46 protein-coding genes and 1 tRNA gene (1 of these 47 cut by a window edge) are annotated in these 57,671 nt (G+C 63.1%); 17 read left to right on the top strand and 30 right to left on the bottom strand.

The window, feature by feature from the left end:
* Nucleotides 1-89: 89 nt before the first annotated feature.
* Nucleotides 90-176: transfer RNA gene (locus PPN31114_RS00775), tRNA-Leu, on the bottom strand.
* A gap of 235 nt (nt 177-411) precedes the next feature.
* On the opposite strand from PPN31114_RS00775, the gene PPN31114_RS00770 reads away from it, so the two are divergent.
* Together PPN31114_RS00770 and hpnD are read left to right on the top strand one after the other, a co-directional pair.
* Nucleotides 412-822 carry a DUF427 domain-containing protein gene (locus PPN31114_RS00770; protein WP_150677624.1) on the top strand — a complete coding sequence of 137 codons (411 nt, stop codon included), beginning with the start codon at nt 412-414 and terminating at the stop codon, nt 820-822.
* A 52-nt stretch (nt 823-874) separates the two neighbouring features.
* Nucleotides 875-1,843, top strand: coding sequence for a presqualene diphosphate synthase HpnD (hpnD, locus tag PPN31114_RS00765; RefSeq protein ID WP_246182352.1), 969 nt, complete (start codon nt 875-877; stop codon nt 1,841-1,843).
* Between the two features lie 103 nt (nt 1,844-1,946).
* Here hpnD and PPN31114_RS00760 read toward each other — a convergent pair whose 3' ends face one another.
* The 3 genes from PPN31114_RS00760 to PPN31114_RS00750 all read right to left on the bottom strand — a co-directional run bounded on the left by PPN31114_RS00760 (nt 1,947) and on the right by PPN31114_RS00750 (nt 5,217).
* Nucleotides 1,947-3,182 carry a DUF1501 domain-containing protein gene (locus PPN31114_RS00760; RefSeq protein WP_150677623.1) on the bottom strand — a complete coding sequence of 412 codons (1,236 nt, stop codon included), beginning with the start codon at nt 3,180-3,182 and terminating at the stop codon, nt 1,947-1,949.
* Nucleotides 3,183-3,205: 23 nt separating this feature from the next.
* A complete protein-coding gene (locus PPN31114_RS00755) occupies nt 3,206-4,777 on the bottom strand; it encodes a DUF1800 domain-containing protein (protein ID WP_370865849.1) in 1,572 nt (523 codons plus the stop codon).
* 125 nt (nt 4,778-4,902) lie between these two features.
* Nucleotides 4,903-5,217, bottom strand: a complete 315-nt coding sequence (locus PPN31114_RS00750; protein ID WP_150677621.1) for a hypothetical protein — start codon at nt 5,215-5,217, stop codon at nt 4,903-4,905.
* A 169-nt stretch (nt 5,218-5,386) separates the two neighbouring features.
* On the opposite strand from PPN31114_RS00750, the gene ompR reads away from it, so the two are divergent.
* The 4 genes from ompR (at nt 5,387) to PPN31114_RS00730 (ending at nt 8,993) form a co-directional block, all read left to right on the top strand.
* A complete protein-coding gene (gene ompR / locus PPN31114_RS00745; protein WP_058378278.1) occupies nt 5,387-6,112 on the top strand; it encodes an osmolarity response regulator transcription factor OmpR in 726 nt (241 codons plus the stop codon).
* Between the two features lie 168 nt (nt 6,113-6,280).
* A complete protein-coding gene (locus PPN31114_RS00740) occupies nt 6,281-7,624 on the top strand; it encodes an ATP-binding protein (protein WP_150677620.1) in 1,344 nt (447 codons plus the stop codon).
* Nucleotides 7,625-7,857: 233 nt separating this feature from the next.
* Nucleotides 7,858-8,406 (top strand): peroxiredoxin, encoded by a 549-nt coding sequence (locus PPN31114_RS00735; protein WP_150677619.1) that lies wholly within the window; start codon nt 7,858-7,860, stop codon nt 8,404-8,406.
* 59 nt (nt 8,407-8,465) lie between these two features.
* The gene (locus PPN31114_RS00730) at nt 8,466-8,993 is read left to right on the top strand and encodes a carboxymuconolactone decarboxylase family protein (RefSeq protein ID WP_150677618.1); all 528 of its coding nucleotides are present in this window, start codon (nt 8,466-8,468) and stop codon (nt 8,991-8,993) included.
* A 157-nt stretch (nt 8,994-9,150) separates the two neighbouring features.
* Here the strand turns inward: PPN31114_RS00730 and ispF are convergent, their stop codons facing one another.
* Both ispF and ispD read right to left on the bottom strand, forming a co-directional pair.
* The gene (gene ispF, locus PPN31114_RS00725; protein WP_150677617.1) at nt 9,151-9,672 is read right to left on the bottom strand and encodes a 2-C-methyl-D-erythritol 2,4-cyclodiphosphate synthase; all 522 of its coding nucleotides are present in this window, start codon (nt 9,670-9,672) and stop codon (nt 9,151-9,153) included.
* Between the two features lie 30 nt (nt 9,673-9,702).
* Nucleotides 9,703-10,425, bottom strand: a complete 723-nt coding sequence (gene ispD / locus PPN31114_RS00720) for a 2-C-methyl-D-erythritol 4-phosphate cytidylyltransferase (RefSeq protein WP_150677616.1) — start codon at nt 10,423-10,425, stop codon at nt 9,703-9,705.
* 108 nt (nt 10,426-10,533) lie between these two features.
* Here ispD and mfd point away from each other — a divergent pair, with 108 nt between their 5' ends.
* The 8 genes from mfd (at nt 10,534) to serB (ending at nt 21,895) form a co-directional block, all read left to right on the top strand.
* Nucleotides 10,534-13,998: a transcription-repair coupling factor gene (mfd, locus tag PPN31114_RS00715; protein ID WP_150677615.1), complete on the top strand. Its 3,465-nt coding sequence runs from the start codon at nt 10,534-10,536 to the stop codon at nt 13,996-13,998.
* A 179-nt stretch (nt 13,999-14,177) separates the two neighbouring features.
* Nucleotides 14,178-15,395, top strand: a complete 1,218-nt coding sequence (gene argE / locus PPN31114_RS00710) for an acetylornithine deacetylase (RefSeq protein WP_150677614.1) — start codon at nt 14,178-14,180, stop codon at nt 15,393-15,395.
* A gap of 228 nt (nt 15,396-15,623) precedes the next feature.
* Complete coding sequence (locus PPN31114_RS00705) at nt 15,624-16,907, top strand: MFS transporter (protein ID WP_150677613.1); 1,284 nt, start codon at nt 15,624-15,626, stop codon at nt 16,905-16,907.
* 44 nt (nt 16,908-16,951) lie between these two features.
* On the top strand, nt 16,952-17,980 hold the full coding sequence (locus PPN31114_RS00700; protein WP_150677612.1) for a threonine/serine dehydratase family protein: 1,029 nt from the start codon (nt 16,952-16,954) through the stop codon (nt 17,978-17,980).
* Between the two features lie 6 nt (nt 17,981-17,986).
* On the top strand, nt 17,987-19,003 hold the full coding sequence (locus PPN31114_RS00695; protein WP_150677611.1) for an ornithine cyclodeaminase family protein: 1,017 nt from the start codon (nt 17,987-17,989) through the stop codon (nt 19,001-19,003).
* A 185-nt stretch (nt 19,004-19,188) separates the two neighbouring features.
* Nucleotides 19,189-19,755, top strand: a complete 567-nt coding sequence (locus PPN31114_RS00690) for a cysteine hydrolase family protein (protein WP_150677610.1) — start codon at nt 19,189-19,191, stop codon at nt 19,753-19,755.
* A 76-nt stretch (nt 19,756-19,831) separates the two neighbouring features.
* Nucleotides 19,832-20,917, top strand: a complete 1,086-nt coding sequence (locus PPN31114_RS00685; RefSeq protein WP_150677609.1) for a GlxA family transcriptional regulator — start codon at nt 19,832-19,834, stop codon at nt 20,915-20,917.
* Nucleotides 20,918-21,037: 120 nt separating this feature from the next.
* A complete protein-coding gene (gene serB / locus PPN31114_RS00680; RefSeq protein WP_150677608.1) occupies nt 21,038-21,895 on the top strand; it encodes a phosphoserine phosphatase SerB in 858 nt (285 codons plus the stop codon).
* Between the two features lie 139 nt (nt 21,896-22,034).
* Here serB and PPN31114_RS00675 read toward each other — a convergent pair whose 3' ends face one another.
* The 10 genes from PPN31114_RS00675 to PPN31114_RS00630 all read right to left on the bottom strand — a co-directional run bounded on the left by PPN31114_RS00675 (nt 22,035) and on the right by PPN31114_RS00630 (nt 34,668).
* Entirely contained in the window at nt 22,035-23,261 is a 1,227-nt protein-coding gene (locus PPN31114_RS00675; RefSeq protein WP_246182351.1) for a cystathionine beta-lyase, read from the bottom strand.
* Between the two features lie 52 nt (nt 23,262-23,313).
* Entirely contained in the window at nt 23,314-24,495 is a 1,182-nt protein-coding gene (gene bktB, locus PPN31114_RS00670) for a beta-ketothiolase BktB (RefSeq protein WP_150677607.1), read from the bottom strand.
* Between the two features lie 148 nt (nt 24,496-24,643).
* Nucleotides 24,644-25,579 carry a sugar kinase gene (locus PPN31114_RS00665; RefSeq protein ID WP_150677606.1) on the bottom strand — a complete coding sequence of 312 codons (936 nt, stop codon included), beginning with the start codon at nt 25,577-25,579 and terminating at the stop codon, nt 24,644-24,646.
* A gap of 100 nt (nt 25,580-25,679) precedes the next feature.
* On the bottom strand, nt 25,680-27,047 hold the full coding sequence (gene rimO, locus PPN31114_RS00660) for a 30S ribosomal protein S12 methylthiotransferase RimO (protein ID WP_150677605.1): 1,368 nt from the start codon (nt 27,045-27,047) through the stop codon (nt 25,680-25,682).
* A gap of 296 nt (nt 27,048-27,343) precedes the next feature.
* Nucleotides 27,344-27,958, bottom strand: a complete 615-nt coding sequence (gene phaR, locus PPN31114_RS00655; RefSeq protein WP_150677604.1) for a polyhydroxyalkanoate synthesis repressor PhaR — start codon at nt 27,956-27,958, stop codon at nt 27,344-27,346.
* Nucleotides 27,959-28,129: 171 nt separating this feature from the next.
* On the bottom strand, nt 28,130-28,870 hold the full coding sequence (locus PPN31114_RS00650; RefSeq protein ID WP_150677603.1) for a 3-ketoacyl-ACP reductase: 741 nt from the start codon (nt 28,868-28,870) through the stop codon (nt 28,130-28,132).
* 222 nt (nt 28,871-29,092) lie between these two features.
* Nucleotides 29,093-30,274 (bottom strand): acetyl-CoA C-acetyltransferase, encoded by a 1,182-nt coding sequence (locus tag PPN31114_RS00645; protein WP_150677602.1) that lies wholly within the window; start codon nt 30,272-30,274, stop codon nt 29,093-29,095.
* Nucleotides 30,275-30,336: 62 nt separating this feature from the next.
* A complete protein-coding gene (gene phaC / locus PPN31114_RS00640) occupies nt 30,337-32,082 on the bottom strand; it encodes a class I poly(R)-hydroxyalkanoic acid synthase (protein ID WP_150679078.1) in 1,746 nt (581 codons plus the stop codon).
* 605 nt (nt 32,083-32,687) lie between these two features.
* Nucleotides 32,688-33,527, bottom strand: a complete 840-nt coding sequence (pgeF, locus tag PPN31114_RS00635; protein ID WP_150677601.1) for a peptidoglycan editing factor PgeF — start codon at nt 33,525-33,527, stop codon at nt 32,688-32,690.
* Nucleotides 33,508-34,668: an RluA family pseudouridine synthase gene (locus PPN31114_RS00630; protein WP_174987511.1), complete on the bottom strand. Its 1,161-nt coding sequence runs from the start codon at nt 34,666-34,668 to the stop codon at nt 33,508-33,510. Before PPN31114_RS00630 ends, pgeF begins: the two co-directional genes overlap by 20 nt.
* A gap of 21 nt (nt 34,669-34,689) precedes the next feature.
* On the opposite strand from PPN31114_RS00630, the gene PPN31114_RS00625 reads away from it, so the two are divergent.
* Complete coding sequence (locus PPN31114_RS00625) at nt 34,690-35,514, top strand: outer membrane protein assembly factor BamD (protein WP_150677599.1); 825 nt, start codon at nt 34,690-34,692, stop codon at nt 35,512-35,514.
* Between the two features lie 127 nt (nt 35,515-35,641).
* Entirely contained in the window at nt 35,642-36,379 is a 738-nt protein-coding gene (locus PPN31114_RS00620) for a glutamine amidotransferase (protein ID WP_150677598.1), read from the top strand.
* A gap of 105 nt (nt 36,380-36,484) precedes the next feature.
* Here PPN31114_RS00620 and PPN31114_RS00615 read toward each other — a convergent pair whose 3' ends face one another.
* The 3 genes from PPN31114_RS00615 to PPN31114_RS00605 all read right to left on the bottom strand — a co-directional run bounded on the left by PPN31114_RS00615 (nt 36,485) and on the right by PPN31114_RS00605 (nt 39,991).
* Nucleotides 36,485-38,719 carry an ATP-dependent DNA helicase gene (locus PPN31114_RS00615; protein ID WP_370865821.1) on the bottom strand — a complete coding sequence of 745 codons (2,235 nt, stop codon included), beginning with the start codon at nt 38,717-38,719 and terminating at the stop codon, nt 36,485-36,487.
* 113 nt (nt 38,720-38,832) lie between these two features.
* Nucleotides 38,833-39,036 carry a YdcH family protein gene (locus PPN31114_RS00610; RefSeq protein WP_039374035.1) on the bottom strand — a complete coding sequence of 68 codons (204 nt, stop codon included), beginning with the start codon at nt 39,034-39,036 and terminating at the stop codon, nt 38,833-38,835.
* A 64-nt stretch (nt 39,037-39,100) separates the two neighbouring features.
* Complete coding sequence (locus PPN31114_RS00605) at nt 39,101-39,991, bottom strand: hypothetical protein (protein ID WP_150677597.1); 891 nt, start codon at nt 39,989-39,991, stop codon at nt 39,101-39,103.
* 105 nt (nt 39,992-40,096) lie between these two features.
* On the opposite strand from PPN31114_RS00605, the gene PPN31114_RS00600 reads away from it, so the two are divergent.
* Complete coding sequence (locus tag PPN31114_RS00600; RefSeq protein ID WP_150677596.1) at nt 40,097-42,448, top strand: Tex family protein; 2,352 nt, start codon at nt 40,097-40,099, stop codon at nt 42,446-42,448.
* Between the two features lie 145 nt (nt 42,449-42,593).
* Here PPN31114_RS00600 and PPN31114_RS00595 read toward each other — a convergent pair whose 3' ends face one another.
* The 11 genes from PPN31114_RS00595 to PPN31114_RS00545 all read right to left on the bottom strand — a co-directional run.
* Complete coding sequence (locus PPN31114_RS00595; RefSeq protein WP_174987508.1) at nt 42,594-44,486, bottom strand: potassium transporter Kup; 1,893 nt, start codon at nt 44,484-44,486, stop codon at nt 42,594-42,596.
* A 435-nt stretch (nt 44,487-44,921) separates the two neighbouring features.
* Nucleotides 44,922-45,647, bottom strand: coding sequence for a DUF2968 domain-containing protein (locus tag PPN31114_RS00590; protein ID WP_150677594.1), 726 nt, complete (start codon nt 45,645-45,647; stop codon nt 44,922-44,924).
* 443 nt (nt 45,648-46,090) lie between these two features.
* Nucleotides 46,091-47,488 carry a sigma 54-interacting transcriptional regulator gene (locus PPN31114_RS00585; protein ID WP_150677593.1) on the bottom strand — a complete coding sequence of 466 codons (1,398 nt, stop codon included), beginning with the start codon at nt 47,486-47,488 and terminating at the stop codon, nt 46,091-46,093.
* A gap of 87 nt (nt 47,489-47,575) precedes the next feature.
* Nucleotides 47,576-49,753 (bottom strand): pilus assembly protein TadG-related protein, encoded by a 2,178-nt coding sequence (locus PPN31114_RS00580; protein WP_150677592.1) that lies wholly within the window; start codon nt 49,751-49,753, stop codon nt 47,576-47,578.
* Between the two features lie 6 nt (nt 49,754-49,759).
* Nucleotides 49,760-50,383: a DUF3613 domain-containing protein gene (locus tag PPN31114_RS00575; RefSeq protein WP_150677591.1), complete on the bottom strand. Its 624-nt coding sequence runs from the start codon at nt 50,381-50,383 to the stop codon at nt 49,760-49,762.
* A 62-nt stretch (nt 50,384-50,445) separates the two neighbouring features.
* The gene (locus tag PPN31114_RS00570) at nt 50,446-51,630 is read right to left on the bottom strand and encodes a tetratricopeptide repeat protein (protein ID WP_246182350.1); all 1,185 of its coding nucleotides are present in this window, start codon (nt 51,628-51,630) and stop codon (nt 50,446-50,448) included.
* The gene (locus PPN31114_RS00565; protein WP_150677590.1) at nt 51,627-52,667 is read right to left on the bottom strand and encodes a type II secretion system F family protein; all 1,041 of its coding nucleotides are present in this window, start codon (nt 52,665-52,667) and stop codon (nt 51,627-51,629) included. The genes PPN31114_RS00570 and PPN31114_RS00565 overlap by 4 nt, the downstream gene beginning before the upstream one ends.
* Nucleotides 52,668-52,685: 18 nt before the next feature.
* The gene (locus PPN31114_RS00560) at nt 52,686-53,609 is read right to left on the bottom strand and encodes a type II secretion system F family protein (protein ID WP_150677589.1); all 924 of its coding nucleotides are present in this window, start codon (nt 53,607-53,609) and stop codon (nt 52,686-52,688) included.
* A complete protein-coding gene (locus PPN31114_RS00555) occupies nt 53,606-54,967 on the bottom strand; it encodes a TadA family conjugal transfer-associated ATPase (RefSeq protein ID WP_150677588.1) in 1,362 nt (453 codons plus the stop codon). The genes PPN31114_RS00560 and PPN31114_RS00555 overlap by 4 nt, the downstream gene beginning before the upstream one ends.
* A 1-nt stretch (nt 54,968) precedes the next feature.
* Nucleotides 54,969-56,300: a hypothetical protein gene (locus PPN31114_RS00550; RefSeq protein WP_150677587.1), complete on the bottom strand. Its 1,332-nt coding sequence runs from the start codon at nt 56,298-56,300 to the stop codon at nt 54,969-54,971.
* Between the two features lie 28 nt (nt 56,301-56,328).
* Nucleotides 56,329-57,671: the 3' portion of a type II and III secretion system protein family protein gene (locus PPN31114_RS00545; protein WP_150677586.1), read on the bottom strand. 49 nt of this gene lie beyond the right edge of the window; 1,343 of the gene's 1,392 nt are visible here — the last part of the coding sequence; its start codon lies off the right edge, out of view; it ends in the stop codon at nt 56,329-56,331.

The following is a 57,671-nucleotide window of genomic DNA, read 5'->3' as shown; positions in this document are numbered from 1 at the left end:
CAAGGGGAATTTTAGGAACCATAAGTTGTCGTTTACCGCCAACTTATGGGTAACTCGACAACGTAACCCGTTGATTTTAAAAAGAGTCGTGGTGCGAGGAAGGGGACTCGAACCCCTACACCCTTTCGGGCGTCAGGACCTAAACCTGGTGCGTCTACCAATTTCGCCATCCTCGCAGCCCGTGGGTGTCGGGCACCTGGGTAAGGTGTCGACATCCCGGCATCGGGTCGACGGCATGCGTCCTGTCGGACATGAAAAGGGGCGACTGGCGCCGCCCCTGCTGCATGCGTCAAAGCAGGCGAGCATTCTACACGAAGTGAAAATCGGCGGCAATTGTCTTCCCACGTGTCGATTGATGCGCGAGAAAACGATGGCGATACTGGCTCAACCGTACGTCATCAGGAGCCTCGAATGGCCTCGCCCTCAAACGCATCTCCCGCCGCGCGCAAGCAACTCACCCCCTCCGCCGATCACCCGATCACCGTTACCCCTTCGACCACACGCGTCGTCGTTCGCGCCAACGGACACGTCATTGCCGACACCCGCAATGCCCTCACACTGCGCGAAGCGTCGTATCCACCCGTGCAATACATCCCACGCGAAGACGTCGAGATGTCGCGCCTGGTCCGCACCGAGCATCAGACTTACTGCCCCTACAAAGGCGACGCCTCGTACTACTCGATCGCCGATTTGGGTGAGGCTGGAGAAAACGCAATCTGGACTTACGAGACGCCCTTCGATGCCGTCAAAAGCATCGCTAACTACGTCGCGTTCTACCCCAATCGCGTCGACATCGACGCGAGCGAGCCGCTCGGCAATTGAAGCGCCACCGCATTAGGAAAGTGCGACGTGATGCCATGCCTCACGCGGTGCAATGCTAGAATTCGCCCCAATTCATGGCATTGCCCCGGCTGCGCGAGCGCGCGCCGACGTTCGGGCCAATGACCCGACCGATACCCCGAAGCACATGCAACCCCACGAGACCGCCGACGACAACGTCGGCACCCCCGCCGGCCCCGCACAGGCCAACGAGTATTGCCGCCAGAAAGCGGGTCCGCCGGGATCGGCGCTCTACTACGCCCTGCTGCAACTGCCGCCGTCCAAGCGCGATGCCGCCTACGCCGTGCACGCGTTCAGTCAGGAAATCGCCGATATTCACAGCGCCGTGCACGATCCGGGCGTCGCGCATGTGAAGCTCGACTGGTGGCGTCAGGAAATTACGAATCTCTTTGCGGGCAAGCCGGTGCACCCAATCACTCGTGCGCTCGCGCCGGTGGTCAAAGACACCGGGCTGTCGCGCACCGCGTTTGACGCTGTGTTGCACGGCGCGGAGATGGATCTATCGCAGATGCGGTATCTGGATTTCGCAGGGCTCGATCATTACTGCGATGCCGCCGGTGGCGCGCCTGCGGAACTCGCTGCGCATGTGTACGGATTTGAAGATGCGCAAACACCCACACGTGCACGCGCGCTTGGGCACGCGATCACCCTCGCACGGCGCGTGACCGACGCAGGCGTCGATGCGCGCGCAGGCTACGTCTACTTCCCTATCGATGAATTGCAGCGCTTCGGCGTGACGGCTTCGGATATTCAGAATGGCCGCTATTCGCCCGAATTCGTCGCGCTGATGAAGTTTCAGGATGAGCGGGCGCGCAAGGCCATCCGCGAAGCGATGGCGGCGATTCCCAAGAAAGACCGCCGCAAACAAAAGCCGTTGCTCGCCCTCGCCGCGCTGCAACTCGCGCTACTCGATGAGGTAGCCACGAGCGATTATCAGGTGCTGCACCAGCGCATCGATCTCACGCCGCTGCGCAAATTCTGGCGCGCTTGGCGGGCTCGATAAGACGCGACGCCCGCACATCAGCCCCAAGAAACGAATGCCGCTAAGACAGCGGCATTCGAACTTACCTTCCGGGCATCACGCCCACGGGATCACGCCCACGGAATCACGCCCGCAGAATATCCAACGGCCGGAATGGACCGCCCAGCACCGACTGCGGATTCATCCCCCACCAGCGCTGCAAGACCGTCGCATAGACATCGCGGAAGTCGACGGCGAATGGCAGATTGCCGTTCCCGTCCAGTCGGTCCAGACGCGGCACGTCGCCATACATCCCGCCCTTCACCCGGCCGCCCGCCACGAAGTGCGGCGCCACCGTGCCGTGGTCAGTGCCGCTGCTCTGGTTCTCGCGCGGACGCCGTCCAAATTCCGCATACGTCACGATCATCGTCGACTGCCAACGATTCAGTTCGGTCAGCCCCGCGCGCAGCGCCATCATCCCGTCCGCCAACTGACGCAACAGGTTTGCCTGCTGCCCCGGCTGATTTTGGTGCGTGTCAAAACCATTGAGCGTCAGGCGAAGCACCGCCACGCCGCGCCCCGGCTGAGGCACGCCCGTCGGCGAATCGGCCGCCGCGACCACCTGCAACGCCGTCTTCACCACGTTGCCGAACGCGCCCTGCGGCATCGGTGTCTTGAGCACGTATTGCCCCTGACGCGGTCGCAAACCGTCGGCGGCCTTCACGATATCGTTCTCGACACGCAGTACATGCGCCAACGCCGGGTTGCTCACCTGCGCCGCATTGGCAGACGCGAGGCTCGCATCGCGCAGGAATTGCGCCGGATTGGTCAACGTGACCGCCCGTGCTCCTCCGGCCAGCGGCCCAAGTTCTGCGCTGCCGACGATCACGCCGTCAGCGTCGAAGCCCGTCGGCACAGCGTGTTCAGCAAATGCGCGCGACAGCCAACCATCCCGCAGGTATTCATCGGAGCGCGATGCGGTGTTCCAAATCTCGATAGACCGGAAGTGCGACAGATTCGGCTGCGGATACCCCACGCCCTGCACGATCGCCAACTCCTTGGCCTGCCACATCGGCATGAGCGCACGCAGCGACGGATGCAAACCACTGCGCTCGTCGAGTTGAACCACCTGCTCGCGCTTGATACCGATGGTCGGACGCAGACTCGCATACATCGGGTCGGCATACGGGATCACAGTATTCAACCCGTCGTTGCCGCCTTTTAGCTCGATCAGAATCAGCAAATTGCCGTAGTTGCTTGCGCTGGCGAGTCCTCCCGGCAGCGTGCCAGCAAGGGATTGCGTTGCCGCCAGCAACGGCGCCGGGGTCAGCCAGGCAGCCCCAAGACCGCCAGCGAAGGTCAGAAAATCGCGTCGATGCATGTCACACCTCACTTCACTGCAAGTCACTTCAATTGATAGGCTGGGTCCATCAACAACGCCTGCAAATACGCGGCACTGTTATCGCTCGCCGTCTGCGGTGCGGCCGGGGCGAACGGCAGCACGGCACTCTGCAACGCGTCTCGCGCGCCGGTGTCGGGGACGTCGACCGGACCCAACGAATACGGCTGCAACCATCGCGCCAAATCGAAACGCACCCCTGCCACCGTACGCGGCATCGCTTGCGCAGGCCGCAACGCAGCGAGCTTCACCCCGGGACGCGCCGACAACATCTGCGGCGCCATCGCCGGGCCACCCGCGTTGGCGTTTTCCGTCGCGCGGAACATGCGCTCGACGAACTGCTTACGCGCAAGCAGCGTCGTGCTGTCGATCCACGCATCGCCGCCGGGCCAGCCCTTCACGTTCGGCGGACGAAACAGGTCTTGCCCAAGCACGCGCATTTGCTGCGCCAGCATCACCGGATCGTCATAGCCAATGTCGAACGCGCGCACGGTGTCGGTCACGAACTCCGATGGCGATTTGACCAGCGTGCCGCGCGTTCGTGCGTCCCAGAAGGCGGGCGTCAACAGCAACGCTTTGAGCGCAACACGGATGTCGTATCCGCTCGACCGGAAGGCATCGGCTACGCGGGCAACTTGTGCGGCATCAGGCGTGGGCGAGACGAACTCGCGCCAAAGCTTCGTCGTGACGAACGTGGCCGTCTCTGGACGCGCCAACAGCACGTCGAGCATCTGATCACCGTCGAAATTGCCGGTCTGGCCGAGGACGGTCTTGCTGTCGGTATCGTGGAAGTTCGGCCGCCAGAGGTAGGTCATCGTCGGACGGTCGATGCTCCAGCCGGTGTAGGCACGCGCGGCTTCACGCACGTCCTGTTCGCTGTAATGCCCTTCGCCCAGCGTGAACAACTCCATCACTTCGCGCGCGAAATTCTCGTTCGGATGGCCCTTGCGACTGCCCGCCCCATCGAGATAGATCAGCATCGCCGGGTCTTTCGATACCGCGTGCAACAGCGTGCCGAAGTTGCCGAGGGCATTCGCTCGCAGCAGCACGTTCTGGCGATAGAGCACCCCGGGCTCGCGCACCTTGTCGTCGCTCGAGACAAAGTGGTTATGCCAGAACATCGTCATGCGCTCGGTCAGCGGCGACGGCGTCGTCGCCATCTCCTGTGCCCACCAGCCAGCGAGTTGATTCGCCATTTGGTTGCGACGCTGATTAAGTTCGCGACGCTGATCGTCGGTCATGTTCTTGACCGGTGCACCGTAGAGCGGCGCGTCGTTGACCCACGGCAGGGGCGGCGTCACGGCGGTGCGGCGCGTCTCGGCAAGCAGCCGGTCGACCGCCTCGGCACGCGTCAGGCCGACGAAGGGCGCAAGCTCCCGGGCGTCGGGGGCGTAACCGGTGCGGGTGAGGAGATAGCGCGCATCGCTTTCGCTGAGCGTGCGCTGGGACTGATCGGCTGTCGTCGGCGTGCGCGCCGTGCGGTGCGCGCTACCGGAAGCCGTCGCGGCATGTTTGCCGCTCGCCGCCTGCGCGGGTACGGTGACCAAAGCCAGCGCCGCCATCATCGCGGCTGTCATGACCGAGGAACGGCGGGCGCAAAAAAAGCCAGCGTCGATCGAGGCTGGCTGGATTCGGTTCGGCTTCATGAGACGCTCGCATCACAGGGGGCAACGTTGGCGAACGGAGCTGGGTTTCGCGTCGGTCAGTGGCTATACAACTCGCGCACTGCATCCTTAATATGCTCGCGAAGCAAGCGCCGATCTTCCGGGGTCATATGGCCGTTGGGACGGCGGCCCGCAGGCGGACTCGGCAGATCGTCGGCACGACGCTCGGCATTCGGATCGTTCGCGGGTGAATTCTTTGGCGCGTTGCGTGGCGGCGTGGTAGCACGCTCGACCTTCGGTGCTGCATGGGTTTGCGCACTGAAATGCGGCACGGGACGGGCGTACGTCACGCTCAGGTGTCCCCAGAGCATGATCCCCCCGAACAGTAGCGTCAACTCAGCAGCCCATCTCATCTTTTGCGTATGTCCTTCATGCCACGCGGCAGGTTTTCGCCCTGGCAGGGGTGCAAGTGTACCCACTGCCTATGGTCATTGCACAAGCCGTAGGGTAAATTGTGTAACCCTTTGTAACCCGCTTTGGCGGCCTCCTCAGTTCGCGGCATTTCGAGCTAAGATACGTGGCATGGAAAATAAAAACGCTTCCAAAATTCTGGTTGTCGACGACGATCCGCGCTTGCGCGACCTGCTCCGTCGTTACCTCGGGGAACAGGGTTTCAATGTCTTCGTTGCGGAAAATGCGACGGCCATGAACAAGCTTTGGGTGCGCGAGCGCTTCGATCTGCTCGTGCTGGACCTGATGCTCCCCGGTGAAGACGGTCTGTCGATTTGCCGCCGTTTGCGTGGCGCCAATGACCGCACGCCGATCATCATGTTAACGGCCAAGGGCGAGGATGTCGACCGAATCGTCGGCCTCGAAATGGGTGCGGACGATTATTTGCCCAAACCCTTCAACCCGCGCGAGCTCGTCGCCCGTATTCACGCTGTGCTGCGCCGTCAGGCTCCGCCCGAACTTCCGGGTGCGCCTAGCGAAACAATGGAGACGTTCGAGTTCGGCGACTTCGCCCTGAACCTCGCCACGCGCACGCTCACCAAGAATGGTCAAGAAATCGCACTGACCACCGGCGAGTTCTCCGTGCTCAAGGTTTTCGCCCGCCATCCGCGCCAACCGCTCTCGCGTGAAAAGCTGATGGAATTGGCACGCGGCCGCGAATACGAAGTGTTCGATCGCAGCCTCGACGTGCAGATCTCGCGTCTGCGCAAACTGATCGAACCGGACCCGGGCAGCCCACGTTTTATTCAGACGGTCTGGGGCTTGGGTTACGTCTTCATCCCGGACGGCGGCGCGTGATACCTCGGCTTCACGTCTCACGCATCAAAACGACGCCGGTCGCGACCTCTTCGCGCACCGGCGTCGTGTCTTATCCGGCAGCGCCTCTGACGAGGCGCAGTGTGACGCACACGCTGGCCCGCCGGACGACGTCGCACTCACGCATTACGCTTTAGACGGAGCAACCCCATGCATCCGATTCGGATGGTACGCGGGCTGTTCGGCGGTCTGTTCTGGCGTACCTTCTTCCTGATTGCCCTGCTGATCGGCGTGAGTCTGGCCGCTTGGTATCAGAGCTTTCGCGTGATCGAGCGCGAGCCGCGCGCCCAACGCGTGGCGCAGCAACTCGTCTCGATCGTCAAACTCACGCGCACCGCCCTGCTCTATTCCGAACCCGACTTGCGTCGCGCGCTGTTGCAAGACTTGGAGAGCAACGAAGGCATTCGCGTGTACCCGCGCGAACCCGTCGACAAGATCGAGAAGCAGACAGGCGGCGTCGTCACCGACCTCATCACGCGCGACGTTCAGCGCCGTCTCGGCACCGATACGGTGATCGCCTCCTCGGTCAATGAAATTCCTGCGATGTGGATCAGCTTCAAGATCGATGAAGACGACTATTGGGTCGCCATCGAACAAGACCGCATCGACACCGCGACCGGCTTGCAGCTATTTAGCTGGGGGACGTTCGCGTTGGCGCTGTCGCTGATCGGCGCGGCCTTCATCACGGCGCTGGTGAACCGCCCGTTCGCCCGGCTGGCGCATGCCGCGCGTGCCATCGGCGGCGGCCACCGGCCCGACCCCTTGCCGGAGCGCGGCATGGGCGAAGCGGCCGAAGCCAACCGAAGTTTCAATCAGATGGTGCAAGAGTTGGAGCGGCTGGAAGCCGACCGCGCGCTAATGCTCGCGGGCATCTCGCACGACCTGCGCACGCCACTCGCCCGTCTGCGCTTAGAGACGGAAATGAGCCCGTCGGAAGAATCGGTCAAGCGCGACATGATCAGCGACATCGAGCAGATGGACGAGATCATCGGCCGCTTCCTCGATTACGCTCGCCCGGCGTCACGCACGGTATTGCAAACCATCGACCTCTCGGAGACAGTGCGCGAGACCGTGCATGCCTTCGAAGGCCGCGAGGATCTGAACATCAGCGTCGAATTGTCCGATGAGACCTTCGTGCTCGCCGAGCGCACTGATCTGAAGCGCCTGCTCAACAACCTAATCGAGAATGCCCGCAAGTACGGCCGCGACGCCGAGACCGATATCGCCAACGTGCACATCGCGACACGCGTGCTTGGCGAACGTGTCGAACTGCGCGTGCGCGATACCGGCCCGGGCATTCCCGAAGAGCAACTCGCGCTGGTCTTCCGTCCGTTCTATCGTGTGGACACCGCCCGCACCAAGGCCGACGGCACGGGGCTTGGCATGGCGATCGTGCAGCGCATTGCCTCGCGCTACAAGGGACAGGCATCGCTGCGCAACGTGCGCCCCGGCTCCGGGCTTGAAATCATCGTGTCATTTCCGCTTGCTAAATAAGGCGTATCGTGCGGAAATTGGCCTCTTCACTCGCCCCGCTGCCGGGCAACTCACAAAATCCTATCGACGGGATTTGATTTAACTATCCCCCGCATAAATATTAACTATTGCCGTCGATTATTCGATAGCGTATAATCCGTTAGTTGCCCGGGATCGCGTGAACCCGGGTAGTTGCAGGTTGCGATGTATTCGAAGACATCCAACGTTAACCGCATCAATTAAGGAGTAAATCGATGAAAACTGTCGGCGACAAACTCGAAGCGTTCTCGGTAGAAGCGGCCAAGCCTGGTTTCAACAACCATGAAGAAAACGGCGTGTCGGCTTTCGAAACCATCACCGAAGCCTCGTTCCCGGGCAAGTGGAAGATCATTTACTTCTACCCGAAGGATTTCACCTTCGTGTGCCCGACCGAAATCGTCGAATTCGGCAAGCTGGCGAACGACTTCGCCGATCGCGACGCTGTTCTGCTCGGCGGTTCGGGCGACAACGAATTCGTGAAGCTGGCATGGCGCCGTGAGCACAAGGATCTGAACAAGCTGAACCACTACTCGTTCGGCGACACGACCGGTGCTCTGATCGACCAACTCGGCGTGCGTGACAAGGAAGCTGGCGTGGCCCTGCGTGCAACGTTCATCGTTGACCCGCACAACGTCATCCAACACGTTTCGGTGAACAACCTGAACGTCGGCCGTAACCCGGAAGAAGTGCTGCGTATTCTGGACGGTCTGCAAACGGACGAACTCTGCCCGTGCAACCGCGCCGTCGGCGGTGCAACGCTGTAAGCATCGTCTCGAAGCCCGCGCAAGCGGGCTTTTTCAGCCCAACGCAATAGGAGAAATTTATGGAATTCCTGAACGCGATTAAGGCGAAGATCCCCGACTACGCCAAGGACATCCGCCTGAACCTCGACGGCACGATCGCTCGTTCCTCGCTGGAAGGCACCGACGCCGTGGGCGTCGCGCTGGCTGCTGCGTTTGCCGCGAAGAGCCAGCCGCTAATCAAGGCTATCCGCGAATCGGGCGTGCTGCCCCCGGAAGAGCTGGAAGGCGCGTTGACCGCTGCCGCGCTCATGGGCATGAACAACACCTGGTATCCGTATCTTGAGATGGCCGACAACGCCGACCTCAAGAACGAGAAGGCCCAACTGCGCATGAACGCCTACGCCACCCGTGGCGGCGTGGATCAGCGTCGCTTCGAGATGTACGCGCTCGCCGCGTCGATCGTCGGCAAGTGCCACTTCTGCGTGAAGTCGCACTACCATCTGCTCGCCAGCGAACAAGGCATGAGCACGGCGCAACTGCGTGACGTCGGCCGTATCGCCGCCGTCATCAACGCGGCCGCGCAAGTCATTGCGGCCGAAACGGCCTAAGTGGCTGATGCAGTTGAGGCGGTAAAGCAGTAATGCGACTTTAGGCAAACTAAGTCGCATGTAAGCAAAACGGCGCTGCCGGGATCATCCCCGCAGCGCCGTTTCTATTAGCGGCATCGACATCGGGACGACATCCGCCGCCCGAGTCCCACTAACCTCACACGCCGACGAGCAACGCCGCCGCCTGTGCCTCGATGCCTTCCTGACGGCCGAGATAACCGAGCTTCTCGTTGGTCTTCGCCTTCACGTTGACCTGACCGGCCGTGATGCCAAGCGCATCGGCAATCGACTGCGTCATCGCCGCAATGTGCGGCGCGAGCTTCGGTGCTTGCGCGATCACCGTGCAATCGATGTTCACGATCTCGTAACCCTGCGCGCGCACGCGACGCATCGCCTCTTGCAACAGCACGACGCTGTTCGCACCCTTGAACGTCGGATCGGTGTCAGGAAAATGACGGCCGATATCGCCGAGCGCCGCCGCGCCGAGCACGGCATCGGTAATCGCGTGCAGCAGCACGTCGGCATCCGAATGGCCAAGCAGGCCGCGATCGAACGGAATGGTCACACCGCCCATGACCAGCGGACGACCGGGAACGAGCGCATGCACGTCGTAGCCCTGACCGATGCGGATCTTGGGCAGTGCAGCGAGCGAGGAAGAGGAAACAGCTTGTTCAGTCATGAAGGAATCGTCAAATGCAGAGAATCCGGCTCACGCCGGGCGGGCTGTGCCGAGAAAGGCCTCGGCCAGCGCGAAATCTTCGGGATACGTGACCTTGAAGTTGCGCAGACTGCCGCGCACGAGCTTCGGGGCGTGGCCCATACGCTCGATGGCGCTGGCCTCGTCGGTCACTTCGGCACCGGCCGCGAGCGCATCTTCGAGCGCCTGACGCAGCATGCCCAGACGGAACATCTGCGGCGTTTGCGCCTGCCACAGACCGTCGCGCGATTCGGTCGACCCCACGCTCGACAACGTACCGGCACTGGCCGGCGCCGCTTCCCGCTTGAGCGTATCGGCCACCGGCAGCGCCAGAATGCCGCCTACCGGGTCGTTACGCAGGGCTTCAACGAGCGTGCGAATCAAGGCCGGGGTGATGCCAGGACGCGCGGCGTCATGCACCAGCACCCAGTCGCTGTCCTGCGCGCCGAATTCGGTCAGCGCCTGAAGGCCACCCAACACCGACGCGTGGCGCGACGCCCCGCCGCAGCGGCGCACGGCAAAACGCAGGGGGCCAAAACGGCGGCCATCGAAGTGATTGTCGTCCGGCGCCAGTACCAGCACGGTCTGAGCGAACTCGGAACAGGCGTCGAACGCGGCGAGCGCATAGTGAAGCATGGCGCGTCCGCCCACGCTCCGGTACTGCTTGGGCACGTCGGCCCCGGCGCGCACACCCGCTCCGGCGCAGGGGATGACAGCAAAAAGTCGGTCGCTCACGATAAAACGCAGGTAAGGGTAAAGCGGGGATTTTATAATAGACGCTGATTGTCACGGGGCCCCATCTTCATGGAGCCCCGTGCTTTGCCATTTCTGCAACGCTTTTCTATGTCATCCGCTAACGCCATATCCCGTAATACCGTGCCTGTGCCGCTCGTGAAAGCGGGACAGCGTTACGCCTTCGCCGGTGCCCACGCGTCGTCCGACGCGCTGCTCATCGCCCGTTACTTCGAAGAGAACAAAGGCCGTCTGCCGCTGCTCGCCGTCGTTTGCGCGCAAGCCACCGACGCGCTGCGGCTCCAGCAGGAACTCAAGTGGTACGCGCCCGAAGCGCGCGTGCGCCTGCTGCCCGACTGGGAAACGCTGCCGTACGACACGTTCTCGCCGCACCAGGACTTGATCTCGGAGCGTCTGGCCACGTTGCACGATCTCGGCGAGAACCGCTGCGACATCGTGCTCGTGCCCGCCACCACGGCGCTCTACCGCATGGCCCCGGCCAGCTTCATGGCGGCCTACACGTTCTACTTCCGGCAAGGCGAACGGTTGGACGAAGCGCGGCTCAAGTCGCAGTTCACGCTCGCCGGTTACGAGCATGTGTCGCAGGTGATGCGCCCCGGCGAATACTGCGTGCGCGGCGGCCTGATCGACTTGTACCCGATGGGCTCACCGCTGCCCTATCGTCTCGATCTGTTCGACGATACGGTCGACAGCATTCGCGCGTTCGATCCCGACACGCAGCGCAGCTTGTATCCGGTCAAGGAAGTGCGCCTATTGCCGGGCCGCGAGTTTCCGTTCGATGAACCCTCGCGCACCGCATTTCGCGGGCGTTGGCGCGAAGTGTTCGAAGGCGACCCGAGCCGCAGCACGATCTACAAGGACATGGGCAGTGGCGTGCCGTCGGCAGGCATCGAATACTATCTGCCGCTGTTCTTCGAAGAGACGGCCACGCTCTTCCACTATTTGCCGTCCGACGCGCAACTCGTGTTCGTCGGCGATTTGGAAGGCGCGATTCAGCGCTTCTGGAACGACACCCGCCAGCGCTACAACTTCCTCTCGCACGATCGTGAACGCCCGGTGCTGCCGCCCGAGCAACTGTTTCTGCTCGATCAGGACTTCTTCACGCTCGCCAAGCCGTTTGCCCGCCTGACGCTCGCCAAGCCCGGCGACAGCAGTTGGGCCACGTCGTTGCCGCCGCTTGCGATCAATCGCCGCGCCGACGACCCGCTGGCGGCCCTGCGCGCCTACCTCGCGCGCACCCCGGCGCGAGCGCTGTTGCTCGCCGACTCCGCGGGCCGCCGCGAGACGTTGCTGCAACTGCTGCACGACAACGATCTGCGTCCGGTCTCGGTTGAATCGCTCGAAGACTTCCTGACGTCCGACGTGCGCTTCGCCATTGGCGTGGCCCCGCTCGCTGCGGGCTTCCTGCTGCCGACGGAAGACCTCGCATTCATCACCGAAAACGAACTGTACGAAGGGCTGGCGCGCCGCGCAGGCAAGCGCCGTCAGGAACAGGCGACCTCCGTCGATTCGATGGTGCGCGATCTGGCCGAGCTCAAGGTCGGCGACCCGGTGGTGCACAGCCAGCACGGCATTGGCCGCTATCAGGGGCTGGTCAGCATGGACCTCGGCGAAGGCGAAACCGAGTTCCTGCATCTCGATTATTCGGGCGAGAGCAAGTTGTACGTGCCGGTGTCGCAACTGCATCTGATTTCGCGCTACAGCGGCGCCGACCCGGACACCGCGCCGTTGCACTCGCTCGGCTCGGGTCAGTGGGAAAAGGCCAAACGCAAGGCCGCGCAGCAGATTCGCGACACCGCCGCCGAATTGCTAAACCTCTACGCGCGCCGCGCCGCACGTTCGGGTTACGCGTTCGAACTCTCGCCAAAAGACTACGAAAAGTTTGCCGACAGCTTCGGCTTCGAAGAAACGCCCGATCAGGCCGCCGCCATCACCGCCGTGATGGGCGACATGACGAGCGGCCGTCCGATGGACCGGCTGGTGTGTGGCGACGTGGGCTTCGGCAAGACGGAAGTCGCCCTGCGCGCCGCGTTCATCGCGGTGCTCGACGGCAAGCAGGTCGCCCTGCTCGCCCCCACGACGCTGCTCGCCGAACAGCATGCGCAAACCTTCTCCGATCGTTTCGCCGATTGGCCGGTGCGCATTGCCGAACTCTCGCGCTTCAAGACCACGAAGGAAGTGAACGCGAGCGTGAAAGCGATCAACGAGGGGCAAGTCGATATCGTGATCGGCACGCACAAGCTGCTCTCGAACGATATTCAATTCCAGCGTCTGGGCCTCGTCATCATCGACGAGGAGCACCGCTTCGGTGTGCGCCAGAAGGAAGCCCTGAAGGCGTTGCGCGCCGAAGTCGATGTGCTCACGCTCACCGCCACGCCGATTCCGCGCACGTTGGGCATGGCACTCGAAGGCCTGCGCGACTTCTCGGTCATCGCCACCGCCCCGCAGAAGCGTCTTGCGATCAAGACCTTCGTGCGGCGCGAAGAAGACGGCGTGATTCGCGAAGCCATGCTGCGCGAACTCAAGCGCGGCGGGCAGGTGTACTTCCTGCATAACGAAGTCGAGACCATCGAGAACCGCAAGGCGGAGCTTGAAGCGCTCGTCCCCGAAGCGCGCATCGTCGTCGCCCACGGGCAGATGCACGAGCGCGATCTCGAGCGCGTGATGCGCGACTTCGTGACCCAGCGCGCCAACGTGCTGCTGTGCACGACGATTATCGAAACCGGTATCGACGTGCCAACCGCCAACACGATCCTGATGCATCGCGCCGACAAGTTCGGCCTCGCGCAGTTGCACCAACTGCGTGGCCGCGTCGGCCGCTCGCACCATCAGGCGTACGCTTACCTGCTCGTGCACGATCCGAAGTCGCTTACCAAGCAAGCGCAGCGCCGCCTCGAAGCGATTCAGCAGATGGAAGAACTGGGCGCTGGCTTCTATCTGGCGATGCACGATCTGGAAATTCGCGGTGCGGGCGAAGTGCTCGGCGACAAGCAATCGGGCGAAATTCACGAGATCGGCTTCCAGCTTTACACCGACATGCTCGCGGATGCAGTGAGTGCACTCAAAGCGGGTCGCGAGCCGGATCTGAACGCACCGCTGGCCGTCACCACCGAAATCAACTTCCACGTCCCCGCGATCTTGCCGAGCGACTATTGCGGCGACGTGCAGGAGCGTCTGTCGCTGTATAAGCGGCTCGCGAACGGCACGAACGCCGACGCCATCGACACGATTCAGGAAGAACTGGTCGACCGCTTCGGCAAGCTGCCGCAGCAGGCGCAGGCGCTCATCGAGACGCACCGCATGCGCTTGCTCGCCAAGCCGCTGGGCATCACCAAGATCGATGCCAGCGAGGAAGCCATCGCCCTGCAATTCGAGCCGACGCCTGCCGTCGACCCGATGCGCATCATCGAACTGGTGCAAAAGCATCGCCACATCAAGCTGGCCGGGCAGGACAAGTTGCGCATCGAGGCAAAACACCCGCAACTGACCGACCGCGTGCGCGCGATCAAGGAAACGTTGCGTGCCATCGGCGCACCGGGGGCTCGTGCGGCCTGACGCGCGCTTATCTCATGAGAAAACCAAGGGCAAACCCGCATGCGCATGCCCCTCGGCGCGCGCATGCTGTGGTGAATTCCCGCGTAGCAAGAATGGTTGTGTAAGCAATCTTTTACCTCTAAATTATTTTTGGGTACCATTTCCCGGTACGTATCACTGAAAGATTCACGGAGATTCGAATGACAAGCGCTTCCCCCCTGACCGCAGCGACGCAAGCCACGAACGACGCCCAGCCCGCATCGCTCGACTGGATCAAGAAGCTGGTCAGCATCGACACGACGAGCCGCGAATCGAACCTCGGCCTGATCGAGACGGTGCGCGACAGCCTGAAGGACGCCGGTGTCGAACCGTGGCTGTCGTATGACGCCACGAAACGCAAAGCCAATCTGTTCGTGACGCTGCCCGCTGCCGACGGCAATACGCAAGGCGGTATCGTCCTGTCGGGCCACACCGACGTGGTGCCGGTCGACGGCCAGCCGTGGGACACCGACCCGTTCAAGCCGGAAGTTCGCGACGGCAACCTGTATGGCCGTGGCACCTGCGACATGAAGGGCTTCATCGGCTCGGTCATGACGATGCTGCCGCAAATGCGCGACGCCAAGCTCAAGACGCCGTTCCACTTTGCGTTCTCGTACGACGAAGAAATCGGCTGCGTCGGCGCGCCGGTGATGCTCGCCGAACTGCGCGAGCGCGGCATCCGTCCGGATGGCTGCATCGTCGGCGAGCCGACCAGCATGCGTGTGATCGTGGCGCACAAGGGCATCAACGCCTATCAGTGCTGCGTGCGTGGCCATGCCGCGCACTCGTCGCTCACGCCGAAGGGCTCGAACGCCATTGAATACGCGGCACGTCTGATTTGCTACATCCGCGATCTGGCCGACCACTTCAAGCAAAACGGTCCGTTCGACGAGCTGTTCGACGTGCCGTTCACCACGGCGCAAACGGGCACGATCTCGGGCGGTATCGCGCTGAACACGATTCCGGCACTGTGCGAATTCGTTTTCGAATATCGCAACCTGCCGGGCGTCGACGCCGAAGGCATCTTCGCGCGCATTCAGCAGTACGCCATCGAAGAGCTGGTGCCGAAGATGCAGAAGGAACACCCGAACGCTGGCATCGAGTTCAAGAAGATTGCCGCTGCCCCGGCGCTCGACGCTTCGGAACAAGACGCCATCACGCAACTCGTGCGCGCACTCACCAAAGACACCGACAAGCGCAAGGTCGCCTATGGCACCGAAGCCGGTCAGTTCCAATTGGCAGGCGTGCCGTCGATCGTGTGCGGCCCGGGCAATATCGAACAGGCCCACAAGCCGAACGAATTCGTTTCGCTCGAACAGATCGCCCAGTGCGAATCGTTCCTGCAAAAGCTGATTCGCAGCAACACCGTCGGCGCATAAGCCCCTTTCGGCTGACGCATCGACTGACGTAACTCCGGGCCGCATTCCGCGTTGGAATGCGGCCCGTTGCCATGGCGCTTCCGCTCAGGCACGCCACGCAGTACCAGACGCCTCTCGTAGCCAACTACGGCAAGGGCGCAGGACAGTCATCAAGCACGATAACAAGCACTTAGGGTCTCGTCGCCCTAACGCATACATACCGCACGACAGGATCTGGAGATCTCGCACATGAGCGCAGCAGCCCCCGACGCGACGGCCCCGGCCGCCCGGACTTCCCCGCACGCCTGGCGTGTGATCGTATCGGCCTCGATCGGCAACGCCCTCGAATGGTTCGACCTTGTGGTGTACGGCTTCTTCGCCGTGACCATCGCCAAACTGTTCTTCCCGACCGGCAACGACACGGTGTCGCTGCTGATCGCGTTGGGCACGTTCGGTGTGTCGTTCTTCATGCGCCCGCTCGGTGCCATCGTGATCGGCGTGTATGCCGACCGCGCCGGCCGTAAGGCAGCGCTCACGCTCTCGATTCTGCTGATGATGGTGGGCACGCTGCTCATCGCCATCATGCCGACGTATTCGTCGATCGGTATTCTGGCGCCTATCGGCATCGTGCTCGCCCGCATGATTCAAGGCTTCTCCGCCGGTGGCGAATTCGGCAGCGCAACGGCGTTTCTCGCCGAACACGCCCCGAAGCGCCGCGGCTTCTTCTCGAGCTGGCAAGTCGCCAGCCAGGGCCTCACCACGCTGCTTGCCGCCGGTTTCGGCGCACTGCTCACGGGCAACCTGTCGGCTGAAGCCATGGCCTCGTGGGGCTGGCGCGTGCCGTTCTTCTTCGGTCTGTTGATCGGCCCGGTCGCGTATTACATTCGCCGCCGCCTCGACGAAACGCCCGAGTTCCTCGACGTCGAACCCACGCAAAGCCCGCTGCGCGACACGTTTGCCAGCCAGAAAGAACGCTTGCTGCTGGCCATCGGTGTCGTGGTCATGGCCACTGTCGCCACGTATCTCGTGCTCTACATGCCGACGTATGCCGTCAAGCAACTGGGCATTCCGTCGTCGGCCGCCTTCTCGGCAGTGCTGCTCACGGGCGTGGTGCAGTTGATCGTCGCGCCGATCGTCGGCCACTGGTCGGATACGCATGGCCGCACCAAGCCGATGCTCGCCGCCGCCGTCGCGCTGCTGGTGCTCGTCTACCCGATGTTCCGCTTCCTGGATGCGAACCCGACGTTCACCTCGCTGATGGTGTTCCAGATCGTGCTGGGCTTGCTGATGACGACGTACTTCGGCGCGCTGCCCGCCTTGCTCACCGAACTGTTCCCGGTGCAGGTGCGCACGACCGGCCTCTCGCTGGGCTATAACATTGCGGCGACCGTGTTCGGCGGCTTCGCACCGTTTATCATCACGTGGCTCATCGGCGCGACCGGCAACAAGCTTGCGCCGAGCTTTTATCTGATTTTTGCGGCCCTCATCAGCATTACCGCCTTGCTGCGCGTGCGCAGCATCGGTCTGCGCTAAGCCAGCGAAGGCAACCTGCCGCCCCCTCAGGAGACAACGTCCAAGTGACTCAAACCAACACCGCCCTGCACGCTGACACCATCGACGGTCAGCCCGCCCCGACCAAGGACGCGATTGCCGCGTTGCACGAGCAACTCAAGCCGTATGTGCGCACGACGCCTGTCTTCACGCGCAGCGACTTCCCCACGCTTGGCGACACGCAAGTGACCTTCAAGTACGAGCTGCTGCAAGCGTCGGGCACGTTCAAGGCGCGCGGCGCGTTCTCGAACCTGCTCGCGCTGAGCGATGCGCAGCGTCAGGCCGGTGTGACGTGTGTTTCTGCGGGCAATCATGCCGTGGCCGTCGCCTACGCGGCGCAGGCCATGGGCGTGAGCGCCAAGACGGTGATGCTCAAGACGGCAAGTCCGGCGCGTTCGTCGCTGTGCCGCGAGTACGGCGCAGATCTCGTGCTGGCCGAGAACGTGCACGAAGCGTTCGACGTGGTGAAGCGCGTGGAGCAGGAAGAAGGCCGCTTCTTCGTGCATCCGTTCAACGGCTATCGCACGGTGCTGGGCGCGGCGACGCTCGGGTATGAATGGGCGCAGCAAGCGCCCGATCTCGACGCCGTGATCGTGCCGATTGGCGGCGGTGGACTGATCGCTGGCGTGGCAACGGCATTTAAGCTGTTTGCGCCGCACGTGAAGGTCTACGGCGTGGAACCGGCGGGTGCCGATGCCATGGCACAGAGCTTTGCCGCCAACGGCCCGGTCAAGATGGGCCCGATGACGGGCATCGCCGACAGCCTGATGGCCCCGCACACCGAGCTGTACAGCTACACGCTGTGCCGCCGCAATATCGACGAACTGGTGACGGTCACCGACGACGAGATGCGCGCTGGCATGCTCACGCTGTTCCGACAATTGAAGCTGGCCGTGGAACCTGCATGCGCTGCCGCGACGGCTGCCCTGATGGGGCCGTTGCGCGAGAAGCTTGCAGGCAAGCGCGTGGGCGTGCTGTTGTGCGGCACGAACACCGATCCGGCTACGTTCCAGCGTCACATCGACGCGGCGCTCGCAGCCGAAGCCAACGGCTGATCGCCCATGACTGCCACCTCGCCCGCCGTTCTGTTGCTCGACGCTGCGCAAGTCGCAGCGTTGATGCCCGTTGCCGACGCCATTCCCGTGATGTCGGATATGTTTGCCGCGCTCGCGCGCGAGCAGATTCACCTGCCCCTGCGCCAGATCGTCAGGCCGCCCGAAGCGCTGGGCGCCAAGGGGTTGCTGGGCATGATGCCTGCATTCATCGCAGGCGACGGCAGCCTACCGGTCTATGGGGCGAAGGTCGGCACGTTCTTCCCCGGCAACAGCACCTTGGGCAAAGATCCGCATCAAGGCTGCGTCGTGTTGATGAGCGGCGAGACGGGCGAATTGCTGGCCATCATGAATGCCGCTGAGATCACGGGGATTCGCACGGCCGCCGTCACCGGCCTCGCCACGCGCTTGCTCGCCCGTCACGACGCCACGCGGCTTGCGCTGATCGGTGCGGGGCATCAGGCGCATTGGCATCTTGCGGCGCTAGCGGCAGCGCGTGGGCTGACGCACGTTCGCGTGGCAAGCCGTTCGCGGGCTAGCGCGCAAGCGTTCGTCGATGCCGAACAGCCGAACTACAGATTCACGCTGGAGGCTGCCGACAGCGTCGAAGCCGCAGTGCGCGATGCCGATATCGTCGTCACGGTCACCAACGCCAGCGAGCCGGTGCTGCACTCGGGCTGGCTGGCGCCGGGCACGCACGTCAATCTGGTCGGCAGCAGCACGCCGCGCCAGCGCGAAGCCGATACCGAACTGATGGCACGCGCCCAGTTGTTCGTGGATCGCCGCGAGTCGACCATCAACGAATCGGGCGACTATCTGGCTGCGGCCGCCGAGGGCCGTATCGGTCCGGAGGATCTGCTGGCCGAACTGGGTGAATTGGTCATCGGACGCCACCCCGGCCGAGGTAACGCCGAGGCTGTCACGCTGTTCAAATCGCTGGGCATGGGCGCGCAAGATGTGGCGCTCGCCGCCGCGCTTTATCAGCGGGCGCAAGGCTCGGCCATCGGCGTACGGGCGGCGATCTAACGTTTTGGCCCCGGAGCGGTAGACGTTCTGGGGTGTCTTCACTCGGGGCGGCAGCGGCATCGCCCCCGCCCCAGCGACGGATATCTTGTCCGAATCCGTCCGCTTCCCGTCCGCACCGGGTCTATTGCCTGCGTGCGAAGCTCCGTAAGATGACTCCATCGTCACCCGACCCTACGGAGTCAGTCATGTCGCAAAACCAAACGTCCCAAGCCTCCCGCACCGCCCTGATCGTCATCGACGCCCAGGAATCGTTCCGTCGGCGCCCGTATTGGCGCGAGGACGATCTGGCGACGTACTTCTCGCGCCAGCAAGCGCTGGTGGATGGTGCCGTGGCGCGCGGCGTGCCCGTCGTGCAAGTCTTCCATATCGACTCGGGCGACTTCTCGCGTGCCTCGGGCTATGTCCGCACGCTCGAAGAGCTGCGTATCGAGCCGGTGTTCACGGTCGATAAGGTCAAGCACAGCGCACTGGCGGGCTCCACGCTCGGCGCATGGCTGGTGGAGCATGGCATCACGCGTCTGATCGTCTCGGGCATTCGCACCGAGCAGTGCTGCGAGACGACCACCCGCGCGGCCTCGGACGCCGGTTACGAAGTCGATTTCGTCACCGAAGCCACGCTCACGTTCCCGATGAAGCATCCGCGCACGGGCCGCGAATTGTCGGTTGCCGATCTCAAGGAACGGACCGAAACCGTGCTGGTCGATCGCTTCGCACGCATCGTGACGGTTGAGGAAGCGCTCGCGGCGGTGTAACGTCGAGGCTCATTCGAAATTGTCCGAATTTGTCCGCTGATTTGTTCGCCCCGGCCATTGCCGGGGCGCTTACGTGATGCCGCGAATCCAACCCGTCTACTTGCTGGTCATGCCCGACGCGCTGCTGCTCGACGTTGCCGCGCCTGCGGAAGCGCTGCGCATGGCCAATTTGCAGCAGGACGCCGTGCAGTTCACGTTGCATTACGTGGGCACGCAGCCGTCGGTGGCCACATCGATTGGCTTGCAACTCTCGCCGTTGACGGTGTTGCCCGATGCAGTCCCCGACGATGCATGGCTGGTGGTGACCGGTACGGTGGAAAAACCGCTGCCGCTCGCGATCGTGCCTGGGAACGTCACAACTGCGGTACAGGCGGCACAGTCGGCCCAGGTGGCGCAGGTGGCGCGAGAGGCGCAACAACGTGCGCCGAGTCGGGCGTCGGGGGATGATCCCGAAACCCTTGCCGTGGCGTGGCTGCGGCGTGTCGTTCGGCCGACGCACCGGCTGGTGTGCATCTGTACCGGGGCGCTGCTCGCTGCCCGTGCCGGTTTGCTCGACGGGCGAGTCTGCACCACGCACCACGGCAGTTGCGACGAACTGCGCTCGCTCGCCCCGGGGGCGCGCGTGGCCGACAACCGTCTCTACGTCCAAGACGGCAATGTATGGACCAGCGCTGGCGTGACCACCGGTCTCGACCTGATGCTCACGCTGATTGCCGAAGTCACCAGCCCGCTCTGCGCGGCGGCCGTCGCCCGGCTGATGGTGGTTTATTCGCGCCGTGCGGGCGCCGACCCGCAGCTCTCGCCGTGGCTCGAGGGCCGCAATCATTTACACCCGGCATTACACCGCGTACAAGACGCCATCGCCGCCGACCCCGCGCGCGATTGGACGCTCGCCGCCATGGCCGACATCGCGAGCACGAGCGAACGCCAGATTACGCGGCTCTTTCGTGAGCATTCCGGCATCGCCCCGATCGACTATCTGCACCGTTTGCGCATCGCGCTCGTGCGGGAAATGCTGGGCAACAGCCAGCTTGATCTCGAACGAATCGCAGAGCGCGCGGGCTTCGGCTCGGCGCGTCATATGCGCCGGGTGTGGCACAAGTTCGATGCCGTGCCGCCCAGCCAAGCGCGGCGGCCATCGCGCGCTGCCGCCCTCAGTTAGCCAGTTCGTCGCGTCGGGGGGCATCACCCGGTAGAATGTCGGTCGCGCCCGAGGTAAGCGCCGCAAAACGCGGGGCAACTGGCGCGCTCGCCGTACCTTTGCCGGACTCTCCCTTTCAAGATGGCCAACGATCTCGTCATTCTGGGTGCCACCCAGCTCCCGTCCACCACCGCCGACGCCATTCGTGCGCTGGTGCCCAGCGCCACCGTGACTTTCGCCCCGGGCGTGGCACGCATCGCCGATGTCACCGACACTCCGGCACTTCGCACTGCCATGGCGGCGTTCGCACAAGCGCATGGCGTCGATGCCGTGCTGGTCGACAGTGCCCGCCGCCTCGCAGACTTCAAGCTCGTGGCCATGGACATGGACTCGACGCTCATCACCATCGAGTGCATCGACGAGATCGCCGACTACTGCGGCCTGAAGGCGGAAGTCTCGGCCATTACCGAAGCCGCCATGCGCGGTGAGATCAAAGATTTCAACGAAAGCCTGACCCGCCGTGTCGCCCTGCTCAAGGGGCTCGACGCGAGCGCGCTCGAAAAGGTCTACGAGGAACGCCTGCAACTGTCGCCGGGCGCGGAAGACATGTTGCGCGGCGTGCAAGCGTTGGGCATCAAGACGCTGCTGGTCTCGGGCGGCTTCACTTTCTTCACCGATCGTCTGAAAGCACGGCTGAATCTGGACGTGACGCGCGCCAATACGCTCGAAATCGTCGACGGCAAGCTGACTGGCCGAGTCATCGGCGAGATCGTCAACGCGGAAGTGAAAGCCCGCACCGTGGCCGAAGTCGCTACGCAATTCGGTGCCACGCCGTCGCAAGCTATTGTCATGGGCGACGGTTCGAACGATTTGCAGATGATGGCCATTGCCGGATTGTCGGTCGCGTTCCGCGCGAAGCCCGTGGTGCGCGAGCGCGCTTCGGTCGCGTTCAATCATGTGGGACTGGACGGGCTGCTGTCGCTGTTTCGCGCGGACTAATTCGCAGCCAATCGACACGGCGCAGTTTGAAAACACGACGACGCGCCGACGATTAGCGTCCCCCCTGTAAAAAAACACCCCAACCGCTGGATAGTCATCCAATCGGTTGGGGTGTTTTTTATTTCAGCCGACGATCCGCTTATGCGGTCAAGTGCCCGCTCAAGCTCATCTCGATATCGGCTTGCAGATCGCGCACGTCTTCCAGCCCCACGTAGAAGCGCACGAGTGCGCCCTTGTGCGGCCACGGCATCGCCGTGCGCATGGACGGCACGCGGTACGGCACCACCAGACTGTGCGCCCCGCCCCAGCTGAATCCGATCTTGAACAAGCGCAGCGCCTCGATGAAGGCATCGATCTGCGCTTGCGAATAACGCTCGTCGAACACCACCGAGAACAAGCCGCCCGCGCCAGTAAAGTCGCGGCGGAAGTTCTGATATCCGGGGCAGTCTTCGAACGCCGGATGCAGCACGGCAGCAATTTCCGGACGCGTCTTGAGCCACGTTGCCAGCGTCATCGCCGCGCGATCATGCGCTTCGAAGCGAAGTTGCATATTGGGCAGACTGCGCAACAAAAGACTGCAATCGTCCACCGATACGCCGACGCCCATGCGCATGCGGGCTTGCTTCAAGCGATGGTGCACGTCGTCGTCGACCGTCACGACCGAGCCCATCAGCACGTCGCTGCCGCCCGATTGATATTTGGTAAGCGCCTGCACAGAGATGTCCACGCCGTGATCGAACGGGCGGAACGCGATGCCGGCGGAATACGTGTTGTCGATGGCGGTGAGCACGCCGCGTTCGCGCGCTACTCGGGCGATCGCGGGGATATCGGGCACTTCCATCGTGACCGAACCCGGGGCTTCCAACCAAATCAGTTTGGTGTTCGATTGAATCAGCTCGCCAATGCCCTCGCCGATCAGCGGATCGTAATAGCGCACGGTGATGCCGAACGAGGCTTGCAGCCAGTCGCCGTGTTCGCGGTTCGGGCTGTAGGCGTTGTCGGGAATCAGGACGTCGTCGCCCGTCTGAATCAGACCGAAATAAACGTTGGAGATCGCGCCAAGTCCCGACGGAAACAGCAAGCAATGCTTGCCGCCTTCGAGCGCTGCAAGGCGGCGCATCAGTTCCATCGAGGTGGGAGTCGCGTGCAGGCCGTAGCGCCACTGGCTGTCGTTCTTCCAGTCGAGCGAGCGCATAGCGGCAAGGTCGGGGAAGATGACTGTCGACGCACGGGCGACGGGCACGGGCATCGCGGCGAAACCGGCCGGCAACTGGGTGTCGGCGTGGAGAATGTTGGTTTGCCAGTGCCAGCCGTTGGCGTCAGGCTTATCGAGCGCCCCAGCGGGCTTGCGGTTGTCTTGCGTCATCACAGCTCCGGATCTCACGGGCCGACAACACCGCCGGCCCCCGGGGTGTAACTTACACGCGCTCGAACACGGCGGCAATGCCCTGACCGCCGCCAATACACATCGTCACCAGCGCATAACGGCCGCCGACGCGCTGCAATTCATGCAAAGCCTTCACGGTAATCAGCGCACCCGTCGCACCGATCGGGTGGCCCAGCGAGATGCCCGAGCCGTTCGGATTGACCTTGGCCGGATCGAAACCCAGATCGCGCGTGACAGCACAAGCCTGTGCCGCAAACGCTTCGTTGGCTTCCACGACGTCGATGTCGCTCACCTTCAGCCCCGCACGCTCCAGCGCCTTACGCGACGCCGGCACCGGGCCAATGCCCATGTAATTCGGGTCGACACCGGCGTGCGCGTAGCTCACCAGACGCGCCAGCGGCTTGGCACCGCGACGCTCTGCCTCGGCACGCTCCATGAGGATGAGCGCAGCGGCGGCATCGTTCAGACCCGAAGCATTGCCAGCGGTGACGGTGCCGTCTTTCTGGAACACCGGGCGCAGCTTCGCCATGTCTTCCATGGTGACTTCGGCACGCACGTGCTCATCGGTCGTGAACGCGATATCGCCCTTCTTCGACTTGATCGTGATCGGCACGATCTGATCGTTGAAGTAACCCGCGGCCATCGCACGCGCGGCGCGTTGATGCGATTCCACGGCCAGACGGTCTTGATCTTCGCGCGTGATGTCCCACTTCTTCGCGATGTTCTCGGCCGTCACGCCCATATGGATGTTGGCAAACGGATCGTGCAACGCACCGAGCATCATGTCGACCAGACGCGATTCGCCCATGCGCGTGCCCCAGCGAGCACCCGGCATCACGTACGGGGCGCGGCTCATGCTCTCGGCACCACCGGCCATGGCGACATCGGTATCGCCCAGCAGAATCGACTGCGCGGCGGAGATCACAGCCTGCAAGCCAGAGCCGCACAGGCGGTTCACGGTCATGGCCGGGGCGTGCTGGCTCACGCCGGCCTCGATAGAGGCCACGCGCGCCAGATACATATCTTTGGGTTCGGTATGGATGACGTTGCCGAAAACGACGTGACCGACGTCTTCGCCGTTCACGCTCGCGCGCGCCATGGCTTCGCGGGCAACGATAGCGCCGAGCTGCGTCGGCGCGAAATCCTTCAGACTGCCACCGAAATCACCGATGGCCGTACGCACACCACTGACAATCACCACTTCTCGTTGCATGTCTCTTCTCCGGGTGGATATAGGTTTGACGTTTGCGAACGAGTATACAGCGGGCAGGCGTTACCGCGATGGCAGGCGCATTGGAGGGAAACGTCAGTTGGCTGACGCTTGTCCCTCAGTTGCGCCTCAATTGCCCCTCGGTGGGGCCTCAGCTACCCATTAGGGCCAGCACCTGCTCGGCACGCGGCACCGGGGCCACGGCACCGTAGCCGGTGGTCGAGAGCGCCGCGCAAATGTTGGCGTAGCGCGCAGCCATGAACGGATCGTCTCCCAGCGCCAGACGCGCGACGAAAGCGCCGCCGAAACAATCACCTGCGCCGGTCGCGTCGAGCGCTTGCACCGGATACGGCGCGACGATGCGGCGCTCCGTCGGCGTCGCGACGTAGCAACCCTCGCGGCCCAACTTGAGCGCCACGACCTTCACACCGTGGGAGAGAAGTTCGTCGAGAATGGCGTCGCGATCTTCCAGACCGGTCACAGCCGTCACGTCGTCCCAGCTCGGCAGGCAAACATCGGTGAGGCTGAACGCTTCACGCATGGTCGCGCGAGCGCGGGCAAGCGGCCACAGTTTGAGACGCAGATTGGTGTCGAACGACACTTGACCACCTGCGGCGCGAATCTTCGACATGGCGTCGAAAGCCGCGTCGCAAGCGTTCACGCTGATCGCCAGACTAATGCCCGACAGATGCAGGAACTTGGCACCCGCCAAGGCGTCACGCGGCAGGTCTTGCGCGTGGTAACGGCTAGCGGCCGACCCGGCGCGCAGGTAATCGAAGTGATGCCCGTTCTCGTCGTGGGACACGAAGTACACGCCGGTAGGTGCCTGCGTGTCGACGCGTACGGTCGAGGTATCGACGTCTTCGTCGCGCCACAGGTCCAGCAACATGCGGCCGAACAGATCGTCACCGACCGCGCTCACAAAGCCCGTGCGCACGCCCTGACGGCGCGCTGCGATGGCGAAGTTGGATGTGTCGCCGCCGAAGCCTTGAAGATACTGACGCGCGTCGTCGGGCGATTGGTTGAACTCGACCATGGCTTCGCCCATGGCCAGCACTTGCGGCGTTTGCGATTGTGCTTGTGTCATCGATTCGATCGTCGGGGGAAGAGTCGAAAGGGAAAGGCAGCGTAGGCGGGAGGCGGTGCGGTCAATGCGCGTGTTGGGGCCCGGCATCGGGCCCCATGCGTTAGACCACTTCACCCCACAGGTCATGACCATCGGCGCCCGTGACCGTCACGTTCACGAACTCGCCCACTTTCAGGCGTTTTGCGGCCTTCGGGGTCGGCTCGATGTACACGAGACCGTCGATTTCCGGGGCATCGGCAGCCGAGCGGGCGACGCCGCCGTCTTGATTGATTTCGTCGACGATCACTTGAATCGTCTTGCCGATCTTGCGCATCTGACGCTCAGCCGAAATTTCTTCGGCCACTTCCATGAAGCGAGCACGGCGCTCTTCACGCACTTCGTCAGGCAGCGCGCCCGGCAGTTCGTTGGCCTTCGCACCTTCGACCGGCGAATAGGCAAAGCAGCCCACGCGGTCGAGTTCGGCTTCTTTCAGGAAGTCCAGCAGGTATTCGAATTCGGCTTCGGTCTCGCCCGGGAAACCGGCGATGAACGTGCTGCGAATCGTCAGATCCGGGCACGCTTTACGCCACGCCTGAATGCGCTCGAGGTTCTTTTCACCCGAGGCCGGGCGCTTCATGCGCTTGAGCACGTCGGGGTGGGCGTGCTGCAACGGCACGTCGAGATACGGCAGGATATGACCTTCGGCCATCAGCGGAATGATCTCGTCGACGTGCGGGTACGGATACACGTAATGCAGACGCACCCACGCGCCGTACTGCTTGGCCAATTCGCCCAGCGCCGTGACCAGTTCGGTCATGCGGGTCTTGAGCGGACGGCCAGCCCAGAAGCCCGTGCGATATTTGACGTCGACACCGTACGCGCTCGTGTCCTGCGAAATCACCAGCAGTTCTTTGACGCCGGCCTTGAACAGGTTTTCGGCTTCGAGCATGACTTCGGCCACCGGGCGCGAGTCGAGATCGCCGCGCATCGACGGAATAATGCAGAACGTGCAGCGGTGGTTGCAGCCTTCGGAAATCTTCAGATAGGCGTAGTGACGCGGCGTGAGCTTGATGCCGGCCGCCGGCACGAGATCGCTGAACGGATCGTGCGGCTTGGGCAAGTGCGTGTGCACGGCGCTCATGACTTCACCCAGTGCATGCGGGCCAGTCACGGCGAGCACCTTCGGGTGAACAGCGGTCACGATGTCTTGCCCGGAGGCGTCTTTCTTTGCGCCCAGGCAGCCGGTGACGATCACCTTGCCGTTTTCGGCGAGCGCTTCGCCAATGGCGTCCAGACTTTCCTGCACGGCATCGTCGATGAAGCCGCAGGTGTTGACCACCACGAGATCGGCACCGTCGTAGGTGCCCGAAATCGCATAACCTTCAGCGCGCAATTGGGTCAGGATTTGCTCGGAGTCGACCAAAGCCTTGGGACAGCCGAGCGAAACGAAGCCGACTTTAGGGGTGCCGGCGGGCGATGGGCGGGACATGGGGCGAAATCCTGATCTAGTGAATACGGTGTAACGATCGGACAGCGAGTGCGGTGGCACCAACGAGGCGATTTCGCCGTCGTGGGAGCCCTGCCCGCCTGCCGATACTCGCGCCACGGACAAACCCGCAGCGAAGAACCGCGCATTTTACCTTGTTCGCCCGTTGTGCGTTCCAACTATCGTTGCGGTGTGCGCCCCGTGCCACACCGCAACGTCATACCTGTGCGCATCGTTCGCGCACCAACCACACGTACTAACCACTCACCAACGACGCGTAAAACGCGCGCCAAGCCACGTCAGGGCTTCTTGTTGGGATCTTTGCTCGGCGTTCCAGGCATACCCGGCATCCCTGGCATGCCCGGTGCTCCAGGCGCCCCCGGGAACGGGAACGTGCTGAACATGTTCTTGGCCTGGCTCTGCATTTGCTCCTGCATCTGCACAAACAGGTTCTTCGACTGCTCGATGTAGTTGGTCATCATGCCCTGCATCATCGGCGCCTGCATGTTCATGAATTGCGCCCAGACGTCCGGATTGAAGGCTGCGCCTTCGTAGATGCCCTTCGACTGATCGGCCAGCTTGTTCTGAATCTCGATGAACGTCTGGATATTCTTCTCGAGGTAGGTGCCCATCATCCCTTGCAGCGCGTGGCCGTAAAAGCGGATGATCTGGGACAGCATGGCGCTCGAGAACATCGGCACACCGCCGGTCTCTTCTTCCAGAATGATTTGCAGCAGAATGCTGCGGGTCAGGTCCTCGCCCGTCTTGGCGTCGACGACCTTGAACTCCTCGGTCTCGAGCACCAACTGCTTCACATCGGCAAGGGTGATGTACGTACTGGTCTGGGTATCGTACAAACGCCGATTCGGATACTTTTTGATCAGGCGCTCGTCAGTCTTCTTGCTCGCGGTCATGCGGTGGGTTTCCTGCTTTTATGAAGGACTTCCCCGACCGACGGTCGGGGTTAGTCACATATTATCGATTTTAGGGCGTTTGCTGCTATGCGGCAAAGCCCTAACCCGCGGCGGAATGGTGGCGACCCGTGGTTCGCCCCCTGCGCTTGTGCGCCTCCGCCCTGCCACCGCTTAGCCCATGTGCAGGCCGCCGTTGAGCGAGAAGTCCGCTCCCGTGGAAAACCCCGACTCTTCCGAGGCGAGCCAGGCAACGATCGAGCCGATTTCGCTCGGCTCGCCAAGACGCTTGACCGGAATGGTCGCCACGATCTTGTCGAGCACGTCCTGACGGATCGAGCGCACCATGTCCGTCCCGATATAGCCCGGCGATACCGTGTTCACGGTCACGCCCTTGGTCGCCACTTCTTGCGCCAGCGCCATCGTGAAGCCGTGAATCCCGGCCTTCGCCGTCGAGTAGTTCGTCTGACCGAACTGCCCCTTCTGACCGTTCACCGACGAGATGTTGATGATGCGGCCCCAGCCACGCTCGCACATGCCCTCGATCACCTGCTTGGTGACGTTGAACAAGCTCGTGAGGTTGGTCGCGATCACGGCGTCCCAGTCCTCGTGCGTCATCTTGCGGAACACGACGTCGCGCGTGATACCGGCGTTGTTCACCAGCACCTCGATCTCGCCCACTTCTGCCTTCACCTTGTCGAATGCAGCCTTGGTCGAATCCCAATCACCGACGTTACCTTCGGAAGCGACGAAATCGAAACCCAGCGCCTTTTGATCTTCCAGCCACTTCACGCGGCGCGGCGAATTCGGACCACAGCCCGCCACGACCTTGAAGCCGTCTTTGTACAGCCGCTGGCAAATGGACGTACCGATACCGCCCATCCCGCCCGTCACGTATGCAATGCGTTGAGTCATGGAACGCTTCCCCCTAAATAACGGCAAATCTGCCGCCTGTTGCGACTGCCAATTGACCGACGCGCAGGCCGCGCGTTCCCACGCGAACCTTCCGTCTCCTGACTGCCTCCGGTAACAAGCCCACGCGCGTTGCACGCACGGGCGTCGCCGGTTTGATTCGTTGTGGGTTACCGCTCTACTACAGCAAGCAGCGAGTGCGTTGCCACACTCGCTGCAAGACCATTACACGCGCTCGAGCGCCAGCGCCACGCCCATGCCGCCGCCGATACACAGCGAGGCCAGACCGCGACGCGCGTCACGACGCGCCATTTCGTGCAACAGCGTGACCAGAATACGGCAGCCCGATGCGCCGATCGGGTGGCCGATGGCAATGGCGCCACCGTTCACGTTGATCTTCGAGGTGTCCCAGCCCATCTGCTTGTTCACTGCCAGTGCCTGCGCAGCGAACGCCTCGTTGATTTCCATCAGATCAAGGTCCTTCACGTCCCAGCCCGCGCGTGCGAGGCAACGCTGCGACGCCGGCACCGGACCGATACCCATCACCGACGGGTCGACGCCTGCATTCGCATAGGCCTTGATGCGCGCGAGCGGCTGGAGGCCCAGTTGCTCGGCGCGCTTGGCCGACATCACCACCACCGCTGCGGCGCCGTCGTTCAGACCCGAGGCGTTGGCCGCGGTCACCGTGCCGTCTTTCGCAAACGCGGGCTTGAGGCCTGCGAGCGATTCGGCGGTCACGCCATGACGCACGAATTCGTCGGTGTTGAACAGCAGCGGATCACCCTTGCGCTGGGGAATGGAGACCGGCACGATTTCCGCATCGAAGCGACCGGCCTTTTGTGCGGCCTCAGCCTTGTTTTGCGAAGCCGCTGCGAACGCATCCTGCATTTCGCGCGTAATGCCGTACTCTTTCGCGACGTTCTCGGCGGTGATACCCATGTGGTACTGGTTGTACACATCCCACAGACCGTCGACGATCATGGTGTCGATGAGCTTCGCATCGCCCATGCGGAAACCATCACGCGAGCCCGGCAGCACGTGCGGTGCGGCGCTCATGTTCTCCTGACCGCCAGCGACCACGATGTCGGCATCGCCCGCAGCAATCGCGTTGGCCGCCAGCATCACAGCCTTCAGGCCCGAGCCGCACACCTTGTTGATCGTCATCGCCGGCACCATCGTCGGCAGACCCGCCTTGATCGCAGCCTGACGTGCAACGTTCTGCCCCGAACCGGCCGTCAGCACCTGACCCATGATCACTTCGCTGACATCGTCGCCCTTGAGTTTGGCGCGCTTGAGGACCTCGTCGATCACGATCGCGCCCAGATCCGGCGCAGCTACCTTGGCGAGCGAACCACCAAATTTACCGACTGCGGTACGCGCAGCCGACACAATCACGATATCCGTCATGTCTCTTTCCTCGTTTTCAAAATAAGTCGAACCAAAGGGCTGCCCTGCTACGCCGCTTCTGCTCAGGCTTTCGCCTTTACGTAGCGGCCGGGCGCCGGTTCGATGGGGGCATAAGCAACATTACCATACGCCTTTGGCGCTTTGACGCGTTTTCCGGCGTAGCCGGCAAGCCAATCGCTCCAGTCCGTCCACCAGCTCCCCGGATGCTCCGTGGCACCCGCGAGCCAGTCTTCCGACGCGACGCCCACGTCGTCATTACGCCAATAACTACGCTTCTTTTTCACGGGCGGGTTGACCACGCCAGCGATGTGACCCGACGCGCCCAGCACGAAGCGGCGCTCGCCACCCAGCAACGGCAGCGAACGGAACGCCGACGTCCACGGCACGATGTGATCTTCTCGAGATCCGAACACATAGGCCGGGGCATCGATCGTTCCCAGATCGACTGGCACGCCACAGGTCTGCACCACGCCGGGCTGCTTCAATTCGTTCTGCAAATAAAGATGACGCAGGTACCAGCAGAACATCGGGCCTGGCAGGTTGGTGCCGTCGCCGTTCCAGTACAGCAGGTCGAACGGCTGCGGTGCGTTGCCCTTCAAATAGCTGTCGACCACGTAATTCCAGACCAAATCGTTCGGACGCAAGAACGAGAACGTGTTGGCCAGCTCGACACCGCGCATCAACCCCGGTGGCTGTCCAAGCGCACCGCCGATCGTTTGCTCGCGGAACTGCACATGCGGCTCGTCGACGAACACGTCGAGCACGCCAGTATCGGAAAAATCCAAGAGCGTTGTCAGCAACGTCACACTCGCCACCGGTGACTTGCGGCCGTTTTGGCCCTTCGCCGCGTACACCGCGAGCGCCGCAGCGAGCAACGTGCCGCCGACGCAAAAACCGAGCGCATTGATCTGCGGTTGGCCCGAGATTTCACGCACGACATCGATCGCTGCAATCGGCCCTTCGCCCACGTAGTCGTCCCACGTCTTGTGTGCAAGCGACGCATCGGGGTTTCGCCACGACACCACAAACACCGTGTGCCCTTGCTCCACGGCATAGCGTACGAGCGAGTTCTCGGGTTGTAGATCGAGGATGTAGTACTTGTTGATACAAGGCGGCACCACCAGCAACGGGCGCTGATGCACCGTCGGGGTGAGCGGCTTGTACTGAATGAGCTGAATGAGGTCGTTCTCGAAAACGACTGCCCCTTCCGTCGTGGCAACGTTGCGGCCCACTTCGAAGGCGGCCTCATCCGTCTGCGACACTTTGCCCTTACCCATATCGACGAGCAGGTGCTGCATGCCAGCGAGCAGGCTGTCGCCGTGCGTCTGCACCAGACGTTGCTGTGCGTCCGGGTTGGTCGCAATGAAGTTCGCGGGCGAGCTCGCGGCCACCCACTGTTCGACGGCGAAGCGAATGCGCTCGCGCGTCTTCACGTCGGCGTCAACCAACTCGGCCATGCGCATCAGAAACCGGCCGTTGAGCAGATAGAGCGCAGCGGGCAGCGCGTAGAACGGATTTCGCCAGCCGTCGCCCGCAAAACGCCGGTCACCCAGCGGCGGCGCGTTATCGAGCCCGGGTTGGTTAAAACTCGCGACAAGCTCGGCGAATTCGCGCGCGTACTCCGTCTGAAGGGCATTCAGACGCGCAGGATCGACATGCAACGGCGTCGGCTGCGGCAAATTGCCCGACTTGCCGAACAGTTCGAAGAGATGTGAGAAAGGATTGGCGGGATTCGCTGCGCCGTTGGCGCCCGCAGCGCCTGGCAGTGCGCCGAACAGTTGTTGGGCGGCACTGAACCACTGCGACATGTCCTGAGCGGAGAGCGAAGCGGAGGGAAACTGCTGAGCAAACGAGGCGGCAAACGAAGCCGGATCGAAGTTGGCACTGGCGCGATTCATGATAGCCTGAGTGTCACGTCCGTTGCGTCCACGGGCCAGTGCCCGAAACGCGGCGGCGTGCTACGCCTCGCGAGCGTTGCGCCCCGCCTGTAAAGCATTCTTGCGTGCGAGCGCAGGCGTGTCAATGTTTGCGGTGTACGTCCTACGGAATTCTCCCGTCGCCCCGACCATTTTTAAATGCGCGTTTGTCCCGATGCTGATCATCGTTCTCGGCTGGCTCTATGTTCTCGCGATGGTCGCGATCACGGCCCCTTCGGTCTGGCTCGGCCTGTTCATCTTTCTCGGCGGCGGTGTCGCGCCTGCCCTGCTTTGGCTTTATATCGCTGGGGGACGCATCCGACGGGCCAGACGGCAGCATCTAGAACGTCTCGCCAGTCTCAACAGTCTCGATAGCACTGCGTCCGGCGGCATCGATCTTGATGAGACTCGCCCGAGTACCCAAGATGCGGATTACGCCACACCCGGCGCCACCGTCACAACGGCGTCATTAACAGCGTCATTCACCGCGCCGTCGATTACGCCACCCGCCACACCAGCGCCGCCATCCGTCCCGTCGTCCGATCACGGCGATACGAATAGAAGCGCGACGCATCGCTAACCGTACACCACTGCCCGCCGGAGACACTCGTCACGCCCTCGCGCGCAAGCCGCAGGCGCGCTAACGCGCACAGGTCCGCCAGCGACTTCCCTGCCTCCGGATCGCCATGTGCGACGAACGCCGCCAGCGTCGCATCGCGCTCTGCGGGTGTCGCCGCAGCCAAAAACGCCTCCCGCACTTCCGGTCCGACTTCGAACGTTGCCGGTCCGATACACGGCCCGAGCCATGCGATTACTTCCGCGCGCTCGCCCGCCCCCGCCGTTTGCGGCAGACGCGCGCGCAGCGCTTGCACTGCCTGTTCGATCACACCCACGCAAAGTCCGCGCCAGCCCGCGTGCGCGGCGGCAACCGCCTGCCCCTGCGCGTCGCACAACAAGACGGGTAAGCAGTCGGCCACCATCACCGTACTCGCCAGCCCAGCGGCATTCGTCGCGCTCGCATCGGCTTGTAACGGCTCGCCAGCGCGAACGGCGTCGAGCGCATCCTGCGAATCGACCACTCGGGGGCCGTGAACCTGTGCGACCCACGCGGACGGCACGCCCGTGCGCGCCGCCAGCAACGCACGGTTCGTCGTGACCGCAGCGGGATCGTCATCCGCCTTGAAACCCAAGTTGAAGGTCGCTTGCGGCCCTTCGCTCACCCCACCCGCGCGCGTAGTGAACACCGCGCGAACATTCGATGGCGCGGGCCAATCGGGAATGATCCAGTCGTCGGGGATGTCGTGCTGATGGTTTCGTTCAGGCAGGGAAGAAGTCATCGAGCGAATCGGGAAGGGTTGAGAAGTCGAATTCGAGGCCAATCGCGGCCATGAGTTCACGCATATCGTCGGGCAACGGTGCCTGCCAGTGCATTGCACGGCCGTCGTCCGGGTGAATCAAACCCAAACGCCATGCATGCAACGCCTGCCGCGAGAATTCGCCAGGCAGCGCCGGGCGCCGATGACGAGGCTTATAAAGCGGATCGCCCAGCAGCGAATGGCCGAGATGGGCCAAATGCACGCGAATTTGGTGCGTGCGTCCCGTATCGAGCGAACACAACACCAGCGAGACCGGCGAATTCTCCCATTCGGCAGTGGCCACGGTGACGACTCGGGTGCGAGCGGGCTTCCCGCCCTGTCCGTGCACCACGGCCATGCGAGTGCGCTCGCGCGGGTCGCGTCCAATCGGTGCATCGACCACGGTGCGCAAGGGCGGACGCCCCCACACCAGCGCCGCGTAATGCCGCTTGACCGTACGCGCCTGCAACTGACGTACCAAATCGGTCTGCGCAATCAACGTACGCGCCACTACCATCAGGCCAGAGGTTTCTTTATCTAGGCGATGGACGATCCCCGCACGCGGCAAATCAGCGGCGGCCTGTCCGTAGCGATGCAGCAAACCGTTGAGCAACGTGCCCGACCAGTTACCGGCGGCCGGATGCACCACGAGCCCTGCGGACTTATTGAAGACGGCCAGCGCGGCATCTTCGTATACGACGTCGAGCGGCACGGGTTCCGGCGCGAACGCCAGCTGCTCGGGGAGCGCTGCGGGGGTGATCGCCACCGCCTCGCCTCCGGCCACCTTCTGGCGAACTTTGGCTGTCACGCCGTCGAGCGTCACGCGCCCGTCTTCGACCCACGCCTGTAACCGGCTGCGGGAATATTCAGGAAAACACTGTGCTAAGGCCTTGTCGAGGCGTTCGCCAGCGAGGGCATCGGGCAATGTGGCCCTGAGCGGTTCGGCACTTTCGGCCGCGCCCGTCAAGGCAGAGGTAGAATCCGTGTCGGAATTGTCGGTGCGATTGGGAGCACCGGGGAAAGCCGCGGGAAGCGAATCGAGGTCGTCGTCAGACGAGTCCTCTGCATTTTCCGTGGCAAATGAGGCGGTTACGCTATAATCCGGCACTATTGAACGGGTCATCGAGAAGTGAAGCCAACGAGCATGCAAGCCCTGAAACTTGTCAAACATCTTACGCTGGCCGTAGTTCTGGTCGGCGGCGTGGCCGCCTGCGGCATTCTGCCGGAGAAAGTCGACGAAACGGCCAGCTGGTCGACGAACAAATTATATACGGAAGCCAAGGACGCCTTCGACGGCGGCGACTACACCAAGGCTGCCAAGTACTATGAATTGCTCGAAGGGCGCGATCCGTTCGGCCCGCATGCCCAGCAAGCGCAGATCAATACCGCGTATTCGTATTACAAAGACAACGAGCAGGCTCAGGCGCTTACCGCCATCGACCGCTTCATTCGTCTGCATCCGGATAGCCCGTCGATCGATTACGCCTATTACCTCAAGGGTCTGATCAACTTCAACGACGACTTGGGCCTGTTCGGCCGCTTCTCGGGTCAAGATCTGAGCGAGCGCGATCCGAAGGCACTGCGTGCGGCGTATGACAGCTTCAAGTATCTGGTCGAACACTATCCGACCAGCAAGTACGCGAACGACGCTGCCCTGCGTATGCGTTACGCCGTCAACGCGATGGCTGCCCACGAAGTGCACGCCGCCGAGTACTACTACCGCCGTGGCGCGTATCTGGCTGCCGTGAACCGCGCCCAGACCGCACTGCAAGACTTCGACAAGGCCCCGGCCCTCGAAGACGCGCTGGGCATCATGATCAAGTCGTACGACAAACTCGGCATGACCGAATTGCGTGACGACACCCGCCGCGTGATGGAAAAGACGTATCCGAACAGCGGTTATCTGACGGTCGGCCATCGTATCGACGACGGCACCGGCAAGAAGTCCTGGTGGCAGATCTGGCGTTAATTCGCCCCTGATCTGGCATCGAACCTCGCTGTTCTGCCGCACCATCGAAAAGCCCTCGCATGCGAGGGCTTTTTGTTTTCCGCTTACATTGTGGTTTTCACCGGATATTGCGTAAGGAGTTTGTCGCGTGAGTTCGTCCCAATCGTCCCTTTCCGCCCCTCGCCCCAACAAAACCCTGCTCGCTCTGCGCCACGTGCACTTCGAGGATCTCGGCATCCTTGCGCCGTTTTTCGCCGAACGCGGCTATGCCATCGAGTACGTCGATGCGCCGGTGAGCGATTTGCGCAGCCTCGACGCCCTGTCGCCCGATCTGCTGGTTGTCCTCGGCGGCCCGATCGGCGCATTCGATGAGGCGATCCACCCGTTTTTGGCCGACGAACTGGCGTTAGTGAAAGCGCGTCTCGACGCGAAGACGCCGATCCTCGGCATCTGCCTCGGTGCGCAGTTGATGGCGCGCGCGCTCGGCGCGAAGGTGTACTCGCTGGGGGTGAAAGAGATTGGGTATGCGCCGATTACGCTGACGGCTGCGGGCGAAACCTCACCGCTAGCAGCGCTGGGCGATACGCCCGTGCTGCACTGGCATGGCGATCAATTCGATATTCCGGCCGGTGCCGAGCATCTGGCACGTACCAGCGTCGGCGCGCATCAGGCGTTTTCGCGGGGCCGACATGCGCTCGGGCTGCAATTCCACTTGGAAGCGGATGCCGCGCGCATCGAATCGTGGCTCGTGGGTCATGCGTGCGAGCTAGGCGCGGCTGGCATCGACCCTGTGGGATTGCGAGCGGATGCGCAACGCCATCAGGCGCGACTCGCAAAGGCAGCCCCCACGGTGGTCGGACGCTGGCTCGACGCCCTGCCCCACTGAAACCGCATCGGCGGCGTGTCGAAATGGGGCGTTACAGCGTGAATCGATGTGCTGGTGCCACGGGCATGCCAACGCAAGACCTACGCGTTGGCACGCGCCCCGCCCTTAACCTTCCGCGTCTGCCGCCATCTCATCGAAGAACCCGCGCACGATTGAGATTTCGCGCGTGCGCTTGAACGGTGGCAGGCTTTGCCAGATGCGTCGTCCGTAGGGCTTATCGACCAGCCGCGGATCGCAAATCATCAACACCCCGCGGTCGCGTTCGGAGCGAATCAAGCGCCCGGCCCCCTGCTTGAGCGTAATCACCGCCTGTGGCAATTGGTGAACGGCAAACGGACTCAGCCCCTTCTTGGTCAGCGCATCGAGGCGCGCAGCCAATACCGGATCGTCGGGCGGCGCGAACGGCAGCTTGTCGATGATGACCAGCGACAACGCTTCACCACGCACGTCGACCCCCTCCCAGAAACTCTGGCTCCCGATGAGCACCGCATTGCCCAGCGCACGGAACCGGTCCAGCAACTCGGTCCGGCTCGCCTCACCCTGAACCAGCAGCGGATACGGCCAGCCGCGCCGATCGAACTCTTCACGCAAACGCTCCGCCGCGCGATTGACCGCACGCAACGTCGTGCACAACACGAACGCGCGCCCGCCACTCACCTCAAGCACCGGCATCGCAGCATCGAGCACGGCATCGGTAAAGCCCGGCGACGACGGCTGCGGCAAACCGCGCGGTACGTACAGCAGGCTCTGATTCGGGTAATCGAACGGACTCGCCAGCGTCAACGATTTTTCAGAATCGAGCCCCAGTTGCGCCGCGTAGTGATTGAAATTGCCCTTCACCGACAACGTAGCAGACGTAAAAATCCACGCACGCGGCGCCCCTGCGCGCTGCTTGGCGAAAATCGGGGCGATCGACAGCGGCGTCTGATGCAACTGCACCGCCTGCGAGAACACCTCAATCCAACGCACCGTCTCAGGCGGCGTGTAGACCTTCTCTTTACCGCCCTCGCCGTCTTGCCCTTGCGCAGCCGCTTTCGCCTCGGCAGCGACGCGGGCCGCTTCGGCCTCACGCGCCACGGCAGCTTTGGCCGCCTTTTCCCGCTTGCCGTCGGTCACACGCGGTGCGTCGGGGTCGAGCAGCGGCAACGGTGCCTCGCCCGGCGTCGGCGGCGTCACGCCCATCTGCCAACGCTCGAGTTGCTGATGAAGTTCTATCGCGCGACGCAGGCATGCGCCCAGCGCTTCGGCACGCTCAGCCTGATGTTGCAGCGTTTCGATCAAGTCTTGCAACGCGACGTCGACACCGTCGAGCGCACCGAACAACTCGTGATCGTCGGCCAGTTGCGCCACCGACATCCGCGTGTTGTCGGGCCCGAACGTCAAACGCACATCGCGAGCAGCGCGTTCGAGATTGGCCCCCAACTTGACCCAATCGGCCGCATCGCGTGCGTGAATCAGGCCCTCGGCCACGCAATCACGCGCGAGCTCGAGAATCTGCCCCGTGGACACCGTCTCGCCGAAGAACAGCGTCGCCGTCTCGGGCAACTGATGCGCTTCGTCGAAGATCACCGTATTCGCGCTGGGCAGCAACTCGGCCATGCCGGTGTCGCGCAGCATTACATCGGCGAAGAACAGATGGTGATTGACCACCACGAGGTCGGCTTGCTGCGCCTCCTTGCGGGCCAGCATCACAAAGCAGTCCTTATAGCGCGGACATTCCTGCCCCAGACAGTTGTCGCGTGTGGACGTCACCTGCGCCCAAATCGGCGCATTCTCCGGCACAGACGCCAACTCAGCCTTGTCGCCACTCTTCGTGATTTGCGCAAACGTCACGATCTCGCGCAGTTGCGCGGCTTCGTGGCGCGACGCGAAGCGCGCTTCCTGCTGCGCCCGTTCGAGATAGTAGTGACAGAGGTAATTCGAGCGGCCCTTGAGCATCGCCACGCTCACCGGCACGGCGAGCGCGCGGCGCACCGTCGGAATGTCGCGCGCGAAGATCTGATCTTGCAGGTGCTTGGTGCCCGTCGAGATGATCGTCTTGCCGCCCCACAGCATCGCGGGCACCAGATACGCGTACGTTTTGCCGGTGCCGGTGCCTGCCTCGGCAATCAGCGAGTCGTGCGTATCCATGGCGGATGCCACGGCGCGGGCCATTTCGGTTTGCGGTTCGCGCGAGCGATAGCCGTCGATGGCGCGCGCCAACATGCCGCCGTCGCCGAAGATTTCCTCCAGCTCACGCTCTCGCTTGGCGGCGAGGGGCTTGAGACCGTGGAACGTGGGCGCGTCGGCGGAAGTGGAGACGTCGGGAGAATCGCTGGCAGCGGCTGCGGAATCGATCAAAACGGCAAATAAAACTCAAAGGCGCCGCGAATCGATAACGCACGATTCGCGACGCCGGCAATGAAAAAAGTCGCGCATACGGTTCGAACCGTATGCCTCGGTATGCAGCAAATTCAGGCCGGTTGATCCGGCATTTGCTGCACTTGCAACAGGGTAATGGTGTCTTTGATTTTCAGACGGCGCTTCTTGAGGCGCGTGACTTGCAGTTCATCGTACGTCGGCTCCGTCAGCAACTTGTCGATCAGAAAATCGAGATCGCGATGTTCGATCTGCAACTCGATGATGCGACGTCCAATGGAGTGAAGATCGTGCTGCATCGTGGCAACTCTCCTGCAACGCTGAAGTGATCCCGGCGCCGGTAACCGACCGGCCCGGCCTCGCTTACTGTCCGGGCAACGCCTTTTGTGCCGGAGTGCTGCCCGACTGCGACTGGGCACGGCGCTCGTCCGACTTCTTCTGGCGCTCGATGGCTTCCGCCTGCTTCTCGCCGTACTTACGCACGTTCTCGGCACGCTCGGCAGCCTTCTGATCTGCGGTCGCCTTCGCTTCGTCGAGCTTCTTCTGCTGCTCGGCCTGCTTGGCATTGTACTGCTCGGCGTTGGCCGCTCGTTCCGGCGCCTTGCCGGTGCGCTCGGTCACGCGCTGCTGATATTCGGCCTGCTTTTCCTGATAGGAAGTCACGTTCTGCGCACGCTCTGCGGCGCGTTGCGGGGCTTCGGCCGCGGTCTCGGCGCGCTTGGCATCCAGACGCTCGTCGCGCTCTTTCGCCCGCGCTTTACGCTCGGCATCTTCGAGCACCAGACGTTGACTGCGCACGGCCTTGAGCGCTTCACGCTGTTCGTCGCGCGCCTTGTCGATGCAATAGTTCACGAAGAACTTCGACGCGCATTCGTACTTCGCCTCTTGGAAGCGGTAGTCGATCCACGCGCGCTGACGGTCGATCACGGCACGGCGGCCAGCGAAATCGTCGTCAGCGGGATGCATATCGAGTTTGTCGTCGTACGCAACCGGCTTGTCGTCTTCGGCGGCAGCCGCCGCAGACGCACTGCTGGCGGCCGACGGCGTGCGATCGGCGGTGGCATCGAACGGGACTTGGGGCACGCGCAGCTGTTCGGTCGTACGGCCCGCGGCTTCGACGGCCGAGAGACCCTGCGCGAACGACGCGGCGGGCATGGCAACGACGGCAGCGGCAGCCACGGCCGACAGCGCGCTAAAAGCAGCGACCGACGTACCAGCGCGACCGCGCGAAAACAATTTTGCGAAGGAAATCATGAGGTTGAGCAGAGTGATGCCAAATTTTAGCATTGCCTGCCCGGACGCGCCCGCGGTTTATGGCAAAATGCCCCGCTCCTGGCACTTGGGTAATTCGCAACACTCATGACGCAAAACGTAGCCCTTCAGATCGTTCAACGCATCGCCGCCGAACTCAGCGTGCAGCCACGCCAGGTCGCCGCCGCCGTGCAACTGCTGGACGAAGGCGCCACCGTGCCCTTCATCGCACGCTACCGCAAGGAAGTGACGGATAACCTCGACGACACGCAGCTGCGCACGCTCGAAGAGCGTTTGCTGTACCTGCGCGAGTTGGAAGACCGCCGCGCGGCCATCCTCGCGAGCATCGAGGAACAAGGCAAGCTCACCGACGAGCTGCGCACGGCCATCGAGGCCGCCGAGACGAAACAAACCCTCGAAGACCTCTACCTCCCGTACAAACAAAAGCGCCGCACTCGCGCGCAGATCGCCCGCGAAGCCGGCCTCGAGCCGCTCGCCCAAGCGCTGCTCGCCGATCCGACGCTCGATCCGCAAACCGAAGCCGCCAAGTTTGTCGACGCCGACAAGGGCGTGGCCGACGTGAAGGCCGCCCTCGACGGCGCCCGCGACATCCTCTCCGAACAATTCGGCGAAACCGCCGACCTGCTCGGCAAGCTGCGCGACTACCTGTGGAATCAGGGCGTCGTGTCGTCGAAGGTGATCGAAGGCAAGGAAAGCGAGGAAGGCGAGAAATTCCGCGATTACTACGACTACGCCGAGCCCATCGCTTCGGTGCCGTCGCACCGCGCGCTCGCCCTCTTCCGTGGCCGTAACCTCGGCATTCTGATGGTCAAGCTCGGGCTGGGCGAAGAACTCGACGCGCAGATCCCGCATCCGTGCGAAGGCGTCATTGCCGGCCACTTCGGCATTCGCAATCAGAGCCGCGCCGCCGACAAATGGCTGGCCGACGTGTGCCGTTGGTGCTGGCGCGTGAAGGTGCAGCCGCATCTGGAATCGGAACTGCTTACGCAAATGCGCGAGAGCGCCGAGAGCGAAGCCATTCGCGTGTTCGCACGCAACCTCAAGGCCCTGCTGCTTGCCGCGCCTGCTGGCCCGAAGAGCGTGATCGGTCTCGACCCGGGTCTGCGCACCGGCGTGAAGGTGGCCGTCGTCGACCGTACCGGCAAGCTGCTGGGCACCGACACGATTTATCCGCACGAACCCCGCCGCGATTGGGACGGCTCGCTCGCACGTCTGGCCAAAGTGGTCGCCGCGACGGGCGCAGAGCTGGTCAGTATCGGCAACGGTACGGCATCGCGCGAGACCGACAAGCTGGCGCTCGAGCTGATCAAGCGTCACCCGGAACTGAAGTTGCAGAAGATCGTGGTGTCAGAAGCCGGCGCCTCGGTGTATTCGGCATCGGAGTTTGCGGCGAAGGAATTCCCTGAGCTCGACGTCTCGCTGCGTGGTGCCGTGTCGATCGCTCGCCGTTTGCAAGATCCGCTGGCCGAACTGGTCAAGATCGAGCCGAAGGCGATTGGCGTGGGCCAATATCAGCACGACGTGAACCAGCGCGAACTGGCCCGCATGCTCGACGCCGTGGTCGAAGACTGCGTGAACTTCGTCGGCGTTGACGTGAACACTGCGTCGGCCCCGTTGCTCGCACGCGTGTCGGGCCTGAACAGCACGCTCGCGAAGAACATCGTGGACTTCCGCGACAGCAACGGCCCGTTCGCCAACCGCGAAGCGCTCAAGAAGGTGCCGCGTCTGGGCGACAAAACGTTCGAACAAGCCGCGGGCTTCCTGCGTGTGAACGGCGGCGACAACCCGCTCGATCGCTCGTCGGTGCACCCTGAAGCGTACCCGGTCGTCGAGCGCATTCTCGAGAAGATCAAGAAGAGCATCGGCGACGTGATGGGCAACGGCTCGGTCGTGCGCAGCGTCTCGGCCAACGAGTTCGTCGACGAGCGCTTCGGTCTGCCCACGGTGAAGGATATCCTGACCGAACTGGAGAAGCCGGGCCGCGATCCGCGCCCTGAATTCAAGACGGCGACGTTCCAGGAAGGCGTGGAGAAGATCACCGATCTGAAGCCGGGCATGCAACTCGAAGGTGTCGTCACCAACGTGGCCGCCTTCGGTGCGTTCATCGACATCGGCGTGCATCAAGACGGTTTGGTCCACGTCTCGGCCATGTCGACCAAGTTCATCAAAGACCCGCACGAAGTCGTGAAGGCTGGCGATATCGTGAAAGTGAAGGTGCTTGAAGTCGATCCGCGACGTCAGCGCATTTCGCTGACCATGCGTCTGAACGACGACCTGCCGGTGGCCGGCGCGAGCGATCGTCCGGGCGCAGGCAGTGGCGGCGGCGGACATCGTGGTGGTGGCAACGGCGGCAACCGCAGCGGTGGTGGCGGTGGCCGTCAGCGCGAACCGGAAACGGTGAACGCCATGGCAGCCGCTTTCGCTAAGCTCAAACGCTAAGCCGCACGCTGCATCAAAGCAAAGAGAAAGGCCCGCGAATCTTCCGATTCGCGGGCCTTTTCTTTTGACGTCTCGCTAAGCGATGCGTGCCGATGCAAGCCGATGCAAGCGTTAGGGCGACCTATCCGTCGCCCCGAAACCCGCATCAAATCTCGATCTTCGTCCCCAGCTCGACCACGCGGTTCGCGGGAATGCTGAAGAAGTCCGTCGGCTTGGCGGCGTTCTGGTGCATCCACGCAAACAAGCGCTCGCGCCAGATCGACATCCCCGGCAGCTTCGTCGGCACGACGGTCTCGCGCGCCAGGAAGAACGACGTATCCATCAGCTCGAAGTGCATATCGGTCTTCTCTTCGAGCAGATGCAGCACTTCCTTCACGTCAGGCGTTTCGTTGAAACCGAAGGTCGACACCACGCTGTACAAGCCGCCCGTGTGGTCCTTCACTTCCATGCGCTTGTCGTCTTCGACATACGGCACATCCACCGTGCGGAACGTCAGGAAGATGGTGCGCTCATGCAGGATGCGGTTGTGCTTGAGGTTGTGCAGCAAGCTCACCGGCACCAGCGTATTGCCGCCGGTCAGATAGATCGCAGTGCCCGCCACGCGATGCGGCGGATGGGCCAGCAGCCCTTGCAGGAACGGGCCCAGCGGAATCCCGTCTGCGGCGGTGCGTTCACGCAGCAGCTGACGGCCTTTGTGCCAGGTCATCAGCATGAAGAACAGGAACGCCCCCAGCGCCAGCGGCAACCAGCCGCCCTCCTCGACCTTGATCAAATTCGCACCAAAGAACGCGAAGTCGACCACGAGGAAGCCGGTAATGATCAGCGCGACCAAGAACTTGTTCCAGTTCCAGACCTTGACCATGACCACGCACGCAAGAATCGTCGTAATCACCATGGTGGTCGTCACCGCAATACCGTACGCCGCCGCAAGGTTGCTCGACGACTTGAACGCCAGCACGATCCAGATGATGACCAGCAGCAGCGACCAGTTGATCACCGGCATGTAGATCTGGCCGATTTCGCGATCGGACGTGTGCAGAATCTTCATGCGCGGCACGTAGCCCAACTGAATTGCCTGACTCGTGAGCGAGAACGCGCCGGAAATCACGGCTTGCGAGGCAATCACCGTCGCGGCCGTCGCCACCACCACCAGCGGCAGCAGCGCCCAGTCGGGGGCCATCAGGAAGAACGGGTTCTCGATCGCTTTCGGGTTGCTCAGCAGCAGCGCGCCTTGGCCGAAGTAGTTGAGCACCAGCGCCGGGAACACGAGGAACGACCATGCGAAGCGAATCGGACGGATACCGAAGTGCCCCATGTCTGCGTACAGCGCTTCGGCACCGGTCAGCACCAGGAACACCGAGCCGAGCACGATGTAGGCCTGCAAGGCGTGTGTGCGAATGAAATGGATGCCGTAATACGGGTTGATGGCCTTGATGATCTCGGGCGCAGCGAACATGTTGTACACGCCCAGCACACCGAGAATCACGAACCACACGACCATCACCGGGCCGAACAATCGGCCCACTTTGGCCGTGCCCGACTTCTGCATCGAAAACAGAATGATCAGGATGACGATGGTAATGGGCAGCACAAAGCGCGTGAGCGACGGCGCCGCGATCTCTAACCCCTCGACGGCTGACATCACGGAGATGGCGGGTGTGATCACCGCATCCCCGTAGAACATACAGGCCCCGAACATCCCCAGCATCATGAGCACAGAGGCCCACTTGCTCCCCGCGCGCACACTGCGCAGGCTCAATGCCATGAGCGCGAGCACGCCGCCTTCGCCACGGTTGTCGGCGCGCATCACAAACAGCACGTACTTGAGGGAGACGACGATCACCAGTGCCCAGAACAGCAGCGAGATGATGCCGAACACGGCTTGCTGGTTAAACGGAATGCCGTGTTGCGGATCGAAACATTCCTTGAGCGCATAGAGCGGGCTGGTGCCGATATCGCCGAAGACCACGCCAATGGCTGCCACCATCAGCGCAGGCATGGGCTGAGGGCGATGCCCCTGTCGTATGTTTTGCGTCATAAGGTTTGGGTAATCGCTTTATTGCGCTGCACAAAATGGGCGCTATTCTAACTGGCTGCCGAGTCCCTAGCTAGTCGGGACGGCCCCCGAGTGCCGGACGCCACACACGACACGTTCGCCTAGGATAATTGCAGCCGCGCCCCATGACCAGCGCGGTGCGACGCGGTTTTCCCTACCCCTCGCACGCGCCTGAACCCACCGCGGCAACGCGCATCGCGCCGTCATTTGAGTTGCAAATGCGAGACATGAGCGATTCGCCAGTCGACAGTCCCAGCGATTGCGTGTAGCGCATGCCGCCCGTTTGCAGCATCGCGGCGCAAAACGCCCTGATTGCCCTCGATTTCCATTGATCGGACACGAATCGGGCATGCATCGGGCATGAAAAAAGCCGCCCGAAGGCGGCTTTCTCACAAGCGGACGGCAGCGAACGGCGAATTAACGCTTCGTCTTGCGGCTGCTGGTGGTCTTCACCGAGCGGACCAGATCGGAGTCGGCGCTGTTCTGCTCGGCTTCCAGCGAACGAATCTGACCTTGCAGGTCGTTCAAACGCAGACGGGCGGCAGTGCGTTCGGTTTCAAGCGCCGAAGCCTGCTCACGCACGGCTTGCTGGTTCTGTGCCAGCGCTTGTTCCTGCTGACGCTGGATAGCCAGATCGTTCTGCACCGCGTTCAGGCGGGATTCGCTCTCGGCCAGTTGGCGCTCCATGAGAGCCTTCTGCGCTTCGAGCTTGATCCGGCGAATCTCGACGTCGGCCAGCACTTGCGTCTGACGCACGAAGTCACCGTACAGTGCTTCGGCCTTCTTTTCGTTGCTCAGCTTGACCACGCGCCAGAACTGGCCTTCGTGGAACAGCGCGACGTAGTAGCCCATCGTTTGCGGATAAAACAGCAGGCTGGCGCCGTAGCGGCCGTTGTACGTCGTGCGAAGTTCGGTGACTTCCTTGTTCTGAATGCGATCACGCAGTTCTTGAATCGTGCCCGAGGCCGATGCCGGGCCCGAAGGGGCTTGCGTGGGCACTGCCGGTGCGGCGAACTGACCCGGGGTTGACGACCCGGTCACATCCTTGACCGCTTCTGCGGCCCCCGCTGACGTCCCCCAGGCTGCCAGGCATGCCACCCCCACGCCCAACCAAAACCGCCCCCGGCAATCACTGATTTTCATCTGATCTGTTTTCCTGTTATCGACCGGATCGTTCAACGACCCTTATGCGTCGCATTCATTCCGCCCCCCCGGACTCCGTCCCGAGGATCTGAGACCTGCGTTTTTTTGCCACGACAGTGTAACGGACATCATGTCCCGCCGCCGCGCTGCCGGCAGATATTCACCGCACGCTCACAATAGCCGCCAATTCTATCCATTGCGCGGCGCTCTTCCAAGCGCGGAATGCAATATTGGGCCGGGAGAAATTCAACTGTTGATAACGCGCAACCCCGCAGCCGAAGGTTTTCCCTTAAACCGAAGTTGTGTGTCAGACAAATCCCTGCATTGAGCGGGATTTAAAGACCTACGGACTACGCAGTACGCGGAAAGCCTGACCGGCGGGATTTTGTACCGCTGCCGTCGTCGGCCGGTCAGCACCGGATCAGCTTTGGCTCAGCCCTCACTCAGCTTTCATATTCGCTGGCCAATTCCGAGTCGTTGCCCAGAATCTGATATTTGCGCATTTTTTCCCACAGCACCTTGCGGCTGATCCCTAGCGCATTGGCCGTATCCTGCCGCCGCCAGCCGTTGGCGTCGAGCGCCGCCACGATGCGGGTGCGCTCGGTGGCGTCCCAGCGCGCGCGGTCGGTGAGCGCGCCGCCGCGTACCGGGTCATCGCTGCGTACCACGACACCGGTGGCCAGCGCCTCGAAGATGGCCCGGATGCGGCGCTCGTCCCAAGTGCCCAACTGGCGGTAGATGATGCCGACGCGCTCGGCGATATTGCGCATCTCCCGCACATTGCCGGGGAACACGCCGCCCTCGACCAGTTCGCGCAGCCAGGGCGGTATTTTGCTGCCGATCTCCGGGTCGCCCGCCACTTTGCCCAGATAGGCGCTGAACACCGCCAGCTTGTCGACCGGTCCGCGCTCTTCAAGGCTAGGGATATGTAGCTCGATCACAGCCAGTCGATAAAACAGGTCCGCGCGGAACAGTTCGTCGCGCACCATCGACTTCAGATTCTTGTTGGTCGCCGCCACCAGCCGGAAGTCCAGCTTGACCGGCTGGGCCGAGCCCAAACGCGTGACCGCGCTGTCTTCGAGCACGCGCAGCAGTTTGACCTGCTGATACAGAGGCAGGTCGCCAATTTCGTCGAGGAACAGCGTGCCGTCGTTGGCTTGCTCGAAATAGCCTTTGTGCGAATACAGCGCGCCCGTGAACGCCCCCTTTGCATGCCCGAAGAAATGCGACTCGAACAGGCCGTCGGGAATCGCGCCACAGTTCACGGCGACGAACGGTCCTTGCCCGTAATGGCTCTGCTTGTCGTGCAGCAGCCGCGCAATGCGTTCTTTGCCCACACCCGTCTCGCCGTGAATCATCACGTTCGAGTCGCAATCGGCGAACGCATCGACTTCGGCCAGCAGATTGAGCATGGCGCTCGACTGCGCCACCAGCGGGTCGGACGGCGCCGGAGCGCGATCGGCTTCGGCAATCGCCCCTGAGAGCTTGAAGATGAGCGTGCGCAGTTCCGCGCCGGAGAAGTCGAGCGTCAGGATGTTGCTGTACTCGGGCGGATAGACGCGCGGATCGTTCTCACGCGGTGCCGTCGCCACCCAGATCACCGGCATGCCGTGGCCGAGTTGCCACTCATGCGCGTTGGTCGATGCCCCTTCGATGACCGAGACACTCACCACGGCGATGGACGCCCGCGTCTTGGTGCGCTCGCGCGAGAGGTCGGCCCCGTCGGCGCGAATCACTTCCATGTCGAAGCTGGCGAGGCAATGCGCCACCCGGTCGGCAATGTCGGACTTGCCTTCCCACACGTACACGTCGAGGTCTTCACGTACTGGCTTGCTTTTCATGCTTATCCGCTGGTCGCCGAACGCCCCCGGGCGTCCGTCATGGTGAAGTTTTGTCGTCGAGTTATCGAATTATTTTTGTGAGCTTCGCTAATACACCAGTTGCACCAGCCCGTTCTGGCAGTTGATGCTGTCCACGGTCACCGTCGTCATGCCAAGCGTGATGCCGAGCGCATTGAGCAACGTGTTGAGCAACGTGCTGATCGGCGTGAGCAACGGGTTGAGTAGCGTGTAGAGAATGCTGCCGAGCACGGGCGAGATGTTGCTGGTGCTCAGGCCGCTCTTCACCGCATCGACCCGGCACTGATTTGCCCCGCTGCCGAGCAAGTCGCACCCCACATCGGTCAGCGTACTGAGCAGCCCGTTCACAATGCCACCGAGCGTGTTGAGAAGCCCGGTGACGAGACCACCCACACCGCCCAGCACTTGCGGAAGATTTAGCGTCAGCACGCCGCCAAGCGTAGTCCCGAGCGCGTTCACAGTGGACTGAAGCCCTGAGGCCGCAGAGCTAAGGAAATTGTTGACCGTCGTCACCGACAACCCGACGGCGGAGTTCGGCACATTGCCCACCAGCCCACCCGCGGTCGTACTCGTTGAAGACGTTCCCCCACCCGCGCTCACATCCAGCGACAACCCCGTGAGCAGCGCCGTCACGATCTGGCTCAGGTTCACGCTCGACCCAATCGGCCCGACCTTCTGCGGGAATGGACCACTGAAGGTAATCGGCGCAGGCGAGTTCGTGACGAGCGACAGATTCACATTCCCCGACACGTTAATCAGTCCAAGCAGCGTCGCGATGTTCACGCGATTGGTCATGAGCGTGGTGCAACTCGCCGGATTGGTTTTCACGTTCACACCGCTCGCCGCCGCGCCCACGCAGACGTTGACCAGCCCGGAGTTCACCTGAATCGTCGTCGACGGTGTCGCGCCGCACTGCACCGCCGTGACCGTGCCGGTCGACTGGGCGACTTCCAGCACCAGCGGCAAATTCAACGTCGTGCCCAGCGAGTTCAGCAGCGAACCCGCCACCGAACCCAGCGACCCAGATGCCGCCGCCGTGTTGAGCGTGAGAAACAGCCGCACCTGTGCCGTCGTCGCCGTCGCACCGACGCCGCCAACGCCGACCTGCGGCGGCGAGATCACGTTCGCGCTGACGTTCACCGCGTTGCCCAGCAGACTCAGCCCGTTAATCGCAATCGCGTTATTCCCGTTCGCACCGACGATGGCCGCCGTAATCAGATCGGCCACGCCGATATTGGCCGTCAGCGCGTTGGCCGCCGACACACCGGCCGCATCGATATTGGCAATGATGCCGGGGCTCGTCGCGGTACCGAGCAACTGAATCGGCAGATTCAACACCGGGCTGTTGCCGAACACGTTGATGAGATTGTTCAGCGCCGTCACCGAAGCCGACACGGCCCCGTTCTGCGTGGCCAGCGCAGTATTCGTCGCGCTAAGCAAGGTGCCGAGCGTCAGGTTCTTGACCGCCGCCACGCCTGAGAGCGACGCCACCGACACGTCGCCCGTGACAGGCACGCCCAGCGCTTGCAGCAACCCTTGCGGCGTGATGTTCACCCCTACAAGCTGCTGCGCCGCGCCGACGTAGAGCGTTGGCGAAATCCCGATCGACTGAAGCAACGGCGCCAGTATCGAGTTATTCGCATTTAGCGCGAGCAGCCCGGAGTCGACGGTGAATGTCACCACCGCCGGTGCTTTCCGGGCGATGGCGGTTGCCGAAATATTGCGCGAGCCGGTGAGTTGGAAGAACGACACCACCGGCAACGTAAGCGTCACCTGTACAGCGTTGCCGCTGGCTGCATTCCCTGAACTCACAGCCGCAAACGTACCCGGCGTGGTGGCGCTTGCCGTCGGGTTGGTCCAGACGCCGCACGCCGTCGTGATCGTCGTTTTGGCGGCGTCGGCACCCAGATTCGACGTTGCATTTGCACGGGCCACCGTGTCGTAGGAGGTGGCGTTCGCACAACCCGGCAGCGTCTGTGCACCGGCAAGCGCTGCCATGTCGGCGGCGCGTTGCAGGTCGCGCCGTTTCATGAAGGCATAGCCCGCGTCGATGGCCAACGACAGCAGCAGCACCACAAAGACAAAAGAAAACGCGACGACCGGCACGGAACCGCGCTGCCGCCCACCGAAGCGGCGCAGGTTACCCAGCCATGTCGCCTGTGCGTCGCGGGATGCGGCGCACGCAGAAGGTGCGGCTTGCGATGCCGCTGGTGAAGCCGTTTTGCGCGCACGCGCACGGGGTGTCATGACGAATCACTGGCTTGCGCCAGCCCCTCCGCTCGATGTCGCCCCGCCCGCGCCACCGCCGCCGCCAGTGCTGCTATCGCTTTGCACCATCGTCGGGTAGAACGCGGGAATCGCGTAGTTAAAGCTCTCGAGATACCGCCGGTAAGCGCGCGAGGCCGTCGCCCCCAGCATCGGCAAACCGCGCCCGGCGGCCAAATTGCTCGCCTGCAATGTGAGCAACGCCTCCGTCTCGTCGCCCAACATGCCGTCGGCGGCATGCTCGCCGACGCGCAACGGTGTGGTACGACGCACCGTATTGGGCGGCACACGGCTCGCTTGCGAAACTGGCGCCGCTTGGGTCGCTTGGGTCGTCTGTGCTGCCGGGGCTTGCGCGGGCACTTGCTGGACGACGGCGGCATTTGTCGGCGCGGTCGGCTCCGCCGTCGCCTGTGCGACCGTACGCGTATCGGCGCCGCCCATTTGCCCCGTCAAGGGCGGACTCGTTTGCGCACCGGCCCAGCTTGCGCACAACGCCAGCGCGATACCGGCAAGCCATTGCGCTGCCGGTGCCGTATGGGCCGACGTGTCCCGATGCATCGCCCGGGTCGGCGGGGAGACTTGCTCCCATCGTTGCATTTGGCCTGCCATCATCACGTCTCCCTGAAGTTGCGTGACTACTTATGCGTTTCGCTGCTTGCGGGCTGCCCCGCGAATCATTGTGAATTCGAGAACCGGTCGAGCAACGAGGTCGGCATATCGCTGCGCGAGACATCGTTGGCCCGCGCAAGCTTGGCGTCCGCACCGCTCGCGGCGCTCTTCGGGGCACCCTTCGAGGCACTATCCGCAGCACTATTCACCGCATTATTTGCGGCACTGTTCGACGCCACGCGATTGACCGGAGCCGTTGCCGGAGCCCCGTCCGCCGTCGCCGCCACGGCACGCGCACCCGGTTCCGGCAAGCGCACGACGACAGCGCCAGCGGGTGCGGATGGGGAAACGGATGTGGAAGCAGATGCAGAAGCGACGGGTACCGCAGCCGGTGCCGCAGGCACAATCGTCGCTGCTTGAGCCGCCGCCTGAGCTGCCGCCTGCGCCGCTGCCCTTGCCGCTGCCGCGTCTGCCGCAGCGCGCGCAGCTTGCGCGTGGGCGCGAATATCGCTCGCGAGCTTGGCAATCGCCTCACGCGTGGCGGGCGGGAATTTCGCCTGCGACATCATCTGGTCGGCCCGCGTCGTCTCTCCCGTCACCAGCAAATACACGGCGAGATTGCTCAGCACCTTGCGGCTATCGGGTTTGAGTTCGGCCGCCTGGGCCAGCGGCACGCGTGCCCCGGCGGTGTCGCCGTTGCTCAACTGCGCAAAGCCGAGATCGCTGAGATAGAACGGTTCGGTCGGTGCCCGGCTCACCGCTTCGCGTAGTGCTTGCGTCGCGCCTGCATAGTCTTTGCGCTGCGCCGCGACTAGCCCGAGGCCATGCCATGCGGCGGCGGCCACACTGCTGCCAAGCAGCGTTCGATAGGTCGTTTCGGCCGCGTCGGGTTGGCCGGTCTCGCGCAATGCATCGGCGCGAAGAATGTCGACATCCGGCGAGCTGCCGTACTGGATTCGGAACTGATCGATATGCGCCAACGAGGCGAAGTAAGCCCCCCGGTCCTGCATCTCGCGAATCATCGACAGATACAGTTCCTTCGTATCGGGCGCGGCCGTCTTAGCCTTCGCTTCGTCATCCTGTTGTGCACGCATGAGCGCGGCGGCCGAGGGTGCGCCATAACCGCCGCCCTTCGACGCGCATCCGGCCACCATCAGCACGCACAGCGCACCGACGACCCAACGCGCCACGGGCTTACGCGCGCGCTGCGGCGAGTCTTCCCGTGCCATTGCGAAAGCGGAACGTGTCATTGTTGCAGGCCCTCCAGAGTTTTCGCCAGCGAGAGAATCGCCGGCCCCGCGACCACCACCATCAGCGCGGGTAACAACGTGAGCATCATCGCGAGGGTCATCTTGACCGTGAGCTTGCCGATGCGATCTTTCATCGTCTGGCGCCGCTGCTCGCGCAACCGGTCGCTGAACTGCTGCAACGGCTCTTGCACCGCACCGCCGTGTTGTTCGACCTGCACGATCAAGCGCACCAGCGCGCGCAGATCGTCGTTGTTGTACACCTCGCGCAAGCGCACCATCGACGCTTCGCGCCCTCGCCCGGACGCATATTGACGATTCGCGTTCTCGAATTCCTTCGACAGAATCGGCAGCACCTCACGGAAGTCGGACACCACCACATACAAGCTCTGATCCATCGACAACCCCACGCCCTGCAACAGACGGAGCAAGTCGATGAGCAGCGGCAACTCTTCCACCAACTCGCGACGGCGCTGATTGGCCCGGCGCTGCACGTAAAGCTTCGGCAGCATCAGCCCGACACAGATCGCGCCGATCAGCCGCAAGAGCGTGCCCAGACCGCCGTTACCCGGCATCCAGACCCACACGAACAACAGCAACGCCCCGGCCAACGCCACGCGAGAAAACAAGAACAACGACTTCGCGCGAACGCTGTCCCAACCGCATTGCGCGAGCAACAAGCGATCTTCGGCCGCGATCAGATACTGCCCCAGACGCGTCTCAGACCAACGCTTGCCGAGCGCCGCTGCACGATCGAAAAGCGAGCGCCAGCCCTTCGCCCCGGTGTTGGTCCCATCGTCCTCTTGCGCTGGCGAAAGCGAACTCCCCATCGGTGCCGTCGCCGCTCTAAGCGCCGCCAGCGCCTGCTGTTGCCGACTCGCAATCACCTGATCGATCACACGCCCGCTTCGATCCTGACGCAGCCCCCGCAGCAAAATGGCCGAAGCCGCGAGCAACAGACCGGCGGCGACCAGCAGCAAACCCAGCATCAGCCAGGTATGCGAATCGGCGGCCAGCGACGTGAAGGACGAAAGGTTCATTAGGGGATCGCCTCTCGCTCAGATGGATTTGGCCAGGCGGTACAGAATGAAGCCGCCAAGGGCTTCCAGCCCAAGACCGATGCCAATAATCTTCAGGCCCGCCGGTTGTTGAAACATGGGCTCGAAGAACGCCGGATTGAACAGCATCAGAAATGCGCTCACGACAATCGGCAACGCGGCGAGCACCCAGGCCGACATCCGCGTCTCCGACGAGAGTGCATGCAATTCCGCCTGCGCCTGCTCACGATCGCGCATGAAGCCCGCCATGCGCGCGAGAATCTGATCGGCGCGCCCGCCGAAGCGTGTCGACAAATCGACCACCGACGCGAAAAGATAAATTTCTTCGACGCGATACACCCGCGCAATTTGCTTGAGCGCGACATCGAGATCGACCCCGGCCTGCACTTGACGCACCGCGCTGTCGAGCAGTTCGCGCAGCGGCATATCCGCGTTGCCCGACGCCGTCTGAAACGCCGCAGGCAAGCTGTTGCCGACCGTCAGCATGCGCACCATGCCATCGAGAAATATCGGCAGTTGTTTCACGATCTCGGTATGGCGGCGTACGCCTTTCAACCAGTAGCGCAGCACCACCCCAATCACATACAGAATCAGCACAATCAGCGCCGAGAACGGCCCGTGCCACAGCAAGAAGAGCAATGCGAGCCCCACCCCGCCGCCAATCAACATCGCGTAAAAGCCTGTCGTCGGGTACACGCCCGCGCGCTCGAAGAAGAATTCCCACGGCAGCGCTTTGCGGCGCGCCACCCGTGCGATGGCGCCTTCCGCAGCCGCGAACTGCGGCGCGTTGTTGGCCAGTTGCCGTTCGATAAAAGCACTCGTCGCCTGCTCGCGTGCACGCTGATGCGTGCGCCGCCACAACTCGAGCCCCGCGGCCACGAGCAGCAGCGCGACACACGAGATCCACAACACGACGGGGTTCATCGACGCCGTCCGAAGAAGCCGCCGCCACCCGAGTCGGGCGGCGTATTGCCCTGCGCTGCCGCCGTCGCATTGCGCGTCTGGTCCTTGTAGCGCTGCAATTTGGGCGAGTGCGGTTGAATACCCAGGGACACCCAGCGGTCTTTCTCTTCACCGTCGGGACCGACAAAGGCTTCGTGGCGATAGAGTTCCTGCGTGGAAATCACCGTGTCCGAGACACCCGTGACTTCAGTGATCGACAGAATGCGGCGGCGTCCGCTCGACAAGCGGCCGATCTGCACGATGAAATCGAGCGCGCTCGTGATCTGGCGGCGCAGGCTGCTTTCGCTGCCCTGAAAACCCGCAAAACCCGCCAGCATTTCGAGACGATAGAGACATTCGCGCGGCGAGTTGGCGTGAATCGTGGCCATCGAGCCTTCGTGCCCCGTGTTCATCGCCTGCATCATTTCGAGCACTTCCGAGCCGCGCACTTCGCCCACGATGATGCGGTCCGGGCGCATCCGCAAGCTGTTACGAATCAGGTCGCGAATGGTCACCTCGCCCGAGCCGTCGAAGCCGCCTTGGCGCGACTCCAGCCGCACCACGTGCGGGTGATTGAGCGAGAGTTCGGCCGTATCTTCCACCGTCACCACACGCTCGGTGGCCGGAATGAAGCTAGCCAACGCATTGAGCAACGATGTCTTCCCCGAGCTGGTACCGCCCGACACAAGAATGTTGCATCGCGAGCGCACCGCCGCTTCGAGCAGCCCGTAAATCTCTTCGTTAAAGCTGCCGAGCGCCAGCAGGTCCGACGGCTTGAGCGGGTCTTTACGGAATTTCCGGATCGACACCACCGGGCCGTCGACGGCCAGCGGTTCGATCACCACATTCAGGCGGCCACCATCGGGCAGGCGCGCATCGACCATCGGATTCGATTCGTCGAGCCGACGTCCGATGGGCGCCAGAATGCGGCGCACGATGCGCAGCAAATGCGCGTTATCGGAGAAGCGCAACGCCTCGCGCGCGAGCACGCCGTTGCGCGACACGTACACGTCGTTGTAGCCGTTGATCAGAATGTCTTCGACCGCGGGGTCGCCGAGCAAGTCCTCGATCGGGCCGAAACCGGCCAGTTCTTTTGTGAGCGCATCCGAGATCTGACGCAGTTCGGCTTCGTTGATCGGAATGCGGCGCAGCCGCACGAAGCCGTCCATCTCCAAATCGACAAACTGCTGAATCGCGCCACGGCTCCAACGGCCGAATTCCGCGCCGAGTTCCTCGATCCGCGCGAGCAGATGCTCGTGCGCTGCGGTCTTGATGTCCTGAAATTGCTGCGAGTTGGCAAATGCACGCCTGTCGTCGGCAAATTCGATCGAGTCAGTCATATCAGTGCTTTCCAATGAAGCGGCCAAGCCAGCCCGAAGCCTGACGTTGAGCCGCAGCGCCCGCGTGCTGCGCGGCAAGCAGTCGTTCCGCAAGCGGTTGCAACGCCCGCACGTACGGGTCGCTGCGCGCCGTGTCGAGAATCAGCTTGCCCTGATTGGTCGCCGAGAGCATCGCCAGCGGCCGGTCGGGCAGCGTGGCGAGCAGCGGCACGTCGAAGCGTTTGGCGATCTGATCGGCTGCCATGCCGTAACGCGGGTCGTAGCGATTGAGCACCAGTTGCAGATGACTGCGCTCCACACTCTTCTCTTCGAGATCGCGCAGCAGCGACGCCAGCGAGACGATGGCACCCACGCTCTGATCGACCACGAGCCAGACTTCATCGGCGGCGCGCACCAGGCTCGCCACGAACGCCGGGTTGGAGAAGCCGCCCAGGTCGGCCACGATCAAATCGAAGAACGAACGCAGGCGGTCGGTGAGCGCGAGCGCGTCGGCCGCCGCCACGCTGCGCATATCGCCGAGATCGAGCGGCAGCGGCAACACGGCCAGACCGCTCGACGCATGGGAGATCGCCGTGTGCACCAGCGTCTCGTCGAAGCGGCGCAGGTTCTGCACGGCTTCGGCGAAGCTGAATTGACTTTGCGTATTCAGATACAGCAGACCGTCGCCCGAGGGCAGCCCGAGATCGAGCAGCGCCACGTGACCGAGCAACGCGGCGTCGAACTTATCGTCTTTCGACGCGGACGCCTTAGCCGGTTTCGCCGAAGGCGTCCCGACCGCGAGTTCTTGCGACAGTTGGGAGAGGTGCGCGGCGAGCGTGCTACAGCCCACGCCGATACGCGCGCCGAGCAGCACCACGAAGCGGCCGTGCCGGGAAGGTGCCGAAGCACTGGGCGGCGGCGTCTGATCGATGACGCGGCGAATGACGTCGAGCGCCTCTTCGTGCGTGGAGTGCATATCGATGAAATCGTGCACACCGGCGCGAATGGCGGCCTTCATGCCGTCGGCACGCACCATCGACCCCACCGCCACGAGCGGCAGCTTGGGCGCCACACGTTTGAGCATCTGCGCGAGTTCGGCCGCCTGTGCGATGCCGCCGTCGGCCGGCTCATCGGCGTGCCCCGTCGGTTCGCCCGAGAAGTCGAGCAACACCACCTGCGGATCGAGATCGCCGATGCGCTGCTGCAATTGCGCTGGCCGACCCGCCTCCTGAAGCAACACGCCCTCTTCGCGCAGCGCAGCCGAGAGCCACTGACCGTGGCCGGCGTGCGCGCTGCAAAAGAGGAAGCGATGCAACTCAGTCATGGTGTCCAGTATTCGGTTCGGTGCGTTCATGTTTGCACTCCTTACTGCTCCGCCAGCGTTACTTCGAGAACCCCGGCAGTTCACTGTCGCTTGCCCCGCCCATCAAGTAAGCGCCCCACACCTGACCGGGACGTTGCTCGCGCGTATCGCCCGGTAACGGCATGGCCACACCGGCGGCAACCGGTTTGACCAAATGCGGCGTCACGATGATGACCAATTCTTTTTCTGCACTCGAGTACTTCAAGTCCCGGAAAAATGCGCCGATGAGCGGCAAGTCGCCGAGCAACGGAATCTTGTCGACCGAAGCGGTCGTCGTACGTGAAATCAGCCCGCCGATGACGAAGCTTTCACCATCGCCCAACTCGACCGTCGTATCGGCACGACGCGTCGTGATCGCGGGAATTTGCACCGAATCGGTCACGATCGCGTTGGTGTAATCGATGTCCGACGCTTCCGGCGCCACCTTCAACGCAATGCGCCCGGGCGAGAGGATCGTCGGCGTCACCGTCAAGCCCACACCGAACGGCTTATACGTCACCGTCGTCGTGCCCAGACCGCCCGATTGCGGCACCGGAATCTCGCCACCGGCGAGGAAGCTCGCGCTTTGGCCGGAGAGCGCAACGAGCGTCGGTGCCGCCAGAATTCGGCCCAAGCCGTTCGTCTGCACCAAATCGATGGCCGCCGAGAGCGTGAACGCGCCGCGTGTGATCGAGCCGAAGAACGTGCCGAAGCTGGAGACCTGACCGCTGCCCGTTCCGCCCGACCCGCCGAAGGCCCCGGCCAGTTGCGAGACCACCCCGAAGCTGCCCGACCCGCTCTTCTTCGACGCGGCGAAGCTCGCCCCGATCTGATTCAGGATGTTGCGGTTGATTTCGACGATCTTCACATCGACCTGCACGACTCCCGTCTCGCCGACTGTCGAGCGATCGACCACCACACCGCCCTTGCCCGTCGCATCGACGGCAGCCGCTTGCAGGCCGCTATGCTCGATCATCGTATTCGCATGGCCTTGAATGAGCGCTGCGCCGCCGCGTGCGTCGACATTCGCGGTCCCGGTATCGCCCAAGGCGCTTTGCAGATCGCCCGTCACGTGCACTTCCCAGCGCATGGCCTCGCCGCCGCGCGGCCAGGCCGACACCTGCGTCGTGCCCGCCTTCTTGCCGACTACGAGCACCGACCCTTTGCGTCCGCCCGAACCCCGCAACACGACCACATCGGCCACGGCCGGGTCGGCCACGGCGATCCGCTCGAGGGTGCCGGGCAACGGCAGTTCGCGTTGCTCGTGCACCCCCAGCGTCAATGAGCGCGTCGCGCTTTGCGAGGTGTCTGCGGCTTCGGCCAGACGCACCGACACCGTGGCAGCGCACGCGACCAGCGCGGCGAAGCACAACAGCGTCCCCG

Origin of the sequence: Pandoraea pneumonica, assembly GCF_902459645.1 — a bacterium.
Classification (GTDB): Bacteria; Pseudomonadota; Gammaproteobacteria; order Burkholderiales; family Burkholderiaceae; genus Pandoraea; species Pandoraea pneumonica.
This window is presented reverse-complemented; position numbering and strand designations above follow the sequence as displayed.

Bases quoted from the DNA above. Each gene is read 5' to 3' on its own strand.
- PPN31114_RS00770 (WP_150677624.1), top strand. From the start codon at position 412: ATGGCCTCGCCCTCAAACGCATCTCCCGCCGCGCGCAAGCAACTCACC.
- hpnD (WP_246182352.1), top strand. From the start codon at position 875: ATGCTAGAATTCGCCCCAATTCATGGCATTGCCCCGGCTGCGCGAGCG.
- PPN31114_RS00760 (WP_150677623.1), bottom strand. From the start codon at position 3,182: ATGCATCGACGCGATTTTCTGACCTTCGCTGGCGGTCTTGGGGCTGCC.
- PPN31114_RS00755 (WP_370865849.1), bottom strand. From the start codon at position 4,777: ATGACAGCCGCGATGATGGCGGCGCTGGCTTTGGTCACCGTACCCGCG.
- PPN31114_RS00750 (WP_150677621.1), bottom strand. From the start codon at position 5,217: ATGAGATGGGCTGCTGAGTTGACGCTACTGTTCGGGGGGATCATGCTC.
- ompR (WP_058378278.1), top strand. From the start codon at position 5,387: ATGGAAAATAAAAACGCTTCCAAAATTCTGGTTGTCGACGACGATCCG.
- PPN31114_RS00740 (WP_150677620.1), top strand. From the start codon at position 6,281: ATGCATCCGATTCGGATGGTACGCGGGCTGTTCGGCGGTCTGTTCTGG.
- PPN31114_RS00735 (WP_150677619.1), top strand. From the start codon at position 7,858: ATGAAAACTGTCGGCGACAAACTCGAAGCGTTCTCGGTAGAAGCGGCC.
- PPN31114_RS00730 (WP_150677618.1), top strand. From the start codon at position 8,466: ATGGAATTCCTGAACGCGATTAAGGCGAAGATCCCCGACTACGCCAAG.
- ispF (WP_150677617.1), bottom strand. From the start codon at position 9,672: ATGACTGAACAAGCTGTTTCCTCTTCCTCGCTCGCTGCACTGCCCAAG.
- mfd (WP_150677615.1), top strand. From the start codon at position 10,534: ATGTCATCCGCTAACGCCATATCCCGTAATACCGTGCCTGTGCCGCTC.
- argE (WP_150677614.1), top strand. From the start codon at position 14,178: ATGACAAGCGCTTCCCCCCTGACCGCAGCGACGCAAGCCACGAACGAC.
- PPN31114_RS00705 (WP_150677613.1), top strand. From the start codon at position 15,624: ATGAGCGCAGCAGCCCCCGACGCGACGGCCCCGGCCGCCCGGACTTCC.
- PPN31114_RS00695 (WP_150677611.1), top strand. From the start codon at position 17,987: ATGACTGCCACCTCGCCCGCCGTTCTGTTGCTCGACGCTGCGCAAGTC.
- PPN31114_RS00690 (WP_150677610.1), top strand. From the start codon at position 19,189: ATGTCGCAAAACCAAACGTCCCAAGCCTCCCGCACCGCCCTGATCGTC.
- PPN31114_RS00685 (WP_150677609.1), top strand. From the start codon at position 19,832: ATGCCGCGAATCCAACCCGTCTACTTGCTGGTCATGCCCGACGCGCTG.
- serB (WP_150677608.1), top strand. From the start codon at position 21,038: ATGGCCAACGATCTCGTCATTCTGGGTGCCACCCAGCTCCCGTCCACC.
- PPN31114_RS00675 (WP_246182351.1), bottom strand. From the start codon at position 23,261: ATGACGCAAGACAACCGCAAGCCCGCTGGGGCGCTCGATAAGCCTGAC.
- bktB (WP_150677607.1), bottom strand. From the start codon at position 24,495: ATGCAACGAGAAGTGGTGATTGTCAGTGGTGTGCGTACGGCCATCGGT.
- PPN31114_RS00665 (WP_150677606.1), bottom strand. From the start codon at position 25,579: ATGACACAAGCACAATCGCAAACGCCGCAAGTGCTGGCCATGGGCGAA.
- rimO (WP_150677605.1), bottom strand. From the start codon at position 27,047: ATGTCCCGCCCATCGCCCGCCGGCACCCCTAAAGTCGGCTTCGTTTCG.
- phaR (WP_150677604.1), bottom strand. From the start codon at position 27,958: ATGACCGCGAGCAAGAAGACTGACGAGCGCCTGATCAAAAAGTATCCG.
- PPN31114_RS00650 (WP_150677603.1), bottom strand. From the start codon at position 28,870: ATGACTCAACGCATTGCATACGTGACGGGCGGGATGGGCGGTATCGGT.
- PPN31114_RS00645 (WP_150677602.1), bottom strand. From the start codon at position 30,274: ATGACGGATATCGTGATTGTGTCGGCTGCGCGTACCGCAGTCGGTAAA.
- phaC (WP_150679078.1), bottom strand. From the start codon at position 32,082: ATGTCGCAGTGGTTCAGTGCCGCCCAACAACTGTTCGGCGCACTGCCA.
- pgeF (WP_150677601.1), bottom strand. From the start codon at position 33,527: ATGACTTCTTCCCTGCCTGAACGAAACCATCAGCACGACATCCCCGAC.
- PPN31114_RS00630 (WP_174987511.1), bottom strand. From the start codon at position 34,668: ATGACCCGTTCAATAGTGCCGGATTATAGCGTAACCGCCTCATTTGCC.
- PPN31114_RS00625 (WP_150677599.1), top strand. From the start codon at position 34,690: ATGCAAGCCCTGAAACTTGTCAAACATCTTACGCTGGCCGTAGTTCTG.
- PPN31114_RS00610 (WP_039374035.1), bottom strand. From the start codon at position 39,036: ATGCAGCACGATCTTCACTCCATTGGACGTCGCATCATCGAGTTGCAG.
- PPN31114_RS00605 (WP_150677597.1), bottom strand. From the start codon at position 39,991: ATGATTTCCTTCGCAAAATTGTTTTCGCGCGGTCGCGCTGGTACGTCG.
- PPN31114_RS00600 (WP_150677596.1), top strand. From the start codon at position 40,097: ATGACGCAAAACGTAGCCCTTCAGATCGTTCAACGCATCGCCGCCGAA.
- PPN31114_RS00595 (WP_174987508.1), bottom strand. From the start codon at position 44,486: ATGACGCAAAACATACGACAGGGGCATCGCCCTCAGCCCATGCCTGCG.
- PPN31114_RS00590 (WP_150677594.1), bottom strand. From the start codon at position 45,647: ATGAAAATCAGTGATTGCCGGGGGCGGTTTTGGTTGGGCGTGGGGGTG.
- PPN31114_RS00585 (WP_150677593.1), bottom strand. From the start codon at position 47,488: ATGAAAAGCAAGCCAGTACGTGAAGACCTCGACGTGTACGTGTGGGAA.
- PPN31114_RS00580 (WP_150677592.1), bottom strand. From the start codon at position 49,753: ATGACACCCCGTGCGCGTGCGCGCAAAACGGCTTCACCAGCGGCATCG.
- PPN31114_RS00575 (WP_150677591.1), bottom strand. From the start codon at position 50,383: ATGATGGCAGGCCAAATGCAACGATGGGAGCAAGTCTCCCCGCCGACC.
- PPN31114_RS00570 (WP_246182350.1), bottom strand. From the start codon at position 51,630: ATGACACGTTCCGCTTTCGCAATGGCACGGGAAGACTCGCCGCAGCGC.
- PPN31114_RS00565 (WP_150677590.1), bottom strand. From the start codon at position 52,667: ATGAACCTTTCGTCCTTCACGTCGCTGGCCGCCGATTCGCATACCTGG.
- PPN31114_RS00560 (WP_150677589.1), bottom strand. From the start codon at position 53,609: ATGAACCCCGTCGTGTTGTGGATCTCGTGTGTCGCGCTGCTGCTCGTG.
- PPN31114_RS00555 (WP_150677588.1), bottom strand. From the start codon at position 54,967: ATGACTGACTCGATCGAATTTGCCGACGACAGGCGTGCATTTGCCAAC.
- PPN31114_RS00550 (WP_150677587.1), bottom strand. From the start codon at position 56,300: ATGAACGCACCGAACCGAATACTGGACACCATGACTGAGTTGCATCGC.